We start from the raw sequence: 40,750 nt of genomic DNA, 5'->3' as shown, positions 1-40,750 counted from the left end.
ACGGTGTGGGAGAGTAGGACGCAGCCGGACATACTTTCAAGAAAGGGCCCGTCGTTCGCGACGGGCCCTTTCTCATGTATTCGCCGATGAACGCCCGTCAATACTGCCCGGGAACCCCCACGGCGCATAAGGCCGGGCTGCCCGGCCGACCCTCGCGGGCCGGCTCGGCCCGGTCCGTAGACTTGGCCGGCGCCGACGGCGACGAGAACGAGAGGACGCACGGTGAGCGAACACCAGAACCGGCCCCGCGGGGCCGACGGAGCCGGCGGCGGTGCGCGACGCGGCGGACCCCCGGGGGGCCGGGCCGGCAACGCTGGTGGTCGCGGCCGCCCGGCGGGCCGTGACGGCCGCAGCCGCTCCGGCGGGCCGGACCGGGGCGCCCGGCCGGCGGCCGACGACGGACGTGACGACGGTCAGCGTGGCGGCAGCCGCCTCGCTCCGCGTGGCCCTCGCCTGCCCGAGCCGCGCATCCCGGACGAGGTCACCGGCAAGGAGCTCGACCGCTCGGTCCACCAGCAGCTGAGGACCCTGTCGAAGGAGAACGCCGACGGGGTGGCCAAGCACCTCGTCATGGTGGCCGTCTTCCTCGAGGCCGACGAGGTGGACGCCGCGCTGGCCCACGCCGAGACCGCGGTGCGGCGCGCGGGGCGCGTGCCCGCCGCGCGCGAGGCGCTGGGCATGGTGGCCTACCGGACCGGTGACTTCGCGCGCGCCCTCACCGAGTTCCGCACGGTGCGGCGGCTCAGCGGCTCCTCGCACCTCCTGCCGCTCATGGTCGACTGCGAGCGAGGCCTGGGCCGGCACACCCGCGCCCTCGAGCTGGCGGCCAGCCCGGAGGCGCGCGACCTGACCGAGGCGGAGCGGATCGAGCTCGCCATCGTCGTGTCGGGGGTGCGCCGCGACCTCGGCCAGCTCGACGCCGCGCTCCTGGCGCTGCAGCTTCCGGCGCTCAAGCGCGGTCCGAAGGCCGGGGTCCACCGGCTCCAGTACGCCTACGCCGACGTGCTCATGGCGCTCGGGCGGCCCGGCGAGGCGCGCGAGTGGTTCCAGCGTGCGGTCGAGGGGGACCTCGAGTACGAGACGGACGCGGTGGAACGGCTCGACGAGCTCGACGGCGTCGAGCTCACCGACCTCGGGGACGGCGAGGACCCTGCGGGAACGGGCGATGAGCCCGCCGCCGAGCGCTCCGGCAGCGCCGACGGGGACGGCCCGGCGGCGTGACCTCGCTGGCGGAGCGGTACGAGGCCGTCGTCTGCGACCTCGACGGGGTCGTCTACCGCGGTCCCAGCGCGGTGCGGCACGCCGTGGAGGCGCTCGACGCGCTCTCGATCCCCGTCGTGTACGCGACGAACAACGCCTCCCGCACGCCGGCCGAGGTGGCTGCGCACCTCGGCGCCCTCGGCGTGACGTGCACGGCGGAGCAGGTGGTGACGAGCAGTGACGCCGCGGCGTGGCTCCTCACCGACGAGGTGGCACCCGGAGCGGAGGTCCTCGCGGTGGGTGGTGCCGGCGTCGCGGTGGCGCTGGAGGCCGCCGGGTTCGTCCCGGTGCGGGCGGACGGCGCGGCAGAGCGAGCAGTGCCGGCCGCGGTCGTGCAGGGGTACGGCCCCGCCGTCTCCGCGGCCGACCTCGCGGAAGCCGCCTACGCCGTCGAGGCCGGCGCGCGGTGGGTCGCGACGAACACCGACGCCACGCTGCCGACGGACCGGGGTGTGGCGCCCGGCAACGGGTCCCTCGTCGCGGCCGTGGCTCGGGCCGTCGGGCACGACCCGGCCGTCGTCGCGGGGAAGCCGCACCCGCCGCTGTATCTGCTGGCCGCGGCTCGTCTCGACCTCGACGTGAGCCGGGTCCTGGCGGTGGGGGACCGTCTCGACACCGACATCGAGGGTGCCCGCCGGGCGGGAATGGACTCCCTTCTCGTCCTCACCGGCGTCGACGACCTCGAGGCAGCGGTCGGTGCGCCGACCGAGCAGCGCCCCACCTTCATCGCGCCCGACCTGCGCTGGCTCCATCGCGACCCGGACGCCGGGGAGCCCTCGCTCACGGCCCTCGGCACGGCCGTCGAACGGGCCCGGGACGCACCTCCCGACGAGGACTCGCGGCTCGTCGAGGCGTACAGCCTGCTCTCGGGGTTGTCCGGCGAGTAGCCTGGGTCGCCCCGCGGCACCAGCCGCCCTTCCGAGGAGGACCGCATGGTCAAGCGCACCATCCGCGCCTATGCCGAGCTCGCTGTTGGGCTCGGGGAGGTCACCCGTGCCCGCGCTGTCGAGGCGGCTCAGGAGATCGTCGCCATCGCCGGCAGCGACGCGTCACCGAAGAAGATGGCCCGGCAGGCCGCCCGCCTCGCCGACGACCTCCTGAAGGCGGCCGAGCACAACCGCGACCAGCTGGTCTCCCTCGTCCAGAAGGAGGTCGACACCGCGGTGGGCCGGATGGACACCGCACGGATGGTCACCGACGTGCAGGCGCTCGGCGCCACCGTGGCCGCCCTGGCCGCGCAGGTCGACGACCTCGCCCGAGCCGTGGGCGCGCGGGCCGGCCTGGCCACGGTTCCGGCGAAGAGGGCAGCCACCACGGCGCCGGCGACGACCGCGGCCCCCGCGACGACGGCGACAGCTGCGTCCACCCCCGCGAAGAAGACGGCGAAGAAGACAGCGAAGAAGACGGCGAAGAAGACGGCGAAGACGTCGGCCGCCAAGACGTCGACGGCGAAGAAGTCGGCGCCCGCGAAGAAGTCGACGGCGAAGAAGTCGGCGCCCGCGAATAAGTCCACGGCGAAGAAGTCGACGGCGAAGTCGTCGGCGCCCGCGAAGAAGTCCACGGCGAAGAAGTCGGCGCCCGCGAAGAAGTCCACGGCGAAGAAGTCCACGGCGAAGAAGTCCACGGCGAAGACGTCGACGCCCGCGAAGAAGACCGCCACGACGTCCAGCGCCAAGAAGGCGGCCGCGAAGACATCGGCGCCCGCGAAGGCGTCGCCGGCGAAGACGTCCGCGGCGAAGACCTCGACGCCCGCGAAGAAGACCGCCACGAAGTCCAGCGCCAAGAAGGCGGCCGCGAAGACGTCGGCGCCCGCCACGACGTCGGCTCCGACGTCCGCGGCACCGTCGGCTCCGCCGGCCCAGTCCGCGTCGGCGCAGTCCTCGACGTCGGCCACCGGGGGGTCCGGCACGTGAGTGCGACCCCCCACGACGACGACGTCCCGGACGGCGGGCCCCCGCCCGAGACCGGCGACCTCGTCGTCGACGCCGCCCTCCGCGACCTCGCCGCGGTGCCGGACGACGACCTGGACCAGCAGCTCGAGGCGGGCGAGCACGTCCAGCGCACCTTGCGCTCGCGGCTCGGCGACCTCGGCGGCTGACATCGCCCGTCTCGACGCCGAGCTCGTGCGGCGCGGTCTCGCCCGCTCGCGGGGCGAGGCGCGTGACCTGGTGCTCGACGGGGTCGTCCGCATCGGGGAGGTGGCGGCGCGCAAGCCCTCCCAGCCCGTCGACGACGCGACGCCGCTCACCGTCGCCGCCGCCGGCCCGCGCTGGGTGGGTCGTGGGGCCGTCAAGCTCCTGGCCGCGCTCGACACGTGGGGCCCGGACGGGCTGTCGGCGCGCGGCCGGCGGTGCATCGACGTCGGGGCGTCCACGGGCGGCTTCACCCAGGTCCTGCTGGAGTCCGGTGCCCGCCACGTCGTCGCGCTCGACGTGGGACGCGACCAGCTGGCGGCCGAGCTCGTCGCCGACCCGCGGGTGCTCGACCTGCCGGGGACCACGGTCCGGGGGCTCACCCCGCAGGACGTCGGCGGGCCGTTCGACCTGCTCGTCACCGACCTGTCGTTCATCTCCCTGACGCTCGTCGCCGGTGAGCTCGCCGGCCTCCTCGGGCCCGACGGCGACCTCGTCGCCCTCGTCAAGCCCCAGTTCGAGGTCGGCCGCGAGCGGCTCGGCCGGGGCGGGCTCGTCACCGACCAGCGTGCGCGCGCCGACGCGCTCACCCGGGTGGTCGCCGCCTTCCGGGCCGAGGGGCTCCATGTGCGGGGGCTGGCGGTGAGCCCCGTGACGGGCTCGACGGGGAACGTCGAGTACCTCCTGTGGGCCCGGTCGGAGGTGTCCGACACAATGACCGAGGACGAGGTCCGGGCCGCGGTGCGAGCGGTCAGCCACGACAGCACCGGAGGAGGACGATGACCACGCCAGAGCGCCGGATCCTCCTCGTGACCCACGCGTCGCGCGTCGAGGCCCAGGAGCTCGCGGCGGCCGTCGCCACGAGGCTCCTCGCGTCCAGCATCGGGGTGTCCGCGCCCGCGGCCGACCTCGAGGGCACACCGCTCGCCGCCGTCGAGGGGGTCGAGGCCGTCGACGAGACCCGCCACGACCTCGACGTCGAGCTCGTCTGCGTCCTCGGCGGCGACGGCACGATCCTGCGCGGGGCCGAGATCTCGCGGGGCTCCGGGGCGCCCCTGTTGGGCGTCAACCTCGGCCACGTCGGCTTCCTCGCGGAGGCCGAGCGCGAGGCCCTGGACGCCACCGTCGAACGCATCTGCGCCCGCGACTACACCGTCGAGGAGCGGATGACCCTCGAGGTGCGCGCCCGGGTCAACGGGTCCGAGCCGTTCGCGTCGTGGGCCCTGAACGAGGTGACCGTCGAGAAGGCCTCGCGCGAGCGGATGCTCGAGCTCACCGTCGAGATCGACGGGCGGCCGCTGTCCACCTGGGGGTGCGACGGCATCGTCATGGCGACCCCCACCGGGTCCACCGCCTACGCGTTCTCCGCGGGCGGCCCGATCGTGTGGCCCGACGTCGAGGCGGTGCTGCTCGTCCCGATCAGCGCCCACGCCCTGTTCGCCCGGCCCGTGGTCGTCGGGCCCCGTTCGCACCTCGCGGTCCAGCTGCTCCCCGACGCCGACGCCGGCGCGGTCCTGTGGTGCGACGGCCGCCGTGCCGTGTCGCTGCCGCCCGGAGCCCAGGTCGAGGTCGAGCGCTCGGACCTGCCGGTCCGGCTCGCCCGGCTCTCACACGCGGTCTTCACCGACCGGCTCGTCGAGAAGTTCGACCTGCCCGTGTACGGGTGGCGTGGTGCGGCCCGCCGCCAGCGCGCCGCCGAGCAGGTCACGGCCCGCGGGGAGGGCCCGGCGCGGTGATCGACGAGATCCGCATCAGGGACCTGGGGGTGATCGACGAGGCGGTCCTGCCGCTGCACCCCGGCCTCACCGTGCTCTCCGGCGAGACCGGCGCGGGCAAGACGATGGTCGTGACGGGCCTCGGACTGCTCCTCGGGGGGCGTGGCGACTCCGGGCTCGTCCGGGCCGGGACCGGCCGCACCGTCGTCGAGGGTGTCATCGACCTGCCAGCCGGGCACCCCGCCCTCCAGCGGGCCGAGGAGGCCGGGGCCGACGTGTCGGACGGGCTCGTCCTCGTGCGGACCGTTCAGGCCGACGGCCGGTCCCGGGCCCACGTCGGCGGTCGCGCGGCCCCCGTCGGGGTGCTCGCCGACCTGGCCGAGCATCTCGTGGCCGTCCACGGGCAGGCCGACCAGTGGCGGCTCCGCCGGGCCGACGAGCACCGGGAGGTGCTCGACGCCTACGCCGGGGCGGACGTCGCCGGCGCGCTCGCCGCGTACCGGGCGGTCCACGACGAGCTGAGCGCGGCCGAGACCGAGCTCGAGACCCTGCGCGCGGCGGCGGCCGAGCGGGCCCGCGAGGCCGAGACCCTGCGCGTCGGCCTCGAGCGGATCGAGGCGCTCGACCCGCAGCCGGGGGAGGACGACGTGCTGCGGGCCGAGTCCGAGCGACTCGGCCACGCCGAGGAGCTGCGCACCGCGGCCGGTGCGGCCCACGACATCCTCAGCGGCGCCGACGACGACGCCGCGGCGGGGCAGGGGATCGTCGACGCCCTCGCCACGGCGGCCTCCCGGATCGACCTCGCCTCGCACAGCGACCCGGCCCTGGCCGCCCTCGGGACCCGCGTCGACGAGCTGCGCTACCTGGCCGCCGACGTCGCCGCCGACCTCGGGTCCTACCTCGCCGGCGCCGAGGTCGACCCCGCGCGCCTCGACCAGGTCGAGCAGCGCCGCGCCGCCCTCACCGAGCTCACCCGGCTCTACGGGCCGACCGTGGACGACGTCCTCGCCTGGGGTGCGGACGCCGCCGTCCGGGTGGCCGCGCTCGACGGCACGGGGGACCGGATCGAGGAGCTGGCCACGCGCCTGGACGCGCTCGTCGCCGACCGTGAGGCCGCCGCCACCCGGCTCACAGCTGCCCGGTGCGCCGCCGCCGATGCTCTCGGGGCCCGGATCACCGACGAGCTCGGCCACCTCGCGATGGGGTCCGCCACCGTCACCGTCGCCGTCGAGGATGCCGGGCGGTTCGGTGCCGACGGGCGGGACACCGTCGAGATCCGGCTCGCCGCGGGCCCGGGGGCGGCCCCGCGGTCGGTCACCAAGGCCGCCTCCGGGGGCGAGCTCTCGCGCGTCATGCTCGCCATCGAGGTCGCCACCGCGCAGGAGTCGGCCTCGGTGCCGACGTTCGTCTTCGACGAGGTCGACGCGGGGGTCGGTGGCCGCGCGGCGCTCGACGTCGGGGCGCGGCTCGCCGCGCTGGCCCGGCACGCCCAGGTCGTCGTCGTCACCCACCTGGCCCAGGTGGCCGCCCACGCCGACCGGCATCTCGTCGTCGAGAAGTCCGACGACGGGCACGTGACCCGCAGCATGGTCCACGAGGTCGACGGAGAACACCGGGTGGCCGAGCTCGCCCGGATGCTCGGCGGCTCCGGCACCACAGCCGCCCTCGACCACGCGCGCGACCTGCTGGCGCGTGCCGGCCACTGACCCGAACGTGGCACGATGGTGCAGATGTCCATCCGCCTGCTCTCCCGCCGGGACCGCGACCCCTCCGACGGGTCGGGTCCTGCCCGGGTCGACCGACGGACGAAGAACCTCACCAAGCGCCTGAAGCCCGGCGACATCGCCATCATCGACCACGAGGACATCGACCGGGTCAGCGCCGAGGCCCTCGTCGCCTGCCGCCCCGCGGCCGTCGTCAACGCCGCCGCGTCGATCTCGGGCCGCTACCCCAACCTCGGCCCCGAGATCATCGTCTCCGCGGGAGTGCCCCTCCTGGACCGGGCCGGCCCGGACGTCATGCACATCAAGGAGGGGGCGCCGCTGCGGCTCGTCGACGGGCGGCTCCTGCACGGCGACGAGCCGGTCGGTGACGGCACCCTGCTCGAGCCCGAGGCGGTGCAGGAGGCGATGACCATCGCCCGGGCCGGGCTGTCCGCCGAGATCGAGGCGTTCGCCGCGAACACGATGGACTACCTGCGCAAGGAGCGCGAGCTGCTCTTCGACGGCGTCGGGGTCCCGGACATCACCACCGACCTCGACGGCCGGCACGTCCTCATCGTCGTCCGTGGGTACCACTACAAGGAGGATCTGGAGATCCTCCGGTCCTACATCCGCGAGTACAAGCCGATCCTCATCGGCGTCGACGGCGGGGCCGACGCGCTCATCGACGCCCGGCACACCCCCGACCTCATCGTCGGTGACATGGACTCGGTGTCCGACAAGGCGCTGCGCAGCGGCGCCGAGATCGTCGTCCACGCGTACCGGGACGGTCGGGCGCCCGGGCTCGAGCGCGTCCGCGACCTCGGCGTGGAGCCCGTCGTGTTCCCGGCCACCGGCACCAGCGAGGACGTCGCGATGCTCCTCGCCGACGACAAGGGCGCCAGCCTCATCGTCGCCGTCGGCACCCACGTCACGCTCGTCGAGTTCCTCGACAAGGGCCGCTCCGGCATGGCCAGCACCTTCCTCACCCGCCTGCGCGTCGGAGGCAAGCTCGTCGACGCCAAGGGCGTGAGCCGCCTCTACCGCACCCGCATCTCGTCCTTCAGCGTCGTCCTCATGCTCCTCGTCGGCATCCTCGCCCTCGGGGCCGCGCTGTGGTCGACCGACGGAGGACGGGCGATGCTCGAGATCTTCGCCGCCCGCCTCGACGACCTGTGGGCCCTCGCCCGAGGAGTGTTCCCGTGATCGACTTCCGCTACCACATCGTCTCGATCGTCTCGATCTTCCTGGCGCTCGCCGTCGGCATCGTCCTCGGCGCCGGCCCGCTGCAGAACGAGATCGGCTCGACCCTGCAGAGCGAGATCTCCGGGCTCCGCGACGACAAGGCGCAGCTCAACACCGACCTCGAGCTCAGCCGGGCCGAGATCGAGCGGCAGGACTCCTATCTCGCCGCGGTCTCGACGCGGGTCCTCGCGGGCGCGCTCGAGGGGCGCACGGTCGCGGTCGTCGTCCTGCCCGGTGCGGACGCCGCCGTCGGCGAGGCCGTCGTCGAGGCCATCGGAGCCGCAGACGGCCGGGTCGCGTCGACGACCTCGGTGACCTCGGACTGGGTGAGCACCGACGAGGACATCGCAGCCGCGCGGGACCGCACCGTCACCGAGGTCGCCACCCAGACCGGCACCGACACCGGTGAGGCCGGCCTCACTCCGCGCGACGCCCTGCTGGCTAGCCTGCTCACCCGCTCCGCGCCCGCCGGTGACAGCGGCCCGGACGACACGACCGCTCGCACCGGTCTCGACACGCTCGCGGAGGCGGGCCTGATCTCCCTGGACGCCGACGACTTCACCCGGGCCGAGCTCGTGGTCGTCGTCGCGGGAGTGACCGCCGACGGTGACGAGGCCGCCAACGCCGAGTCCGCCGGCCGGTGGGTGGACCTCACGATGGCCCTGAACGCCCCGTCGCGCGGTGCGGTCCTGGCCGCCGACGTCGACACCGAGACCGAGGGCGTGTCGGTCCTCGCGACGCTGCGGGAGGAGGCCGGTGCCGACGCGAGCGTCTCGAGCGTCGACGACGCGGCGGGTCCGGTGGGCATCGCCAGCGTCGTCTTCGCGCTCCGGGAGCAGGACGGCGGCTCCTCCGGCCACTACGGGCTCGCGCCGGGGGCCGACGCCCCGTACGCCCCGGTCCCGGGGTCGTGAGCGCGGCGCGGGTGCTGGCCGCCGGCGTCGTCGGCGCGCTCGGCTCTGCGGTGGCGCACCGCGTGCTCGTCGGCCGCGTCCGGTCCCCCCGCTGGACACGGACGAACCACGCCGGGGCGCCCGTGACGCTGCTCGAGGGCCCCTCCTGGGTGGCCGGGGGTGCCCTCGGAGCCGCCGCGGGCGGGATCCCGGGCGTCGTCGCCGTCCTCGGGTCGGGCGGGTTCGGAGCGCTCGACGACCTCGCCGGGGACGGGTCGTCCAAGGGCCTGCGCGGGCATCTGGGGGCTGCAGCGCGCGGCGAGGTCACGACGGGCGCGGTGAAGGTCGTCGGTCTCGGTGTCACCGGGCTGGTCGTCGCCGCGCTCGCCGACCGGGCCCGGCCGGAGCTGACCGTGCTCGACACCCTCGCCGGGGGCGCGGTCGTCGCCGGCGCGGCCAACCTGGCCAACCTCCTCGACCTGCGGCCGGGCCGAGCCCTCAAGGCGACGGCCCTGGCCGCGCTTCCCCTGCTCCTCACGCGCGGCGAGCCGGGGGTCCGGGCCCGTCCCGCCGCGGCCGCCGCCGTGGGAGCCTCGCTCGGGGTCGCCGCCGAGGACCTCGCCGGCCGGGCGATGCTCGGCGACACCGGCGCCAACGCCGCGGGGGCCCTCATCGGCACCGCCCTGATCGAGCGGTCGGGCCGGTGGGGCCGGCTCGGAGCGCTGGCTGTCCTCACCGGGCTCACCCTCGCCTCCGAGAAGGTCAGCTTCACCGCCGTCATCGAGTCCACCCCGGTCCTGCGCGAGATCGACGCGTGGGGACGCCCGCGGTGACGCGCCGACGGGCCGCGCTGGGCATCGCCGGCGCGGCGGGGCTCATCGCGCTCATCACCCTGCTGGCCCGGGCCGCCGGCGTCGCGCGGATCTTCGTGTTCGCGGATGCGGTGCGCACCGGTGGCGTCGGGAACATCTACCAGACCGTCAACGCCCTTCCCAACGTCGTCTTCGAGGTCGCGGCCGGCGGGACGCTCGCGGCGGTCGCGGTCCCGCTCATCGCCCAGCGCCTCGGCGCCGGGGAGCCGGACCGGGCGGACCGGCTCGCGTCGGTCCTGCTGACCTGGACCGTCGCCGTCCTCGTCCCGCTCGGTGTCGCGTTGTGGCTCGTCGCCGGCCCGGTCGTCGGCTGGCTCGTGGCCGAGCGCGACCCGCAGTCGCTCGAGGTCGGCCGCACCCTGCTGCGGATCTTCGCCGTCCAGGTGCCCCTCTACGGGGTGGGGATCGTCCTCACCGGGCTCCTCCACGCGCATCGGCGGTTCCTCACCGCGGCCGTCGCCCCGCTGCTCTCCTCGGTGGTCGTCCTCACGAGCTACCTCTGGTACGGCTCGATCGTCGACGGCGAGACGGCCCCGTCGCGGGTCTCGGACGAGGCGCTCGCCGTCCTGGGCTGGGGCACCACGCTCGGGGTCGTGGTCCTCTCGCTCCCGCTCGTCGTCCCCGCGCTGCGCACCGGCTGGCGCTGGCGTCCCGCCTTCCGCCTCGACCCGGACGACCGTCGCCGGATCGGCCAGCTCGCCGGTGCCGGGGTGCTGGCGCTCGTCGCCCAGCAGGGCAGCGTGCTCGTCACGGCCTGGCTCGCGCAGCACTCCAGCGACGGCGGGGTCTTCTCGACCTACGTCTACGTCCAGGCGGTCTACGTCCTGCCGTACGCGGTGCTGGCCGTCCCGATCGCGCAGAGCACCTTCCCGGCCATCGCCCGCGGCGCCGCCGGGGGCGCCGACGTCGCGCCGACCCTCGGCCGGTCGCTGCGGGCCGTCGTCGTCCTCACCGGGATCGCCGCAGGGGTGCTCATGGCCGCCGCCCCGGCCATCGGCGGGTTCTTCGGGATCCTGGACGCCCGCCGGGGCGCCGAGGGGGCGAGCCCGGAGGCCATCGCGGCGCTCCCGGGGGCGCTCCTGGCCTACGCCCCCGGGCTCGTCGGCTTCGGCCTCGTCGCCCTGCTGACGCGGGCGCTGTACGTCCGGGGGCGCCCCCTGGACGCGGCCGTCGCGACCGCCTTCGGATGGGTCGTCGCGGCCGTCCCGCCGCTCGTGCTCGTCGGCGGGGGAGCGTCGGCGGCCGTCGTGCTGCGCACCCTCGGGGTGTCCTCGAGCGTCGGGATGACCCTGGCGGGGGTCGCGCTCGTCGTGCTCGTCCGCCGGGCCTGGGGAGCGGAGGTCACGCGGGGCATCGGGCGTACCACCGGAGCCGTCGTCGTCGCGCTCGCCCTCGCGGTGGCCGTCGGCGACGTCGTGTCGAGGGGCCGTACCTACGACGGCCTGCTCGAGGCGGTGCTCGTCGGGCTCGCCGCCGGGGCAGCGGCACTGCTCACGGGAGCGCTCGCGGTGTTCTACGGTGACCGGACCATGATGGGCGAGATCCGCGACCGGGGGCGGGCGCGACGACGGCGAGGAGACGCGACGTGAGAGTGCTGTTGGTCCTGGGGACGAGCGCCGGCGGTGTCGGCAGGCACGTCCAAGGGCTCGCCGGGCTGCTCGCCGGCGCCGGCCATCACGTGCTCGTCGCCTGCCCGGCCGCCGTCGCCGCGGCCTTCGACCTCGACGAGCACGCGACCGTCGTCCCCGTCGAGCTCAGCGACCGGCCCCATCCACTGCGCGACGCCCTGGCCGTCCGCGACCTCGCCGCCCTCACCCGGGGCGCCGACGTCGTCCACGCGCACGGGCTGCGCGCCGGGGGGATCGCGGTGCTCGCGACGACGCGGAGCCGGACGCCGCTGGTCACGACGCTGCACAACGCCGCACCCTCGGGTGCCGTCACGGGGTCGGTGTACGCCGCCCTCGAGCGGGTCGTGGCGCGCGGCAGCGACCTCGTCCTCGGGGTGTCCGCCGACCTCGTCACCCGGATGGACCGGCTCGGAGCGCGCCGCACGGGACCCGCCGTCGTGCCCGCACCACCGGGGCGGCTGCCCTCGGCCGACCGGTACGCGGTCCACGCCGGGCTGGGGCTCGACGCCCGGACATCGCTCGGGGTCGTCCTGGCGCGGCTCGCGCCGCAGAAGGGGCTGGACCTGCTCCTCGACGCCCACCGCGACCTCGTCGACCTCGACCTGGTCACCGTGGTCGCCGGGGACGGCCCGATGCGGGAGCACCTCCAGCACCGGATCGACACCGAGGCCCTGCCGGTGCGGCTCCTCGGCCGCCGTGCGGACATCCCGGACCTGCTCGCCGCCGCCGACGTCGTCATCTCGAGCGCGATCTGGGAGGGACAGCCGGTGGGCCTCCAGGAGGCGCTGCACGCGGGCGCCGCCATCGTCGCCACCGACGTCGGGGGGACGGCGGCCGTCGTCGGCGACGCCGCGGTGCTCGTCCCCGGCGGCGACGCCGTCTCGTTGTCGCGGGCGATCCGAGACGTCGTGTGCCACGGGGGAGTCCGCGACAACCTGCGCTCCAAGGCGGTCGAGCGGGCGGGTGAGCTGCCGACGGACGCCGATGCGCTCGCGGCTGCCGTGGCCGCCTACGCCCTCGTCGGGGCCCGGGACTGAGCCCGGCCCAGCCCGCCGGTCCCGCCCGGTGCGTCGCCGCACGAGTCGTCCGCCCGATGACGTATCGTTGAAGCCCGTGGTGCTCCAGACGAAACAGATCTTCGTGACCGGAGGCGTCGCCTCTTCGCTCGGCAAGGGGCTCACGGCCTCGAGCCTCGGCCACCTGTTGCGGGCCCGTGGCCTGCGGGTGACGATGCAGAAGCTCGACCCCTATCTCAACGTCGACCCCGGGACGATGAACCCGTTCCAGCACGGGGAGGTCTTCGTCACCGACGACGGCGCCGAGACCGACCTCGACATCGGGCACTACGAGCGCTTCCTCGACGTCAACCTGCAGGGCAGCGCCAACGTGACGACCGGGCAGGTCTACAACCGGGTCATCACACGGGAGCGGCGCGGGGAGTACCTCGGCGACACCGTCCAGGTGATCCCGCACATCACCAACGAGCTCAAGGAGCGGATGCGCGCCCAGGCGGCGGGCTCCCCGGGCGTCGCGGACCGGGACGCCCCGGACGTCATCATCACCGAGATCGGCGGCACGGTCGGCGACATCGAGTCGCTGCCGTTCCTCGAGGCCGCCCGCCAGGTGCGTCACGACCTGGGCCGCGACAGCGTCTTCTTCCTGCACGTCTCGCTCGTCCCGTACCTCGCCCCGAGCGGGGAGCTGAAGACCAAGCCCACCCAGCACTCCGTCGCCGCCCTGCGCCAGGTCGGTATCCAGCCGGACGCGCTCGTGCTGCGCGCCGACCGCGAGATCCCCGAGTCGATCAAGCGCAAGATCAGCCTGATGTGCGACGTCGACAACGAGGCCGTCGCGGCCGCCGTCGACGCGCCGAGCATCTACGACATCCCCAAGGTGCTGCACCGCGAGGGTCTGGACGCCTACGTCGTGCGCCGGCTGGGTCTGGTGTTCCGCGACGTCGACTGGACCGAGTGGGACACCCTCCTGGACCGGGTGCACCGCCCCGAGCACCAGGTCGAGGTGGCGCTCGTCGGCAAGTACATCGACCTGCCGGACGCGTACCTGTCGATCACCGAGGCGCTGCGTGCCGGTGGCTTCCACCACGACGCGAAGGTGCACATCCGGTGGGTCGCCTCGGACGAGTGCGAGACGGACGCCGGAGCCCAGCGGGCCCTCGGCGGCGCCGACGCGGTGCTGGTCCCGGGCGGTTTCGGCATCCGGGGCATCGAGGGCAAGGTCGGTGCGCTGCGCTGGGCCCGCGAACGCCAGGTCCCCACCCTGGGGATCTGCCTGGGCCTGCAGTGCATGGTCATCGAGTACGCCCGGACCGTCGGCGGCATCGAGGAGGCGAGCTCGACCGAGTTCGACCCCGACACCGTCGCCCCGGTCATCGCGACCATGGAGGAGCAGAAGGCCTTCGTCGAGGGTGCGGGTGACCTCGGCGGCACGATGCGGCTCGGGAGCCAGCGGGCCCGGCTCCTGCCGGGGTCCGTCGTCGCCGAGGCGTACGGGTCGACGACGGCCGACGAGCGCCACCGCCACCGGTACGAGGTCAACGAGAGCTACCGCGAGCAGCTGCAGGCCGCAGGGCTCGTCATCAGCGGCACCCACCCCGACCTCGGGCTCGTCGAGTTCGTCGAGCTGCCGAAGGACGTGCACCCCTACTACGTCGCCACCCAGGCCCACCCCGAGTTCAAGTCCCGTCCGACCCGGGCCCACCCCCTGTTCGCCGGGCTCATCGGGGCCGCGATCGAGCAGCAGCGCGCTGCCCGGCTCGTCGAGGTCGAGCGTCCGCGCACCGCGGAGCCGGCCGACGCCCGTGTCTGAGCCGCTGCGCGACCGGCTCGAGCGACGCCCCGTCCTGGACTCCACGCTGGCCTTCCGGGGGCGGGTGTGGGACGTGCGCAGCGAACGGGTCGACCTCGGGGCCGCCGGGGTCGTGACCCGGGACTTCGTCGACCACACCGGCGCCGTCGCGGTCCTCGCACTCGACGCGGACGACCGCGCGGTCGTCATCCAGCAGTACCGGCATCCCGTCGGTGCCTTCGACTGGGAGATCCCGGCCGGGCTGCTGGACGTCGACGGCGAGGCGCCCGAGGTCACCGCGGCCCGCGAGCTGCACGAGGAGGCGGACCTCACCGCCGGCCGGTGGGCCACGCTGGTCGACCACTGGTCCTCACCCGGGGGCTCGAGCGAGGGCCTGCGCATCTACCTGGCGCGCGACCTCGCGCCGGTCCCGGCAACCGAGCGGCACGAACGGTCGGGCGAGGAGCTGGGCATGCCGCAGCGACGGGTCCCACTCGACGACCTCGTCGACGGCGTGCTCGGCGGGCGGCTGCACAGCCCCACCCTCGTCATCGCCGTGCTCGCCGCGCACACCATGCGCGCCCGCGGGTGGGCCGGGCTGCGGCCCGTCGACGCGCCCTGGCCGGAGCGCAGCCCCGGTCGACGCCCGCGCTGACCCAGGTGTGAGACCCGCCCCGAGTGGGTACCGGGGACCCGTGACGATCACGCGGACGTGGGACGATGGCCCGGTGGGCGAGATATTCGGCACGACCAAGGGGTCGGCCGCCTGGCTCAAGGCGTCCGGTGCCGCCGCGGACGCGGTGGACCCCCGGTCTCCGTGTCCGTGCGGCGGCACGACGGCGGGCGCGGCCATCGGCGAGTGCTGCGGGCCGGTCATCGAGGGCGAGCGCCGCCCCGCGACCGCCGAGGAGCTGATGCGCTCGCGCTACACCGCCTACGCGCTCGCCGACGGCGAGCACCTCTACCGCACCTGGCATCCGCGCACGCGACCCCCGAGCGTCGAGCCCGAGCCCTGGGTCCGGTGGGTGCGGCTCGAGGTCGTCGACGTCGTCGACGGCGGGCCGCACGACAGCACGGGCGTGGTGGAGTTCCGGGCCTCGTGGGTCGCGGGGGAGGGGCGCACCCTCCAGCGGGGGGAGCTGCACGAGCGGAGCCGGTTCGAGCGGCGGGCCGGGCGGTGGCTCTACACGGGGCCGGACACCGCCGTCACTGGTAGCTGACGAAGAAGGGGGTCGGCTTCACCTGCGCCACGGTCTGGGCAGGGGTGAGCATCGGCAGGTCCTCGTCCTCGAAGTTCTTCCAGCCCAGGAAGACCCCCTCGGGCAGGTCCTGGCGCAGCGCGTCCCAGGTCGAGCGCTTCGCGCCCTGCCCGCCCTGGCCGTCGGCGTGCACGAGCCACTGCACCTCGTCGAGTCCGGTGTCGAGGTCCGCCCGGCCGCGGATCATCGACGTCCGGAACTGGTGCAGCGTGAGCACCTTCGGCGGCAGGTCGTGCTCCCGCACGAGCCCGGCCAGCCAGCGCCCGACCCGGTTCACCTCGTCGACGTCGACGTGGCCGATCCGCTGCAGCGGCTTCTCGTCCGGCCCCAGCCGCCACTCGGGGTCCAGGGCCAGGCCGACGTGCGGCTCCCGGAGCAGCGACTCGTAGGCCTTCGCCTGCTCGAGGAAGTCCGAGCGGCCCGGTTGGAGGTCGAGAACCACGTAGACCCCCGCCTTCTTCGCGGTCTGCACCCAGGGCCGCAGGACGTTCAGGGGGGTCCGGTTCGAGTACATCCCGTCGGCGCCGGCCGAGGCGGCGGCCACCGTCGCGATGAGCTCGAACGCCGGGACGACGGGGTCCCCGGTGAGCTGCTCGTACTCCTGCGCGTACGCACGCGCGCGGCGCACCGAGGCATCGCGCCCCTGCTCGCCGAGCATCCCGAGGTCCTTGGTCTGCGGGTGGCCGTAGAGCGCCACCATGCGGCGGGCCGGGAAAGGCAGGTACCCACCGCCGGGGACCTCCGGCGCCCGGCGCACGGTGCGCACCCGTTGGCCGAAGTGGTCGCCGAGCCCGCCGATGCCGACGACGAGGGCGTCGGGGGCGGCCCGCAGAGGCTTCCAGACCGTGCTGTCGGTGCGGGGGTCCGCGCCGCCCATCCGGTGCCGGCGCGCCGCGCACAGGGTGAGCAGCGCCGCGACCGCCGGCGGGACGTCGGTGTCGTCGGCGAGCAGGGCCAGGACCTCGCCCGTGGGCCCGTCGGCGGGCAGCCCCTCGACCTCGGGCACCCCGGTCCGGGGGGCGTCCACGACCTCACGGTCGCCGAAATCGGACGGGAGCGGCGACGGGCTCGCCGAGCGGCTCGAGGTGCTGCTCGGGGTCGCACCGTCCGTGGCGGGCTCGGTCGCGCCGGCGACCCGGACGACGGTGCGCACCCCGAGGCGGTCGAGCTCGTCGGACAGGCCGGGACCGGCGACGAGGTGGGGAAGGCCGAGGGCGGTGGCGGTGTCGGCACCGGCCCGGACGTCACCGTCGGCAGCGCCGCTGACGACGACCGCGGTGGCGCGGGCGAGGAGCGCGCTGCTCGCCGCGACCGACGGCTCGGCGGCCGGGTCGAGAGCGACAACTCGGCCATCGTCGAAGAGCGCGACCTCGTGCCGGACTGGTGCCCGGGGCGCGGTGGACCCGGGACCCCGGGTGCGGTCCGGCCCGGACGCGTCCTCGGTGCACCCGGCGACGGCGCCCGCCGCTGCCAGCCCGAAGGCGGCACCGGCAGCGCCGCGCAGGGCGGTCCGCCGCGGGAACATGCTGGTCAACGAGCCCTCCTGGGGTGACGCGGTCCCTCCTACCGTCGCACGTCCGGGGCGGTGTCGGCGACCTGCGGCCCCGGCTCGGTGCGTGTCGGAGTGGGCCGCTCGGTGGTAGGACGGTGCCGTGTACCTGGAGAACATCGCCGTCGACGCCGCCGACCCGGAGCGCCTCGGTCGGTTCTGGGCGCTGCTGCTCGGCGCCTCGGCCATCACCGACACCCCGGACCTCGTCGAGGCCCGGCTGACGGTCGAGGGAGGCCCGGTCCTGGACCTGTGCTTCCCGCGGGTCGCGGACCCCGTGCTGCCCGAGCCCCGGTTGCATCTGGACCTGGCCGGCGGTGACCGCCAGGCCGAGGTGGTCGAGCAGGCCCTCGCCCTCGGCGCGCGGCCTCTCGACATCGGGCAGGGCGAGGTCCCGTGGGTGGTGCTCGCGGACCCCGAGGGCAACCCGTTCTGCGTTATGGAGCACCGGGACAGCTACCGGGGCACCGGCCCCGTCGCCGCGCTCCCGCTCGAGAGCGCGGACCCGGCAGCGGACCGGCGCTTCTGGCGAGCCGTGACGGGCTGGGTCGACGACGACTCCGGGTTCACCCCGGCGCTGCGGCATCCCTCCGGGCGCGGACCGGTCCTCGAGCTGTGCCCCGAGCGGCGGCCGGCGGCGGCGGCGGTGAAGAACCGGCTCCACCTCGATGTCCGGCTCGACCCGGGGGAGGACGCCGACGATGCCGTCGCCCGGGCCGTCGCGCTGGGCGGGGTCGAGGTCGACCCCGGCTGGGGTCCACTGCCGTGGCGGGTCCTGCACGACCCGTCGGGGAACGTGCTGTGCATCCTCCCGGCCAGTTCGTGACCGGATTCGGCGCTGGTGGTCAGCGGCCGGTCAGCCGCCGCCAGCGAGACCGCGACCCGGCACTCTCGCCGTCCTCCTCGTCGACGGGCTCGGGGGGCAGCGGGAGGTCGTCGGGGTTCCGCGCGGGATGGCGCACGACCCGGGCGAGGTCGACCGCACCGTCCACGCGGGCGAGAGCCGCGTCGTCGACCTCCCACAGCGTCGGCTCGAGGTGCACCTGCACGCCGTCGGTCCCGACGAGGTGGCGCCCGCCGTCGGCGAAGCTCTCCAGAACGGCGACGTCGTCGTACAGCACGGTCGACACCGCGTCCGCCGTGGTGACGCTCACCCCCCGGTCGCCGACGACGAGGCGCTCGTGGTGCCCGTCCCGGCCGGTCAGCGCGACACCGTCGACGACCTCGCCCGACCCGAGGTGCGCGGCGTGCCACCCGGCCCAGCCCAGCCCGACCTCGGGCACCTGGGCGATCGCGCTCCGGTGGAACGCCTCCGCCACGCGCTGGACATCGGCGGCCGTCACGGCCCGGTACTCGGCGGCCAGGCGGTGCGGCTCGGGGAAGGTGAGGCCGAGCAGCGAGCTGACCGCCCGGGGGACGATGGTGTCGACGTCCTCGGACTGCTCGTCGACGGCGGTCGCGGCGGCGCTCGTGATCTCGGTGAGCTCGTCGGCGGACACCGCACCCCAGCGGAGCCGCGCCAGGGTGTCGACGACCCCACCGATGACGGCCCCCCGCTGCTCGGGCAGGCAGTCGGCCGTCACGGCGATCACCGCGGAGGCCGGGTCCCGGACCGTGTACGTGGCGCCCGCCGAGTACGAGACGGCGTCGCGCTCGCGCAGGTCGTGGTGCAGGGCGCCGTTCAGCACGTCGGCGAAGATGGCGGCCGCCGGTGAGGGCGGGACGACGGCGGTGACGTGGACGAGGTCGGAGCCGTCGACCACGGACCAGGCCGGGGTGTTGGCCCGCGGCTTGCTCGCGGCGGGCACGGGCTGGCGGGAGCCCTCCGGGAGGGTGAGCTGGAGGTTCTCGGGCATCCGGTCCCCGGTGAACCAGAGCATCGCGTTCCCGGTGGTGAAGGCCTCGCCGACCCAGACCTGGACGAGCCCGGGTCCGATCTCGGGCAGGCCGACCTCGGGGAAGGCCGCGAGCCCGTGGTCGTGCGCGCCGTACCGCAGGAGAGCGGCGACCCGTCCTGCGCCGTCGGGTCCCCGCTCCTCGGCGCGCAGGGCCTCCTTCGTGACCTCGAGGCGCCCGACCGGGGGGTCGCGCAGGGCCTCGCACAGGCCGTTGAGCATCCGCGCGACCTGCTCGGGCGAGCCGCCCCGGGTGTGCACGTGGGTGTAGGTCGCCGTGACCTCGGAGTGGCGGTGGACGTCGCCGACGAGGTCGTGCAGCACGAGGTGCTGCACGAGATGGGTGAGCCCCCGGACGGCGAGGTTCTCGTCGGCCCACCCCACCCGGAACAGGATCCCGCCGCTGTACACGCCGTCGGTCCGCTCGGCGAACAGCGCCGGGATGCCGTCGACCTCGACCCGGGTGAGCGTCATCGGCGACGGCCTTCCGCCAGCACCGAGGAGCGCATGGTCTGCAGGTCCTCCTGGTAGCGCGCCGCGGCGGCCCACGGCCCCTCGGCCAGGGCCGGCCCGAGCGCCGAGAAGTGCTGCCCGGCACGGACCCGGCGACCCGCCACCCCGAGGAGGACGGCGATCTCGGTGTGCGGCTGCACCCACGCGTACGTCGAGGGCGGCGGAACCGCCAGGAGGCGGTCCGAGGCCTCCTCGAGCTCGGCGAGAACCCCCGGCTGGACCAGGTAGTCGTTCTGCGCGCCGCCGTCCTCGGCGAGCCAGCGGTCGAGATGCGCGGTGACGACGAGCGCCCCCTCGACACTCCCCTCCGCGGCGGTGGCCGACACCTCGCGCGCGAAGCCGAACGCGGCCTCCCAGGACCCACCCCACCGGGGCTGCAGGGAGCGCAGGATCTGCCGCTGCGCGGGGGCGTGGTGCGGGTCGACGGCCGCCAGCCGGCGGTAGCGGCGTCGTGACTCGCTCCAGCCCAGGCCGAGACCGCGGGCGGTGACGAGCCGGAGATACCACGCGTACCGGTCGGTGGGGTCCTCGGCGCAGAGCCGGATGAGGGTCTGCTCGGCGCGGGCGAGGCCGGCGGCCGAGTCCGCCCGGGTGGAGGCGGCGGGGTCGGCGGCGCTCCCGGCCGAGAGGATCGTCCGATGCGCGTCCAGGGTGCGTGCCAGGCGGTCGTCGGCGTGGGCGCGGAGGTGGGCGGCGAGATCGTCGTCGATGCCCTCGGACTCGGCCACGAGCTCGGTGACGGTGATGGCGTCCTCGGCGAGGCCGGTGGCCCGGGCCCGCACCTCCGCGAGGGCGCCGGGCAGGTCGCCGCCCTGGGCACGCGCCCGGATCGTCATGAGGTCTGGGAAGACCTCCGCCAGGTCCGTCTGGACCGGCGGCATGCTGGCCGACATGGTGCGAAGCCTAGGGCGCCGGAGCCTCCCGCGCTGGACCTATCGGGTGTTTCGGCGCGGCCGTGGACAAACTCGGTGCCGGAGGCGCCGCAGCGGTCCGTAGGATGGGACGCCGACCGGTGGCCGGCAGGACCCGTCCCCGCACCGGACCCCGTACCGCATGTCGTCGAGACGAAGGACCTTCACCGTGCTCCGCACCCACGAGGCCGGCACCCTGCGTGCCGGCCACACCGGCCAGACCGTCACCCTCACCGGTTGGGTGGCGAAGCGGCGCGATCACGGCGGGGTGGCGTTCGTCGACCTGCGGGACGCCAGCGGCGTCGTCCAGGTCGTGGCCCGGGACGAGGTGCTCACCGGCGCGGCCCACGACCTGCGCAGCGAGTACGTCGTCCGGGTCGTCGGCGAGGTGACCGCACGCGAGCAGCGCAACGTCAACCCCGACCTGCCGACCGGCGAGGTCGAGGTGGTCGCCTCCCAGATCGAGGTGCTCAACGCGAGCGCACCGCTGCCGTTCCAGGTGGACGAGCGGGTCACGGTCGGCGAGGAGGCGCGCCTCAAGCACCGCTACCTGGACCTGCGCCGTCCCGGGACCCGCTCGGCGGGGCACGCCCTCCGGCTGCGGAGCAAGGTCAACGCCGCCGCCCGCCGCGTGCTCGACGCCCGGGACTTCGTCGAGATCGAGACCCCGACCCTCACCCGGTCCACGCCCGAAGGCGCGCGCGACTTCCTCGTGCCCGCCCGGCTGGCTCCCGGCAGCTGGTACGCCCTGCCGCAGAGCCCGCAGCTGTTCAAGCAGCTGCTCATGGTCTCGGGGATGGAGCGGTACTACCAGATCGCCCGCTGCTACCGCGACGAGGACTTCCGCGCCGACCGGCAGCCCGAGTTCACCCAGCTCGACATCGAGATGTCCTTCGTCGAGCAGGACGACGTCCTCGAGCTCGGCGAAGCGGTCGTCAAGGAGATCTGGCAGCTCATCGGCGTCGACCTCGACGTCCCCTTCGAGCGGATGACGTACGCCGACGCGATGCGCCGCTTCGGGTCCGACAAGCCGGACCTCCGTTTCGGCCAGGAGCTCGTCGAGTGCACCGAGTTCTTCGCCGACACCTCCTTCCGCGTCTTCCAGGCCGAGTACGTCGGTGCCGTCGTCATGCCCGGCGGCGCGAGCCAGCCGCGCAAGCAGCTCGACGCCTGGCAGGAGTGGGCCAAGCAGCGCGGCGCCCGGGGCCTGGCCTACGTCCTCGTCCAGGAGGACGGGTCGCTCGGCGGTCCGGTCGCCAAGAACCTCTCGGAGACCGAGACCGCGGGGCTGGCGGCCCACGTCGGCGCCCAGCCCGGTGACTGCGTGTTCTTCGCGGCAGGCGGCACGAAGTCGTCGCGGGCGCTCCTCGGGGCCGCGCGCCTCGAGATCGGGCGGCGTTGCGGGCTCATCGCAGAGGACGCGTGGCGCTTCCTCTGGGTGCTGGACGCCCCGCTCTTCGAGCCCACGTCCGACGCCGTCGCGGCGGGTGACGTGGCGGTCGGCGGGGGAGCGTGGACGGCCGTCCACCATGCCTTCACCTCGCCCAAGGCCGAGTTCATGGACACCTTCGACACCGACCCGGGGCCGGCGCTCGCGTACGCCTACGACCTGGTCCTCAACGGCAACGAGCTGGGCGGCGGCTCCATCCGTATCCACCGGCGCGACGTCCAGGAGCGGGTCTTCCGGGTCATGGGCCTGTCGCCGGAGGAGGCGCAGGAGAAGTTCGGCTTCCTCCTGGACGCCTTCCAGTTCGGCGCCCCGCCGCACGGTGGCATCGCCTTCGGCTGGGACCGCATCGTCATGCTCCTCGGCGGCTTCGACAGCATCCGCGACGTCATCGCCTTCCCGAAGTCCGGCGGCGGCTACGACCCCCTGACCGACGCCCCGGCGCCCATCACGCCGGAGCAGCGCAAGGAGGCAGGCATCGACTCCCGACCCGCGGCGCCGGAGGCGGCCGCCGCGACCGGGTCCGGCGCGCTGCCCGCGTGAGGGCCGGCCGTAGCGGGATCGCAGCGGGGTCGCAGCGTCGGCACCGAGGCTGGTCGTCACCTCGGGGCATCCCGCCCCGAGGCCTGACGATCCTCCGAGGAGCCCCCTGATGACCCTGCGTTCCACCCTCACCGTCGCCGCGTCCGCCGTCGCCCTCGCCGGCTCGGTGGTCATGGCCCCGGCCGCCAGCGCCGAACCACTGGTCCAGAACGGCTGCGCGACGATGGCCAACGGCGTCGAGCGCTGCGTCATGTTCTTCTACGGACCCGGCGGCGGCGGCATGGGTGCCAAGGCGTCCATCAGCGACACCGCGGCCGGAGGGGACTTCGACGTCAAGGTCACCGACGTCAGGCTCCAGACCTGGTCCGGCGGGCAGTGGTCCCTGTACCTGCAGGAGGACGACTTCGACGGGTGGCACGCTGACTCCGACGTCGCGAAGACCGAGACCCGCAACACCTGTGCCTTCCCGCAGACCCGGCTTCGGGTCCGGGCCACGTTCGCCTGGCGAGGGAGCGACGGGGTCGTCCACTTCAAGGACCTCGTGACGGACGGGACCGCCCGCGCGATGGAGTGCTGAGGCGTCAGCGCCGCAGGAAGTCGAGCAGGACCCGGGTGAACTCCTCCTTGTGCGAGACCGTGATCCCGTGCGGACCCTGCTCCACGACGTGGAGCTCGGCCCCGGGGACCTGCTCGGCGGTGCGCTGACCCGACACCTCGAGGGGGACGATGGCGTCGGAGTCGCCGTGGATGACCAGCGTCGGGACGCTCGTCGCGCGCAGCCCGGCGGTGAAGTCCTCGACCCACGACCGGATGCACTGCACGGCAGCGTGGTTGTCGGCCTGGTGCGCCAGCGTCAGGGCCTCCTGCCGCTCCTCCTCGGTGACCTTGAGCTCGCCGTCGGCCGAGAAGAAGTTCGTGAGGAACCCGTCGAGGAAGCCGGCCGGGTCCTGTGCCAGAGGGGCCTGCATGCCCTCGACCGTCGCGTCGTCGAGGGCGCCGTCGGGGTGGGCGTCGTCCTTCTTCAGGCACGGCGGGATGGCCGCGGCGTAGACGACGCTGTGGAGCCGCTCCTCACCGACGTTCTGGATGTACCGGGCGACCTCGCCACCGCCCATCGAGAACCCGACGAGGCTGGCATCGGTGAGGTCGAGCTCGCGCATCAGGGCGTCGAGGTCGCCGGTCAGGGTGTCGTAGTCGTAGGAGGAGGACTCGCCGGGCTTGGCGGACTGCCCGAACCCGCGGCGGTCGTAGGTGACGACGCGGAAGCCGGCGTCCGTGAGCGCCGGGACCTGGTGGCGCCACGACGCGCCGCTGAGCGGCCAGCCGTGGATGAGGACGACGGGCCGGCCGGAGCCGCCGTGGTCCTCGTAGTGGATCTCGACCGGGCCGGTGCTCAGGGTTGCCATGACGTACCTCCGTCGTTGGGGGCTTGACCTCCTCACCATAGGGACGCCGCGGGCGATGTGCAGCCGGCAGGCGTGGGGAAGCGCGACTCGTGCCTCACCCCGAGGTGAGCGAGGGCAGCGCGCCCTCGCGCCACCGGCTGCGCCACTCGACCGCCGTCGTGAACCCGAGGCGTTGGTACAGCCGCCGAGCGCCGTCGTTGTCGGAGAACATCCCGAGCGCACAGGCTCCCGTACGCGCCACGGCGTCCCGGGTCAGCTCGGCGGTGACGGCCGCGCCCAGCCCCTGCCCCCGGAGTCCGGGCACGACCGCGATCCCGGCGAGCGTCGGGGTGCCTGCGGTCGACGGCTCGCTCACCCCGCAGGCGACGAGCCGTCCGGTGTCGTCGTGGACCCCGACCCACCGCTGTCCCGGTCGGGCGAACGGCTGCCCGTGGGTGCGGGGGCTCGCCGCCGTGAGGAGGGCGACGAGCTCGTCGCGCGCCGACGCCGCCAGCCGGGTCACCCGGTCCTCGCCGGCGACCCGGGGCGGCGCCGCACGGGTGTACATCCACTCCCAGTCGCCGCCCACCGACCCGACGGGCAGGTGCCGCTCGACGACGTCGTCGACCCCGCGCGGACGGCCGAGGTGGCGGAACGCTCCGCGGTCGAACCAGTGGCGGACCCGGGGGTCGGCGACGAGCGCCTCGACCGCCGCGGCGTCCCCGAGCACCGACGCACCGAGGATCCCGTGGTCGCTGCGGCGGGCGAACGCCACGGCGCGCCCACCGCACCCCTCGGCGCCCCAGGCCGGGGGCGGCAGTCCGCGCCCGACGTCGAGGAGGACCACCGGATGGTGCCCGGAGGCCTCGAGGAGGTCCTCGTAGGAGTCGAGGCGGCGGACGGTGCTCACTCCGTGATCCCGAAACGCTCGTGGAGGCGGCGCAGCGGCGCGGGCGCCCACCAGTTGGCACGGCCGAGGACGGCCATCGTCGCGGGGACGAGCAGCATCCGCACGAGCGTGGCGTCGATCGCGATGGCGAGCACGAGCGCGACCCCCACCTGCTTCATGATCAGGAGGTCGCCGGCGGCGAAGCCCGAGAAGACGATGACCATGAGCAGGGCGGCCGAGGTGATGATCCGTCCCGAGCGCTGGAGCCCGAGCACGACCGCGTCGCGGGTGCTGCGGCCCTGCGCGTGCAGCTCGACGATCCGCGACAGCAGGAAGACCTCGTAGTCCATCGACAGCCCGAACCCGAACGCGACGACGAGGACCGGGACGGTGTTCTCGACCCCGCCCGCCGAGGTGAAGCGCAGCAGGGACTCCAGGTGGCCCTCCTGGAAGATCCACACGGTGAGGCCGAGGCTCGCGCCCAGAGAGAGGACGTTCATGACGAGGGCCTTGACCGGGACGACGACCGACCCGGTCATGAGGAAGAGCAGGACGAGGGTGGCGAGGACGACTGCGGCCACGGCCATCGGGGCGCTGTCGGCGACCGCCTGCCGGAAGTCCAGGATGCCGGAGGCCTGCCCGACCACCCAGGACTCGAAGGGCGGCCGGTCGGCGCGGAGGGAGTCGACCAGGGCCCGCGAGGCCGCGCCCGAGCCGCTGTCCCCGGTCTGGAACGGCACCGTGACGACCCCGCCCTCGAGCTCGCCGACCGGGTCGACCGCGGTGACCCCCGGCCGGTCGGCCGCGGACCCGGCCCACTCCCGGACCTCGGCCACCGGGGCCTTCGCGACGACGAGGACCTGGGCACCGGCGAGCGTCGGGTACCCGGCCCGGAGCTCCTCGAAGAACGTCCGTTCCGGGGTCCCCTTCGGCAGCAGCTCCGCGCCGGACGCCGTCAGCTGCATGCCGCCGACCGGTGCCGCGAGCAGGACGAGCAGCCCGGAGACGACGCCGATGACGAGCCACGGGACGCGGTAGACGCGCTCCGCCAGGCGCGAGAAGACCCCCGTGTCGGCGCCGACCTCGGTGCTGCCGCGCACCAGCCGCCGGGCCCCGAGGACACACAGCGCCGGCACCAGCGACAGGGCCACGGCGAGCGCCACGACGACGACGGACACCCCGGCGAGCGACACGGCCCGGATGAAGGCGATGTCGAGGAAGAGCAGCCCCGCGAGGGAGATCGCGACCGTCACCGCCGAGAAGACCACGGTCCTCCCGGCGCGGTCGAGGGTGCGGCCGGCGGCGTCGACGATCTCGGCGGTGGTGGCATCGGCGGCCGGGCGTCCCGCGAGGGCGGCCCGCATCTCCTCGCGGAAGCGGCTGACGACGAGCAGCCCGTAGTCGATACACAGCCCGAGGGCCAGGACGGTGACGACGTTGACCGCCGACGCGTCGAGGTCGAGGAGGTAGGAGAAGCCGAGGAGCGAGGCCAGCGCGCCGGCGATGGAGGCGACCGCCCCAAGGACCGGGAAGCCGGCCGCGAGGAAGCCTCCGAAGACGACGACCATGACGGCGAAGCTCACCGGCAGCGCGATGCCCTCACCCCGCTGGCCGTCGACCTTGACCTGGCGCACGATCCGGTCGACGAGCTCGCGCAGCCCGCCCCGCTCCGAGGACGAGGCGCCGGTGTCCTCGACGAGGCGGTCGAAGACCTCGTCGACCTCGGCCGCGGCGGCGTCCTCCTGCTCGCTGTCGACGCCGGGGTCGAAGGTGACGACGGTGGCGAAGCCGCCGGCCTCTGGGTCGCCGTCGAGGACGAGCGTCCCGGCCTCCGGGGTCGTGGCGCCGCCCGGGACCACGAACGGGGAGACCGCCGACTCCACGCCGTCGACGGCGAGCAGGTCACGCACCGCGGTCGCAGCGGCCCGCGCGACCTCCGCGTCGGTGAGGTCGACCCCCTCGACGAGCAGCGTGTGGGTGCTGAAGCCGCTGCTTCCGGCGGCGTCGAGGACGTCGCGGCCCTGCTGATTCTCACCGTCGACGACGATCTCGCCGGTGTCGATCCGGTCGAAGAGACTCTGGGTGCCCAGGCCACCGAGCGCGACGCCGAGGCCCGCCACGACGAAGAGCAGCCAGCCGACGAGGGCGGAGCGCGCGTGCGCGGCGACGAACCGACCCCAGCGCTCCAGCGCCGGCCTGCCGTGTCCCGCACGCCTCGTCATGGGGCACAGAATCCCACGGGGTCCACGGCGGTCCGCCGCGGAGCCCGGGCCGCGCCCCGCCCCGCCGCTTTCTCGGGTGACCCGGGAAACCTGCACGTCACCCGGGAACGGTTCCTGGGGGAGGTGCGGCGTTCTCGGGTCACCCGATAATCCGTGGCGCGGTGGGGGGCGTCGGCGGTGGTCGTTAGCCTGCGGGGGTGAGCCAGGACGGGACCGACCTCTTCGGCGCCGCCGCGCAGGGTCGTGCCGGTGACGCCGGCCCCGCGGCGACCATGGCGCCGCTCGCGGTCCGGATGCGGCCGCGCTCGCTCGACGAGGTCCGCGGGCAGGGCGCCGTCCTGCGCCCGGGCAGCCCGCTCCGCCGCCTCATCGAGGGCGGCGGGGGAGCGGCGGGCCCCCTGTCGGCGATCCTGTGGGGGCCGCCCGGCACCGGCAAGACCACCCTGGCGCACCTCGTCGCCACCGCCTCGGACCGCGAGTTCGTCGAGCTGTCCGCGGTCACCGCCGGGGTCAAGGACGTGCGCACCGTCATGGACGGCGCGGCGCGCACCCGTGACCTATACGGCCGTCAGACCGTGCTGTTCCTCGACGAGATCCACCGGTTCACCAAGGCCCAGCAGGACGCCCTGCTGCCCGGGGTCGAGAACCGGCTCGTCGTCCTCGTCGCGGCGACCACCGAGAACCCGTCGTTCTCGGTCATCGCCCCCCTGCTGTCCCGCTCGATGCTCGTCACCCTCGTCCCGCTCACCGACGACGAGGTCGCCGACGTGCTGAGCCAGGCCGTGGGCGACGAGCGCGGGCTCGCCGGTGCGTACGCGCTGGCGGACGACGCCCGCGACCACCTGGTGCGGCTGGCCGGCGGCGACGCCCGGCGCTCGCTGACGTTCCTCGAGGCCGCGGCCGGGGTGGCCGAAGACTCCCTGGCCCCCGGCGCCGAGCGGCCCGAGGTCCTCGAGGTCACCCTGACGCACACCGAGCAGGCGGTGGCGCACGCCGCGGTCCGCTACGACCGCACCGGCGACCAGCACTACGACGTCGCGTCGGCGCTCATCAAGTCGATGCGCGGCTCGGACGTCGACGCGGCCCTGCACTACCTGGCGCGGATGCTCGAGGCGGGGGAGGACCCCCGGTTCGTCGCCCGGCGGATCGTCATCGCCGCCTCCGAGGACGTGGGGATGGCCGACCCCACGGCGCTCCAGACCGCGGTCGCCGCGATGCACGCCGTCGCCCAGATCGGCATGCCCGAGGCGCGGATCATCCTCGCCCAGGCGGTCGTGCACAACGCGCTGGCCCCGAAGTCCAACGCCGCCTACGCGGGCATCAACGCGGCGATCGCCGACGTCCGGGCGGGCAAGGGCGGGCCCGTGCCGCTGCACCTGCGCGGGAGCGGCTACGGGGGTGCCGCCCGCATCGCCGAGGCGTCGGCGGCGGCCGCGGGGCGGGGCCGGGCCCCCTCGTACGTCTACGCCCACGACGAGCCCGACGGCGTCGCCACCCAGCAGTACCTGCCCGACGACCTCGCGGCCGGCACCGACTACTACCGCCCCACCGACCGTGGCTTCGAGGCGCGGCTGCAGGAGCGCTGGCGCTGGCTCCGGGAGCGCCTCGGCCGCTGACCCGTCCCGCGGGTGGCTCGCGACGCCTAGGGTGAGGTGATGGACATCGACGCGACGCTCGCCGAGCAGGAGGACCGGCTGGTCGGCGAGCTCGCCACGCTGACCACCCCGCCCGAGGAGATGGGGAGCATCTCGTTCGGGAAGCGCATCGGCGAGGGGACGTCGATGGCGGTCGACCGGCTCGCCGCGGTCGCGGTCCAGGAGCAGCTGCTCGACACCCTGGCCCAGGTGCGGGCCGCCCGGCCAAGGTCGCCGAGGGCACGTACGGGCTGTGCGAGGTGTGCGGCGAGGCGATCCCGCCCGGCCGGCTCGAGGCGCGGCCGTGGGCCGTCCGGTGCGTCCGGCACGCCTGACCGGGGCGCCGGCCGTCGGGGCGTTGCCGGTCGCTGCGTGACCCGCGGAACAGGGGGCTGACGCCCGCCCGACCCGGTGCCACGATGGGGCTGGAGGTGGTCGCATGACATCGGACCCGCTCGTCCACAGCCCCCGCCGTGCGTGGCCGCGGGCTGCCCTCCTCGCCGTCGTCGCCCTCGGCACGGTCCTGGTCCTCGGCGCCTGCGCGGCCGGCCCGAACCCGGCGCTGGACACCGGCACCGACCCGCCCGGGTTCTGGCTGGGCCTGTGGCACGGCGTCATCGTGCCGGTGACGTTCATCGTGTCGCTGTTCACCGACGCCGTGAGCGTCTACGCGGTCCGCAACTCCGGTAACTGGTACGACGCCGGGTTCATGCTCGGGCTGCTCATCTCGCTCGGCGGCGCGGGCGGGTCGAGCCGGGGACGCCGCTGAGTCCGGCCCGGAGCGCCCGATAGGGTCGGCGGTATGGACGTCACGCTCGGAGGGATCGCAGCGCTCGTCGCCGCGGTCGCGTTCGCCTACCTCGTCGTCCGCGTCGCCGGCCTCGTCGGCAAGGCCGGCCGGATCCTCGACGAGACCCGCGAGAGCCTGCGCACGACCACCGACAACGTGCAGCCCACTCTCAAGAGCCTCACCGACACCGTCGGGCTCACCAACGACCAGCTGACCCGGGTCGACGCCATCACCAGCTCCGTGTCGACGATGACGACGAACGCCTCTGCGCTCACCTCGGTGTTCGCCGCCACGCTGGGCTCCCCGCTCATCAAGGTGGCCGCGTACAGCTACGGCGTGCGGGTGGCGGTCTCGAACCTGCGCAAGGCGGCCCGATGAGGGCGCGCACGCTGCTGCTCGGCGCCGCCGCGGTCGGCGTCGGCTATGCCCTCTGGCGGCTGCCGGCCACCCGGCGGTTCGTCACGACGGTGCGTGAGGCCGCGCGCGAGCGCGAGGCCGACCTGCGGGAGGCGGTGGAGGTCGCGGTGCGCACCGACGCCACGACCCGGGCGCCCCGCCATGCCGCGGGTGCCGTCGTCCCCGACCTCGACGTCGACGCGGGCTGGGGCGAGCGCGACCGCGGCCCGGCCGTGAGCCTCACCGACGGCGACCCGGGCCGGTCGCTGTCTCCCGAGGAGGCGCGCGCGCTGCTCCTGGACCCCTCCGGCCCCGCCGGTGGTGGCCCGGGCGGCGACGAGCGAGCTCGGTAGGGGCTCGACGCCCCCGCCTCCGCCCACCCGACCTTCGGACGCGGCCCCGGCATACGATGTCGGCCTGCCCGCGCCCGGCCCACCCCACAGGACTGACACGACATGGAAACCGCTGAGATCCGGCGCCGCTGGCTCGACTTCTTCTCCCGCAACGGTCACACGATCGTCCCGAGCGCCTCGCTGCTGCTCGACGACCCCAACCTGCTGTTCGTCAACGCCGGCATGGTGCCGTTCAAGCCGTACTTCCTCGGCCAGGAGACCCCGCTGTGGGACCGCGCCACGAGCGTGCAGAAGTGCGTGCGCACCGGTGACATCGAGGAGGTCGGCAAAACCTCGCGGCACGGCACCTTCTTCCAGATGAACGGCAACTTCTCCTTCGGGGACTACTTCAAGGAGGGCGCCATCCGCCTCGCCTGGGAGCTCGTCACGACCCCCCAGGGCGAGGGCGGCTACGGCCTCGACCCCGACCTCATCTGGCCCACCGTCTACGAGGACGACGACGACGCCTTCGCCATCTGGCACGAGCAGGTCGGGATCCCGGCCGAGCGCATCACCCGCCGCGGCAAGCTCGACAACTACTGGCACATGGGGGTCCCCGGCCCCGGCGGGCCGTGCAGCGAGATCTACCTCGACCGGGGCCCCGAGTACGGCCGCGACGGCGGCCCGGCCGTCGACGAGGACCGGTTCCTCGAGTTCTGGAACCTCGTGTTCATGCAGGAGGAGCTCTCGGCCGTCCGCGCCAAGGACGACTTCGACGTCGCCGGCCCGCTGCCCCAGCGGAACATCGACACCGGGATGGGCCTGGAGCGGATGGCGACGCTGCTCCAGGGGGTCGACAACCTGTACGAGATCGACGAGGTGTACCCCGTCCTCGACCGGGCGGCCCAGCTGTCCGGCACGCGCTACGGCGCCGAGTCCGGGCACATGGTCAGCGAGTCCCACCCCGACGACGTTCGGCTCCGGGTCGTCGCCGACCACGTCCGGTCCTCGCTCATGCTCATCGGCGACGGCGTCACCCCGGGCAACGAGGGCCGCGGCTACGTCCTGCGCCGGATGCTGCGCCGCGCGATCCGCTCGATGCGGCTCCTCGGCTACGAGGACCCCTGCCTGCCGGAGCTGCTGCCGGTCTCGCTCGAGCGGATGGAGCAGTCCTACCCCGAGCTGCGCACCGACTGGGACCGCATCTCGCAGATCGCCTACGCCGAGGAGGAGGCGTTCCGCCGCACCCTCACGGCGGGCACGACGATCCTCGACACCGCCGTCGCCCGCACCAAGGAGCGCGGCGGGGCCGTCCTCGCCGGGGACCAGGCGTTCCAGCTGCACGACACCTACGGCTTCCCCATCGACCTCACCCTCGAGATGGCGTCGGAGCAGGGGCTCGAGGTGGACCGTGAGGGCTTCACCCGGCTCATGCAGGAGCAGCGCCAGCGGGCCAAGGACGACGCGCGGTCCAAGAAGGTGGCCCACGGCGACACCAGCGTCTACCGGGCCCTGGCCGACGGCGTCGGCGCCCCGGTCGAGTTCACCGGGTACTCCGAGGTGACCTCCGAGGCGCGGGTCGCGGGGATGCTCCGCGACGGCGTGCCGGTCACCTCCGCGACCGCGGGCGACGACGTCGAGCTCGTGCTCGACCGCACCCCGTTCTACGCCGAGGGCGGCGGCCAGCTCGCAGACGGCGGCCTGCTGCGGCTCGGCAGCGGGGCGGTCGTGGAGGTGCGGGACGTCCAGTCGCCGATCCGGGGTCTCATCGTGCACCGCGCGACGGTCGTCACCGGTGAGGTCGCGGCGGGCGAGCAGGCGTACGCGGAGGTCGACATCGAGCGCCGCCGGTCCATCTCGCGGGCGCACACCGCGACGCACATGGTGCACAAGGCGATCCGGGAGGCCCTCGGCGACACCGCCACCCAGGCCGGGTCCGAGAACTCCCCGGGCCGGTTCCGGTTCGACTTCCACGCCTCGTCCGCGCTGCCGGCGTCGGTGCTCGGCGACGTCGAGTCCCGGGTCAACGCGCTGCTCCTGGACGACCTCGCCGTCAACGCCGAGGTCATGACCCAGCAGCAGGCGCGCGACGCGGGTGCGATGGCGCTCTTCGGCGAGAAGTACGGCGACGCCGTGCGCGTCGTCTCCGTCGGGGACTGGGCCCGCGAGCTGTGCGGAGGCACGCACGCCGAGCGCACGACCCAGCTCGGGCTCGTCACCCTGCTCGGGGAGTCCTCCATCGGGTCCGGGGTCCGGCGGGTCGAGGCGCTCGTCGGCAACGACGCGTTCTCGTTCCTCGCCCGGGAGCGCGCCATCGTCGGCCAGCTCACCGAGCTGATGAAGGGTCGCCCCGAGGAGCTGCCCGAGCGCGTGGGCGGGCTGCTCACCCGGCTCAAGGAGGCCGAGCGCGACCTCGAGCGGCTGCGCACCGAGCAGCTGCAGGCCGCGGCCGGGTCGCTCACCGACCGCGCGCGCGACGTCGGCGGGGTCACCCTGCTCGCGCACGACGCGGGGGAGGCCGACGCCGGCGACGTGCGCACGATGGTCCTGGACCTGCGCGGCCGCCTCGGCAACGACCGCCCGTCGGTCGTGGCCGTCACAGGGGTCGCGAAGGGCCGGCCCGTGGTCGTCGTCGCGACGAACGAGGCGGCCCGCGGGCGCGGCATCACCGCCGGCGAGCTGGTCCGGGTCGCGGCCGGCGCCCTCGGCGGCGGCGGGGGCGGCAAGGACGACATCGCGCAGGGCGGCGGCCAGGACCCCGCCAAGGTCGGGGAGGCGCTCTCGGCCGTCGAGTGGCGCGTCGGGGAGCTCGCCGGCTGATGTCGGACGGCGAGCAGCGCCCGGCGCGCGGCGTCCGCATCGGCGTCGACGTCGGCTCGGTCCGCGTCGGGGTGGCCCGCAGCGACCCCGACGGGCTGCTCGCGACTCCGCTGGAGACGGTCCCCCGGACCGCCGGCGCGGACCCACACCCGGGCGCCGAGGACCTCGAGCGGCTCGCCCAGCTCGTCGCCGAGCACGCGGCGGTCGGGGTGGTCGTCGGGCTCCCCAGGTCGCTCTCGGGTGTCGAAGGGCCCGCTGCCGCGAACGTCCGCACGTATGCTGGCGTGCTGGCGGCGCGTGTCGCCCCCGTCCCGGTCCGCCTCGTCGACGAGCGCCTGACGACGGTCGACGCGCACCGCGCGCTCACGGCGAGCGGAGTCGCCGGACGGCGGCAGCGCTCCGTGGTCGACCAGGCCGCGGCGGTGCTGATCCTCCAGTCGGCGCTCGACACCGAGCGTGCGACCGGGGCTCCGGCAGGAGAACCGGTCGGAGGACGACGGCGCAAGCCACGGACGAAGGGCACGAGGACGTGAGCCACGACTTCACCGACACGATCTTCGGTGACGACAGCCGGCGACCCGCGGGGAGCTCCCGTCGGGACATCCACGGTCGTCGCCGACGTCGCAGGTCCCGCGGTCGCGGCCTCCTGGCGGTCCTCATCGCCGTCGTCCTCGTCGGCGGTGCCGCGTACGGCGCCGTCAGCGTCCTCGGCCCGATGATCGGAGGCCTCGTCGGCGGCTCCGAGACCGACGTCGACTTCCCCGGCCCGGGCGAGGGCGAGGTCGAGGTCGTCGTGTCCTCCGGCGACACCGGCGAGGACATCGCGACGACGCTGCGCGACGCCGGCGTCACGAAGACCCGCACCGCCTACCTCGAGGCGGCGGCCGCTGACCCGCAGACGGCCGCGAAGATCCAGCCCGGCACGTACGTGCTCCTCAAGGGGATGACCGGGCTGGACGCCTTCGGGGTGCTCACCGACCCGGCGAACCGGGTCACCGACCGCGTCACGGTCCGTGAGGGGCTGTGGACCTCCGAGACGTTCGCGGCCCTCTCGAAAGCCACCGGGGTGCCGGTCGAGGAGTACGAGAAGGCCGCCAAGGACACCGAGGCCCTCGGGCTGCCGGCGCAGGCGGAGGGCAACCTCGAGGGGTGGCTGTTCCCGGCGAGCTACGAGTTCTCCGAGGACACGTCGGCCACCGAGCAGCTGAGCGCGATGATCGACCTGACCATCAAGACCCTCGAGGCCGCCGACGTCCCGAAGAAGGACTGGCAGCGCACCCTCATCATCGCCTCGATCGTCGAGGGCGAGGCCCGCGGCGACGCGGACCGGGGCAAGGTGGCCCGGGTGGTCGAGAACCGTCTCGCCGACCCGAACGGCCCGACCGCCGGCTTCCTCCAGATGGACTCGACGGTCAACTTCGTCCTCCAGAAGCGCGGCAACCTCACCAAGAGCGAGTACGACAGCGCGAAGTCCGACCCGTACGACACCTACGGCTCCCCGGGGCTGCCGCCCGGGCCGATCGGCAACCCGGGCAAGGCGGCCATCGACGCCGCGGCCGACCCGACGCCGGGTGGGTGGTTCTTCTTCGTGACGGTCAACCTCGACTCGGGAGAGACCCTCTTCGCCGAGACGTACGCGGAGCAGCAGGCCAACGAGGCCAAGCTGCGGCAGTGGTGCTCGGACAACGAGGGGAAGTGCAGCGGGTGACCTGGTGCCGGTGCTGAGGGCCGCGGTCCTCGGGTCCCCGGTGGAGCACTCCCTCTCGCCGGCGCTGCACCGGGCGGGGTACGCCGCGCTCGGGCTGCAGGGGTGGGAGTACGACCGGCACGAGGTCGGCGTCGCCCACCTGCCCGCGTTCGTCGGTGCCCTCGACGAGACCTGGCGGGGCCTGTCCCTGACGATGCCCCTCAAGGAGGCGGCCCTCGCGCTGGCGACCGACACCTCGGACGTGGCGCGGCTGGCCGCCGCCGCGAACACCCTCGTGCGTCGCGACGACGGTGGGTGGGACGCGACGAACACCGATGTCGCGGGCGCCGTCGCGGCGCTGCGCCCGCACCTGTCCGGCCCGGTGCAGCGAGCCCTGGTCATCGGCGCCGGGGCGACCGCGCGGTCCTGTGTGCTCGCCCTCGCCGAGCTCGGCGTCACGACGCTCACCGTCCGGGCGCGCGACACCGCCAAGGCCGCAGACCTCCTCGCCTGGGCGCTCGACGCCGGCGTCGGCGTGCGCAACGGCTCCGTCGCCGCGATCGACCCGTGGGTCACGACCCGCGACGACGTCGTCGTCTCGACCGTCCCACCGGCCGCCGGCGACGACGTCGCGGCCACCGTGCCGGCCGCGCATGCGGGGGTCCTCCTCGACGTCGTGTACGCCGGATGGCCGACCCCCCTCGCCCGGGCGGCCGCGGCCGCCGGCATGACGGTCGTGTCGGGTCTGGAGCTGCTCGTGCACCAGGCGGCCGAGCAGTTCCGGCTCTTCACCGGCCGCCCCGCCCCGGTCGAGGCCATGCGCGAGGCGGGCCTCGCCGCCCTCGGAGGTGGCGCATGACGCCGTGGTGGGTCGTCGTCGTGGTTGCCCTGGTCATGGGCGTCGTCGGGCACCTCACCGGCCTGCGGCTCGCCACCGGGGGGTACCGCATCAACGAGGACGAGGTCGACCGACCCCCCGGCCACCCGTGGTGGACCGGCCCGGCCACCGGCGCGCTGAGCGCCCTCGCCGTCGTCTCCGTGGGGGATCACGGGGCGTGGGCCTCCCTGCCGCCCTTCCTGCTGTTCGCCTGGCTCACCGTCGGGCTCGTGTGGATCGACCTCGACGTCCACCGGCTCCCGGTGGGGCTCGTCGTCCCCACCGGCGCCGCTCTCGTCCTCCTCCTCGGGATCGCCTCGCTCGCGACCCCGGGGGAGGGCCGGTGGCTCACGGCCGTCATCGGAGCCGCGGTCATGGGCGGCACCTACCTCGTCCTCGGCCTCCTCCCGGGTGGCGGGGTCGGCGGTGGCGACGTCCGCCTTGCGCCGGTCCTCGGAGCCCTCCTCGGATGGCTCGGGATCGCCCATCTCCTCCTCGGGCTCATGGCCGGCTTCCTCATCGGCGGGCTGACGGCGATCCTGCTCCTCGCGGGGCGCCGGGTCGGGCTGAAGTCCTCCATCGCGTACGGCCCCGCCATGTGCCTCGGCGCCTGGGTGGCCATCGGCGGCACGTCCCGCATCCTGACCTGGCTGACCGGTGGCTGAGACACGCGTGGAAGGATCGGACCCATGCTGCGTTGGCTGACCGCGGGGGAGTCGCACGGCCCCGCCCTCGTCGCGACCGTCGACGGCCTGCCCGCAGGCGTCGAGGTGACCACCGCCGACCTCGCCGGGGCCCTGGCCCGGCGCCGCCTCGGCTACGGCCGCGGGGCCCGGCAGAAGTTCGAGCAGGACGAGGTCGAGTTCCTCGGCGGGGTCCGGCTCGGGCGCACCCTCGGCTCGCCGGTCGCGATCCGGATCGGCAACACCGAGTGGCCGAAGTGGCGCACCGTCATGAGCCCCGACCCGGTGAGCGAGGCGGACTACGCGGCCTCCGACGACGTCAACGCCGAGAAGGAGGTGGCCCGCAACCGGCCCCTCACCCGGCCGCGGCCCGGCCACGCCGACCTCGTCGGCATGCAGAAGTACGGCTTCGACGACGCACGTCCGGTGCTCGAGCGCGCCTCGGCGCGTGAGACCGCCGCCCGGGTCGCCCTCGGTGCCGTGGCCGCCCGGTTCCTCGAGCAGGCGTACGGCATCCGGCTGGTGTCGCACACCGTGGCCATCGGGGCGGCCGGAGTCCCGGACGACGCGCCGCTGCCCGGGCCGGACGACGTCGCCGCGCTCGATGCCGACCCCGTGCGCGCGTTCCACCCCGGCGGCTCGGCCGCGATGGTCGCCGAGGTCGACGCGGCCCGCAAGGACGGCGACACCCTCGGTGGCGTCGTCGAGGTCGTCGCCGTCGGGGTGCCGCCGGGGCTCGGGTCGCACGTGCACTGGGACCGCCGGCTCGACTCCCGCCTCGCGGCGGCGCTCATGGGCATCCAGGCCATCAAGGGCGTCGAGGTCGGCGACGGGTTCCGTACGGCGGCGCGGCGCGGGTCGCAGGCGCACGACGAGATGGAGCGCGACGCCGACGGGGTCATCCGGCGCGCCACCGGGCGGGCCGGAGGCACCGAGGGCGGCATGTCCGTGGGCGGTGTCCTGCGGGTGCGCGCGGCGATGAAGCCCATCTCCACGGTGCCGCGCTCGCTGCGCACCGTCGACGTCGCGTCCGACGAGGCGGCGACGGCCATCCACCAGCGCTCCGATGTCTGCGCGGTCCCCGCCGCGGGCGTCATCGCCGAGGCGATGGTCGCCCTGGTCCTGGCCGAGGCGTGCCTCGAGAAGTTCGGCGGCGACTCGGTCGCCGAGACCGCCCGCAACCACCGGGGCTACCTCGACGCGATCCCGTCGGCGATGCGCACGTGGGACGACGTCTGATGCCCCGCGTCGTCCTCGTCGGCCCCCCGGGGTCGGGCAAGACCACCACCGGGCGGGCGCTCGCGGCACTCCTCGGGGTCGACTTCCTCGACACCGACCTCGCCATCGAGACGGCGTCGGGGCGCAGCGTCAGCGACATCTTCGTCGAGGACGGCGAGCCTACCTTCCGCGACCTGGAGCGGGCCGAGGTGGCCCGGGCCCTTGCCGAGGAGGACGGCGTCGTCGCCCTCGGCGGTGGCGCGCCGGTCGACCCGCTCACCGAGCCGCTGCTCGAGGGCCACACCGTCGTCTTCCTCGACGTCGGGATCGCCGACGCGTCCAAGCGGGTGGGCTTCGACCGCAGCCGCCCCCTGCTCGCGGTCAACCCGCGTGCCTCCTGGGTCCGGCTCATGGGCGAGCGGCGCCCGGTCTACGAACGCGTCGCGACGCACGTCGTCGACACCGCCGGGCGGCCGGCCGAGGACGTGGCGGCCGAGGTGGCCGCGCTGATCGGCGCGGGCACGTGAGCGAACCCGTCGTCATCCCCGTCGGCGACCTCCACGACGTCGTCGTCGGCCGGGGGGTGCTCGACCGGGTCGCGGCGCAGCTGCCCGGCGGGGTCCGGCAGGTCCTCGTCGTGCGCCCCGAGGGGCTGCGGACCTACGCCGACACGGTCGCCGGGGCGCTGTCGGCCGCCGGGTACACGGTCCGCGTCGAGGCCGTCCCGGACAACGAGCGGGCGAAGACGGCCGAGGTGGCCGCCGGTCTGTGGTCGGTGCTCGGGCAGCGGGCGTTCACCCGCACCGACGCGGTCGTCTCGGTCGGCGGCGGCACCGTCACCGACCTCGCGGGGTTCGTCGCGGCCACCTGGCTGCGTGGTGTCCCGGTCGTCCACGTCCCGACCACCCTGCTCGCCATGGTCGACGCGGCGGTCGGGGGCAAGACCGGCATCAACACCGCCGAGGGCAAGAACCTCGTCGGCGCCTTCCACACCCCGGCCGGCGTCGTGTGCGACCTCGACGTCCTCGCCACCCTGCCGCGGCCCGACCTCGTCGCCGGGCTCGCGGAGGTCGTCAAGGGCGGCTTCATCGCCGACCCACGGATCCTCGAGCTCATCGAGGCGGACCCCTCCGCCGCGACCCGCTGGGATGGCGACGTGCTGGCCGAGCTCGTCGAGCGGAAGGTGCGCGTCAAGGCCGAGATCGTGGCCGCCGACCTCACCGAGTCGTTCCTGCGCGAGGTCCTCAACTACGGCCACACCCTCGGGCACGCCATCGAGCAGGTCGAGCACTACGAGCGCCGGCACGGCGAGGCCGTCGCGATCGGGATGGTGTTCGCCGCCGAGCTCGGGCACCGCACCGGCACCGTCGACGACGCGCTCCTGGCCCGCCACCGGGCGGTGCTCGAGGCGGTGGGGCTCCCGACCCGCGACGTGGGCGGCCGCTTCGAGGACCTGCTCACCGCGATGGCCCGCGACAAGAAGTCGCGTGGGGCCACGATGCGGTTCGTCGTCCTCGACGGCCTGGCCCACCCGGTACGCCTCGTCGGCCCGGACGAGTCGCTGCTGCGCGACGCCTACGCCGCCATCTCGCCCTGACCCACCCCCGCAGATCGCCAGGAGGAGCGGGCGGTCGGGCGAGCGGCGGGGGAGCGGTAGCATGGTCGGCGATCCCGACCCCTTCGCAGGGGTGACGCGCGCCCGCACTCCGGTGCCGTGACCCGTCCCAGACTCGAGAAAGACACCAGCCCGTGGCATCGACCAACGACCTGAAGAACGGCCTCGTCCTCAACATCGAGGGCCAGCTGTGGTCCGTCGTGGAGTTCCAGCACGTCAAGCCCGGCAAGGGCCCGGCCTTCGTGCGCACCAAGCTCAAGAACGTCCTGTCGGGCAAGGTCGTCGACAAGACCTTCAACGCCGGCGTCAAGGTCGAGACCGCGAACGTCGACAAGCGGAACATGCAGTACCTGTACAACGACGGCACCGACTTCATCTTCATGGACGGTGACACCTACGACCAGCTCCCGGTGAGCCCCGAGGTCGTCGGCGACGCCGCGAAGTACATGGTCGAGAACCAGGAGGCCATCGTGGCCCGCCACGACGGCACCGTCCTCTACATCGAGCTGCCCGCCTCCGTCGTCCTCGAGATCACCTACACCGAGCCGGGCCTCCAGGGCGACCGCTCCACGGGCGGCACGAAGCCGGCCACCCTCGAGACGGGCGCCGAGATCGCCGTGCCGCTCTTCCTCGAGCAGGGGACCAAGATCAAGGTCGACACCCGCGACGGCTCCTACCTCGGCCGGATCAGCTGACCCGTGGCCGCCCGCACCAAGGCCCGTAAGCGCGCCCTCGACCTGCTGTTCGAGGCGGAGCAGCGGGGCATCGACCCCGCGGACCTCCTGCGCGAGCGGCTGGCGGTGCCCGTCACCGAGCACGCCCTCTCGGAGTTCACCGCCGACCTGGTGACCGGCGTCTCCACCCACCGGGACCAGCTCGACGAGCTCATCACGACGTACTCGCAGGGCTGGTCGCTGCCGCGGATGCCCGCGGTCGACCGTGCCATCCTCCGGCTCGGCGCCTACGAGGTCCTGCACTCGCAGGACGTTCCCGAGCCGGTGGCGATCAGCGAGTGGGTGGCCCTGGCGACCGAGCTGTCGACCGACGACAGCCCGCGCTTCGTCAACGGCCTGCTCGCCCGCCTCGTCGAGGTCAAGCCCACCCTCGCCTGAGCGTCCGGCCCCGGTCAGCTCTCCTCGAGGCGGAAGCCGAGCTTGAGCCCCACCTGGTAGTGCGCGACCGCGCCGTCCTCCAGATGGCCGCGGATCTCGGTGACCTCGAACCAGTCGAGCCCGCGCACGGTCGTGTTCGCGCGGGCGACCGCCGAGGTGATCGCGTCGTCGATGGACGTCGTCGACGTCCCGACGACCTCGCTGATGCCGTATGTGTGCGCCATGGCGGCCCCTCTCGTCGGCGGCCGCCCCGGTGGTGGCCGTCCCCCCGATCGTCGCGGGTCCGAGGCGGTCGCGCCAGGGGTCAGCGCGCGCCGGCCGAGGCGAAGACGACCTCGGGCCACGGCGACTCTGCGAGCCAGCGCCGGTACGCCGCCGCGTCGGCGTCCCGCGGTGGGAAGAGCGGCGGGGATGCGGCCTCGGCCCGCTGCTCCGGGCAGGTGGCCCCGGACGTGGGTGCGCTGGTGATCTCGGGCATCGGAGCCTCCTCGGGGACGAGCCGGAACGTGACCATCACATCTTGTTATGTCATACATGCTGACGCATTATGCGTCTCACGGGGCGGACCGCCCCGCCGGGCACCACCGCAGTCCCATGGCTGGCGTGCGCTCCGGCGGCATGCTCAACTGCTGCCATGAGCACCCTCGGACCGCGGTTCGCCCGGGCGGTCGCCGCGAAGGACGCCGACGCAGTGCACCGCCTCGTCACCCCGGACGTCGACTT

At 74.6% G+C, this 40,750-nt stretch carries 42 protein-coding genes (1 of these 42 running past the window's edge); 33 read left to right on the top strand and 9 right to left on the bottom strand.

Going from position 1 to position 40,750, the window contains the following annotated elements; translation table 11 throughout:
- The first annotated feature begins 222 nt into the window (after positions 1-222).
- Positions 223-1,221 carry a lipopolysaccharide assembly protein LapB gene (locus Q0963_RS10900; protein ID WP_299445599.1) on the top strand — a complete coding sequence of 333 codons (999 nt, stop codon included), beginning with the start codon at positions 223-225 and terminating at the stop codon, positions 1,219-1,221.
- Positions 1,218-2,147: an HAD-IIA family hydrolase gene (locus Q0963_RS10895; protein ID WP_299445598.1), complete on the top strand. Its 930-nt coding sequence runs from the start codon at positions 1,218-1,220 to the stop codon at positions 2,145-2,147. Before Q0963_RS10900 ends, Q0963_RS10895 begins: the two co-directional genes overlap by 4 nt.
- A 128-nt stretch (positions 2,148-2,275) precedes the next feature.
- Here the strand turns inward: Q0963_RS10895 and Q0963_RS10890 are convergent, their stop codons facing one another.
- A complete protein-coding gene (locus Q0963_RS10890) occupies positions 2,276-3,169 on the bottom strand; it encodes a hypothetical protein (RefSeq protein ID WP_299445596.1) in 894 nt (297 codons plus the stop codon).
- On the opposite strand from Q0963_RS10890, the gene Q0963_RS10885 reads away from it, so the two are divergent.
- From Q0963_RS10885 to Q0963_RS10830, 12 genes are all read left to right on the top strand, one after another.
- Complete coding sequence (locus tag Q0963_RS10885) at positions 3,170-3,358, top strand: hypothetical protein (RefSeq protein ID WP_299445613.1); 189 nt, start codon at positions 3,170-3,172, stop codon at positions 3,356-3,358.
- A gap of 1 nt (position 3,359) precedes the next feature.
- Positions 3,360-4,175 carry a TlyA family RNA methyltransferase gene (locus tag Q0963_RS10880; RefSeq protein ID WP_299445611.1) on the top strand — a complete coding sequence of 272 codons (816 nt, stop codon included), beginning with the start codon at positions 3,360-3,362 and terminating at the stop codon, positions 4,173-4,175.
- Complete coding sequence (locus Q0963_RS10875; RefSeq protein WP_299445594.1) at positions 4,172-5,128, top strand: NAD kinase; 957 nt, start codon at positions 4,172-4,174, stop codon at positions 5,126-5,128. The genes Q0963_RS10880 and Q0963_RS10875 overlap by 4 nt, the downstream gene beginning before the upstream one ends.
- Positions 5,125-6,813 (top strand): DNA repair protein RecN, encoded by a 1,689-nt coding sequence (gene recN / locus Q0963_RS10870; RefSeq protein WP_299445592.1) that lies wholly within the window; start codon positions 5,125-5,127, stop codon positions 6,811-6,813. Before Q0963_RS10875 ends, recN begins: the two co-directional genes overlap by 4 nt.
- A gap of 24 nt (positions 6,814-6,837) precedes the next feature.
- Positions 6,838-8,013, top strand: coding sequence for a putative cytokinetic ring protein SteA (steA, locus tag Q0963_RS10865; RefSeq protein WP_299445590.1), 1,176 nt, complete (start codon positions 6,838-6,840; stop codon positions 8,011-8,013).
- Complete coding sequence (locus tag Q0963_RS10860; protein WP_299445589.1) at positions 8,010-8,966, top strand: copper transporter; 957 nt, start codon at positions 8,010-8,012, stop codon at positions 8,964-8,966. Before steA ends, Q0963_RS10860 begins: the two co-directional genes overlap by 4 nt.
- Positions 8,963-9,778, top strand: coding sequence for a hypothetical protein (locus tag Q0963_RS10855; protein ID WP_299445587.1), 816 nt, complete (start codon positions 8,963-8,965; stop codon positions 9,776-9,778). Before Q0963_RS10860 ends, Q0963_RS10855 begins: the two co-directional genes overlap by 4 nt.
- Positions 9,775-11,406 carry a murein biosynthesis integral membrane protein MurJ gene (murJ, locus tag Q0963_RS10850; protein ID WP_299445585.1) on the top strand — a complete coding sequence of 544 codons (1,632 nt, stop codon included), beginning with the start codon at positions 9,775-9,777 and terminating at the stop codon, positions 11,404-11,406. Before Q0963_RS10855 ends, murJ begins: the two co-directional genes overlap by 4 nt.
- Positions 11,403-12,482 carry a glycosyltransferase family 4 protein gene (locus Q0963_RS10845; RefSeq protein ID WP_299445584.1) on the top strand — a complete coding sequence of 360 codons (1,080 nt, stop codon included), beginning with the start codon at positions 11,403-11,405 and terminating at the stop codon, positions 12,480-12,482. Before murJ ends, Q0963_RS10845 begins: the two co-directional genes overlap by 4 nt.
- Before the next feature lie 76 nt (positions 12,483-12,558).
- Entirely contained in the window at positions 12,559-14,271 is a 1,713-nt protein-coding gene (locus Q0963_RS10840) for a CTP synthase (RefSeq protein WP_299445583.1), read from the top strand.
- Entirely contained in the window at positions 14,264-14,905 is a 642-nt protein-coding gene (locus Q0963_RS10835; protein ID WP_299445581.1) for an NUDIX hydrolase, read from the top strand. The genes Q0963_RS10840 and Q0963_RS10835 overlap by 8 nt, the downstream gene beginning before the upstream one ends.
- A 40-nt stretch (positions 14,906-14,945) precedes the next feature.
- Entirely contained in the window at positions 14,946-15,470 is a 525-nt protein-coding gene (locus Q0963_RS10830; protein ID WP_367180054.1) for a YchJ family protein, read from the top strand.
- Here the strand turns inward: Q0963_RS10830 and Q0963_RS10825 are convergent.
- Entirely contained in the window at positions 15,457-17,043 is a 1,587-nt protein-coding gene (locus tag Q0963_RS10825; RefSeq protein ID WP_299445579.1) for a hypothetical protein, read from the bottom strand. The genes Q0963_RS10830 and Q0963_RS10825 overlap by 14 nt on opposite strands.
- Before the next feature lie 118 nt (positions 17,044-17,161).
- Here Q0963_RS10825 and Q0963_RS10820 point away from each other — a divergent pair, with 118 nt between their 5' ends.
- Entirely contained in the window at positions 17,162-17,884 is a 723-nt protein-coding gene (locus Q0963_RS10820; RefSeq protein ID WP_299445577.1) for a VOC family protein, read from the top strand.
- 19 nt (positions 17,885-17,903) lie between these two features.
- On the opposite strand, the gene Q0963_RS10815 is transcribed toward Q0963_RS10820, so the two are convergent.
- Positions 17,904-19,427, bottom strand: coding sequence for a hypothetical protein (locus Q0963_RS10815; protein WP_299445576.1), 1,524 nt, complete (start codon positions 19,425-19,427; stop codon positions 17,904-17,906).
- Positions 19,424-20,359, bottom strand: coding sequence for a hypothetical protein (locus Q0963_RS10810; protein WP_299445575.1), 936 nt, complete (start codon positions 20,357-20,359; stop codon positions 19,424-19,426). The genes Q0963_RS10815 and Q0963_RS10810 overlap by 4 nt, the downstream gene beginning before the upstream one ends.
- A 187-nt stretch (positions 20,360-20,546) precedes the next feature.
- Here Q0963_RS10810 and aspS point away from each other — a divergent pair, with 187 nt between their 5' ends.
- Together aspS and Q0963_RS10800 are read left to right on the top strand one after the other, a co-directional pair.
- Entirely contained in the window at positions 20,547-22,367 is a 1,821-nt protein-coding gene (aspS, locus tag Q0963_RS10805) for an aspartate--tRNA ligase (RefSeq protein ID WP_299445573.1), read from the top strand.
- A gap of 109 nt (positions 22,368-22,476) precedes the next feature.
- Positions 22,477-22,944 (top strand): hypothetical protein, encoded by a 468-nt coding sequence (locus Q0963_RS10800; RefSeq protein ID WP_299445571.1) that lies wholly within the window; start codon positions 22,477-22,479, stop codon positions 22,942-22,944.
- A gap of 4 nt (positions 22,945-22,948) precedes the next feature.
- Here the strand turns inward: Q0963_RS10800 and Q0963_RS10795 are convergent, their stop codons facing one another.
- From Q0963_RS10795 to Q0963_RS10785, 3 genes are all read right to left on the bottom strand, one after another.
- On the bottom strand, positions 22,949-23,773 hold the full coding sequence (locus Q0963_RS10795; RefSeq protein ID WP_299445569.1) for an alpha/beta fold hydrolase: 825 nt from the start codon (positions 23,771-23,773) through the stop codon (positions 22,949-22,951).
- Between the two features lie 94 nt (positions 23,774-23,867).
- A complete protein-coding gene (locus Q0963_RS10790) occupies positions 23,868-24,662 on the bottom strand; it encodes a GNAT family N-acetyltransferase (protein WP_299445567.1) in 795 nt (264 codons plus the stop codon).
- Complete coding sequence (locus Q0963_RS10785; protein ID WP_299445565.1) at positions 24,659-26,863, bottom strand: MMPL family transporter; 2,205 nt, start codon at positions 26,861-26,863, stop codon at positions 24,659-24,661. Before Q0963_RS10785 ends, Q0963_RS10790 begins: the two co-directional genes overlap by 4 nt.
- A 272-nt stretch (positions 26,864-27,135) precedes the next feature.
- On the opposite strand from Q0963_RS10785, the gene Q0963_RS10780 reads away from it, so the two are divergent.
- The 15 genes from Q0963_RS10780 to nusB all read left to right on the top strand — a co-directional run bounded on the left by Q0963_RS10780 (position 27,136) and on the right by nusB (position 40,027).
- The gene (locus Q0963_RS10780) at positions 27,136-28,479 is read left to right on the top strand and encodes a replication-associated recombination protein A (RefSeq protein ID WP_299445607.1); all 1,344 of its coding nucleotides are present in this window, start codon (positions 27,136-27,138) and stop codon (positions 28,477-28,479) included.
- Between the two features lie 278 nt (positions 28,480-28,757).
- Complete coding sequence (locus Q0963_RS16560; RefSeq protein ID WP_367180055.1) at positions 28,758-28,832, top strand: TraR/DksA C4-type zinc finger protein; 75 nt, start codon at positions 28,758-28,760, stop codon at positions 28,830-28,832.
- Between the two features lie 104 nt (positions 28,833-28,936).
- On the top strand, positions 28,937-29,266 hold the full coding sequence (locus tag Q0963_RS10770; RefSeq protein ID WP_299445561.1) for a hypothetical protein: 330 nt from the start codon (positions 28,937-28,939) through the stop codon (positions 29,264-29,266).
- Between the two features lie 33 nt (positions 29,267-29,299).
- Positions 29,300-29,665 carry a DUF948 domain-containing protein gene (locus Q0963_RS10765; RefSeq protein ID WP_299445559.1) on the top strand — a complete coding sequence of 122 codons (366 nt, stop codon included), beginning with the start codon at positions 29,300-29,302 and terminating at the stop codon, positions 29,663-29,665.
- A complete protein-coding gene (locus Q0963_RS10760; RefSeq protein WP_299445557.1) occupies positions 29,662-30,036 on the top strand; it encodes a hypothetical protein in 375 nt (124 codons plus the stop codon). The genes Q0963_RS10765 and Q0963_RS10760 overlap by 4 nt, the downstream gene beginning before the upstream one ends.
- 102 nt (positions 30,037-30,138) lie before the next feature.
- Entirely contained in the window at positions 30,139-32,835 is a 2,697-nt protein-coding gene (gene alaS, locus Q0963_RS10755) for an alanine--tRNA ligase (protein ID WP_299445555.1), read from the top strand.
- Entirely contained in the window at positions 32,835-33,368 is a 534-nt protein-coding gene (gene ruvX, locus Q0963_RS10750; protein WP_299445553.1) for a Holliday junction resolvase RuvX, read from the top strand. Before alaS ends, ruvX begins: the two co-directional genes overlap by 1 nt.
- Complete coding sequence (gene mltG / locus Q0963_RS10745; protein ID WP_299445551.1) at positions 33,365-34,543, top strand: endolytic transglycosylase MltG; 1,179 nt, start codon at positions 33,365-33,367, stop codon at positions 34,541-34,543. The genes ruvX and mltG overlap by 4 nt, the downstream gene beginning before the upstream one ends.
- Before the next feature lie 4 nt (positions 34,544-34,547).
- Positions 34,548-35,381 (top strand): shikimate dehydrogenase, encoded by an 834-nt coding sequence (locus tag Q0963_RS10740; RefSeq protein WP_367180053.1) that lies wholly within the window; start codon positions 34,548-34,550, stop codon positions 35,379-35,381.
- On the top strand, positions 35,378-36,064 hold the full coding sequence (locus Q0963_RS10735; RefSeq protein WP_299445549.1) for an A24 family peptidase: 687 nt from the start codon (positions 35,378-35,380) through the stop codon (positions 36,062-36,064). Before Q0963_RS10740 ends, Q0963_RS10735 begins: the two co-directional genes overlap by 4 nt.
- Before the next feature lie 24 nt (positions 36,065-36,088).
- A complete protein-coding gene (gene aroC, locus Q0963_RS10730; RefSeq protein WP_299445547.1) occupies positions 36,089-37,321 on the top strand; it encodes a chorismate synthase in 1,233 nt (410 codons plus the stop codon).
- Entirely contained in the window at positions 37,321-37,827 is a 507-nt protein-coding gene (locus Q0963_RS10725; RefSeq protein WP_299445545.1) for a shikimate kinase, read from the top strand. Before aroC ends, Q0963_RS10725 begins: the two co-directional genes overlap by 1 nt.
- Positions 37,824-38,897 (top strand): 3-dehydroquinate synthase, encoded by a 1,074-nt coding sequence (gene aroB / locus Q0963_RS10720; RefSeq protein WP_299445543.1) that lies wholly within the window; start codon positions 37,824-37,826, stop codon positions 38,895-38,897. Before Q0963_RS10725 ends, aroB begins: the two co-directional genes overlap by 4 nt.
- Positions 38,898-39,049: 152 nt before the next feature.
- The gene (gene efp, locus Q0963_RS10715; RefSeq protein ID WP_299445541.1) at positions 39,050-39,610 is read left to right on the top strand and encodes an elongation factor P; all 561 of its coding nucleotides are present in this window, start codon (positions 39,050-39,052) and stop codon (positions 39,608-39,610) included.
- A 3-nt stretch (positions 39,611-39,613) separates the two neighbouring features.
- Positions 39,614-40,027 (top strand): transcription antitermination factor NusB, encoded by a 414-nt coding sequence (nusB, locus tag Q0963_RS10710; RefSeq protein WP_299445539.1) that lies wholly within the window; start codon positions 39,614-39,616, stop codon positions 40,025-40,027.
- Between the two features lie 14 nt (positions 40,028-40,041).
- Here the strand turns inward: nusB and Q0963_RS10705 are convergent, their stop codons facing one another.
- Positions 40,042-40,251 (bottom strand): dodecin, encoded by a 210-nt coding sequence (locus Q0963_RS10705; protein WP_299445537.1) that lies wholly within the window; start codon positions 40,249-40,251, stop codon positions 40,042-40,044.
- 80 nt (positions 40,252-40,331) lie between these two features.
- Positions 40,332-40,505: a hypothetical protein gene (locus tag Q0963_RS10700; protein ID WP_299445534.1), complete on the bottom strand. Its 174-nt coding sequence runs from the start codon at positions 40,503-40,505 to the stop codon at positions 40,332-40,334.
- Between the two features lie 156 nt (positions 40,506-40,661).
- On the opposite strand from Q0963_RS10700, the gene Q0963_RS10695 reads away from it, so the two are divergent.
- Positions 40,662-40,750: the 5' portion of a hypothetical protein gene (locus Q0963_RS10695; protein WP_299445532.1), read on the top strand. The gene runs 292 nt beyond the window's last position; the window shows 89 of its 381 coding nt (coding positions 1-89); it begins with the start codon at positions 40,662-40,664; its stop codon lies beyond the right edge, outside the window.

Origin of the sequence: uncultured Phycicoccus sp., assembly GCF_947495705.1 — a bacterium.
Lineage (GTDB): Bacteria > Actinomycetota > Actinomycetes > Actinomycetales > Dermatophilaceae > Phycicoccus.
This window is presented reverse-complemented; position numbering and strand designations above follow the sequence as displayed.

Excerpts from the sequence above, each read along its gene's own strand:
- ruvX (WP_299445553.1), top strand. The coding sequence starts at position 32,835 with ATGTCGGACGGCGAGCAGCGCCCGGCGCGCGGCGTCCGCATCGGCGTC.
- steA (WP_299445590.1), top strand. The coding sequence starts at position 6,838 with ATGTCCATCCGCCTGCTCTCCCGCCGGGACCGCGACCCCTCCGACGGG.
- Q0963_RS10785 (WP_299445565.1), bottom strand. The coding sequence starts at position 26,863 with ATGACGAGGCGTGCGGGACACGGCAGGCCGGCGCTGGAGCGCTGGGGT.
- Q0963_RS10705 (WP_299445537.1), bottom strand. The coding sequence starts at position 40,251 with ATGGCGCACACATACGGCATCAGCGAGGTCGTCGGGACGTCGACGACG.
- Q0963_RS10815 (WP_299445576.1), bottom strand. The coding sequence starts at position 19,427 with ATGACGCTCACCCGGGTCGAGGTCGACGGCATCCCGGCGCTGTTCGCC.
- Q0963_RS10800 (WP_299445571.1), top strand. The coding sequence starts at position 22,477 with ATGACCCTGCGTTCCACCCTCACCGTCGCCGCGTCCGCCGTCGCCCTC.
- Q0963_RS10810 (WP_299445575.1), bottom strand. The coding sequence starts at position 20,359 with ATGTCGGCCAGCATGCCGCCGGTCCAGACGGACCTGGCGGAGGTCTTC.
- Q0963_RS10875 (WP_299445594.1), top strand. The coding sequence starts at position 4,172 with ATGACCACGCCAGAGCGCCGGATCCTCCTCGTGACCCACGCGTCGCGC.
- Q0963_RS10760 (WP_299445557.1), top strand. The coding sequence starts at position 29,662 with ATGAGGGCGCGCACGCTGCTGCTCGGCGCCGCCGCGGTCGGCGTCGGC.
- Q0963_RS10700 (WP_299445534.1), bottom strand. The coding sequence starts at position 40,505 with ATGCCCGAGATCACCAGCGCACCCACGTCCGGGGCCACCTGCCCGGAG.
- Q0963_RS10770 (WP_299445561.1), top strand. The coding sequence starts at position 28,937 with ATGACATCGGACCCGCTCGTCCACAGCCCCCGCCGTGCGTGGCCGCGG.
- Q0963_RS10725 (WP_299445545.1), top strand. The coding sequence starts at position 37,321 with ATGCCCCGCGTCGTCCTCGTCGGCCCCCCGGGGTCGGGCAAGACCACC.
- alaS (WP_299445555.1), top strand. The coding sequence starts at position 30,139 with ATGGAAACCGCTGAGATCCGGCGCCGCTGGCTCGACTTCTTCTCCCGC.
- Q0963_RS10780 (WP_299445607.1), top strand. The coding sequence starts at position 27,136 with ATGGCGCCGCTCGCGGTCCGGATGCGGCCGCGCTCGCTCGACGAGGTC.
- Q0963_RS10735 (WP_299445549.1), top strand. The coding sequence starts at position 35,378 with ATGACGCCGTGGTGGGTCGTCGTCGTGGTTGCCCTGGTCATGGGCGTC.
- aroC (WP_299445547.1), top strand. The coding sequence starts at position 36,089 with ATGCTGCGTTGGCTGACCGCGGGGGAGTCGCACGGCCCCGCCCTCGTC.
- Q0963_RS10795 (WP_299445569.1), bottom strand. The coding sequence starts at position 23,773 with ATGGCAACCCTGAGCACCGGCCCGGTCGAGATCCACTACGAGGACCAC.
- Q0963_RS10765 (WP_299445559.1), top strand. The coding sequence starts at position 29,300 with ATGGACGTCACGCTCGGAGGGATCGCAGCGCTCGTCGCCGCGGTCGCG.